The organism is Pedobacter sp. 05T44, assembly GCF_056395985.1.
This window is the reverse complement of record NZ_JBFTKO010000006.1, coordinates 57,672-115,342: the sequence shown is the minus strand read 5'-3', so window position 1 is coordinate 115,342 and position 57,671 is coordinate 57,672. Positions and strand designations below refer to the sequence as shown.

58 protein-coding genes (2 of these 58 cut by a window edge) are annotated in these 57,671 nt (G+C 37.9%); 22 read left to right on the top strand and 36 right to left on the bottom strand.

Going from position 1 to position 57,671, the window contains the following annotated elements:
- The 4 genes from AC1DDK_RS11875 to AC1DDK_RS11860 all read left to right on the top strand — a co-directional run.
- Positions 1–1,141 carry the 3' portion of an ABC-F family ATP-binding cassette domain-containing protein gene (locus AC1DDK_RS11875; protein ID WP_477633921.1) on the top strand. Its footprint begins 488 nt before the window's first position, so the window shows 1,141 of its 1,629 coding nt (coding positions 489–1,629); its start codon lies off the left edge, out of view; its stop codon occupies positions 1,139–1,141.
- Positions 1,142–1,240: 99 nt separating this feature from the next.
- On the top strand, positions 1,241–1,822 hold the full coding sequence (locus AC1DDK_RS11870; protein WP_172659694.1) for a PhnA domain-containing protein: 582 nt from the start codon (positions 1,241–1,243) through the stop codon (positions 1,820–1,822).
- Between the two features lie 39 nt (positions 1,823–1,861).
- Complete coding sequence (locus AC1DDK_RS11865; protein WP_216854314.1) at positions 1,862–2,182, top strand: hypothetical protein; 321 nt, start codon at positions 1,862–1,864, stop codon at positions 2,180–2,182.
- Positions 2,183–2,235: 53 nt separating this feature from the next.
- Entirely contained in the window at positions 2,236–2,739 is a 504-nt protein-coding gene (locus AC1DDK_RS11860; RefSeq protein ID WP_477633920.1) for a DUF6265 family protein, read from the top strand.
- Here the strand turns inward: AC1DDK_RS11860 and abc-f are convergent.
- The 6 genes from abc-f to AC1DDK_RS11830 all read right to left on the bottom strand — a co-directional run bounded on the left by abc-f (position 2,736) and on the right by AC1DDK_RS11830 (position 7,473).
- Entirely contained in the window at positions 2,736–4,325 is a 1,590-nt protein-coding gene (gene abc-f / locus AC1DDK_RS11855; protein ID WP_288878795.1) for a ribosomal protection-like ABC-F family protein, read from the bottom strand. The two genes, AC1DDK_RS11860 and abc-f, sit on opposite strands and share 4 nt — an antisense overlap.
- Positions 4,326–4,595: 270 nt before the next feature.
- Entirely contained in the window at positions 4,596–4,793 is a 198-nt protein-coding gene (locus AC1DDK_RS11850; protein WP_172659691.1) for a hypothetical protein, read from the bottom strand.
- A 57-nt stretch (positions 4,794–4,850) separates the two neighbouring features.
- Positions 4,851–5,483, bottom strand: a complete 633-nt coding sequence (locus tag AC1DDK_RS11845; RefSeq protein WP_172659690.1) for an alpha/beta hydrolase — start codon at positions 5,481–5,483, stop codon at positions 4,851–4,853.
- Between the two features lie 19 nt (positions 5,484–5,502).
- Positions 5,503–6,234, bottom strand: a complete 732-nt coding sequence (locus AC1DDK_RS11840) for a hypothetical protein (RefSeq protein WP_337716527.1) — start codon at positions 6,232–6,234, stop codon at positions 5,503–5,505.
- A 7-nt stretch (positions 6,235–6,241) separates the two neighbouring features.
- Positions 6,242–6,499 carry a 4a-hydroxytetrahydrobiopterin dehydratase gene (locus AC1DDK_RS11835; protein WP_337716525.1) on the bottom strand — a complete coding sequence of 86 codons (258 nt, stop codon included), beginning with the start codon at positions 6,497–6,499 and terminating at the stop codon, positions 6,242–6,244.
- Between the two features lie 71 nt (positions 6,500–6,570).
- On the bottom strand, positions 6,571–7,473 hold the full coding sequence (locus AC1DDK_RS11830; protein ID WP_172659688.1) for a hypothetical protein: 903 nt from the start codon (positions 7,471–7,473) through the stop codon (positions 6,571–6,573).
- 145 nt (positions 7,474–7,618) lie between these two features.
- Between AC1DDK_RS11830 and AC1DDK_RS11825 the strand changes: the two genes are divergently transcribed.
- From AC1DDK_RS11825 to AC1DDK_RS11815, 3 genes are all read left to right on the top strand, one after another.
- Entirely contained in the window at positions 7,619–9,529 is a 1,911-nt protein-coding gene (locus AC1DDK_RS11825; protein WP_172659687.1) for an SPFH domain-containing protein, read from the top strand.
- A gap of 22 nt (positions 9,530–9,551) precedes the next feature.
- Complete coding sequence (locus AC1DDK_RS11820) at positions 9,552–10,181, top strand: carbonic anhydrase (protein WP_337716524.1); 630 nt, start codon at positions 9,552–9,554, stop codon at positions 10,179–10,181.
- 67 nt (positions 10,182–10,248) lie between these two features.
- Positions 10,249–10,893, top strand: a complete 645-nt coding sequence (locus AC1DDK_RS11815) for a TetR/AcrR family transcriptional regulator (protein ID WP_172659685.1) — start codon at positions 10,249–10,251, stop codon at positions 10,891–10,893.
- Between the two features lie 18 nt (positions 10,894–10,911).
- Here AC1DDK_RS11815 and AC1DDK_RS11810 read toward each other — a convergent pair whose 3' ends face one another.
- From AC1DDK_RS11810 to AC1DDK_RS11800, 3 genes are all read right to left on the bottom strand, one after another.
- Positions 10,912–11,607 carry an outer membrane beta-barrel protein gene (locus tag AC1DDK_RS11810; protein WP_172659684.1) on the bottom strand — a complete coding sequence of 232 codons (696 nt, stop codon included), beginning with the start codon at positions 11,605–11,607 and terminating at the stop codon, positions 10,912–10,914.
- A gap of 99 nt (positions 11,608–11,706) precedes the next feature.
- Positions 11,707–12,447 (bottom strand): transient-receptor-potential channel family protein, encoded by a 741-nt coding sequence (locus tag AC1DDK_RS11805; RefSeq protein WP_172659683.1) that lies wholly within the window; start codon positions 12,445–12,447, stop codon positions 11,707–11,709.
- A gap of 24 nt (positions 12,448–12,471) precedes the next feature.
- Positions 12,472–12,855 carry an RNA recognition motif domain-containing protein gene (locus AC1DDK_RS11800; RefSeq protein WP_172659682.1) on the bottom strand — a complete coding sequence of 128 codons (384 nt, stop codon included), beginning with the start codon at positions 12,853–12,855 and terminating at the stop codon, positions 12,472–12,474.
- Positions 12,856–12,980: 125 nt separating this feature from the next.
- Between AC1DDK_RS11800 and AC1DDK_RS11795 the strand changes: the two genes are divergently transcribed.
- Entirely contained in the window at positions 12,981–14,969 is a 1,989-nt protein-coding gene (locus AC1DDK_RS11795; protein ID WP_288878790.1) for a sensor histidine kinase, read from the top strand.
- Positions 14,956–15,591: a response regulator gene (locus tag AC1DDK_RS11790; RefSeq protein ID WP_288878789.1), complete on the top strand. Its 636-nt coding sequence runs from the start codon at positions 14,956–14,958 to the stop codon at positions 15,589–15,591. The genes AC1DDK_RS11795 and AC1DDK_RS11790 overlap by 14 nt, the downstream gene beginning before the upstream one ends.
- Before the next feature lie 3 nt (positions 15,592–15,594).
- Here the strand turns inward: AC1DDK_RS11790 and AC1DDK_RS11785 are convergent, their stop codons facing one another.
- Positions 15,595–16,659: an SDR family oxidoreductase gene (locus AC1DDK_RS11785; RefSeq protein ID WP_477633919.1), complete on the bottom strand. Its 1,065-nt coding sequence runs from the start codon at positions 16,657–16,659 to the stop codon at positions 15,595–15,597.
- A gap of 104 nt (positions 16,660–16,763) precedes the next feature.
- Here AC1DDK_RS11785 and AC1DDK_RS11780 point away from each other — a divergent pair, with 104 nt between their 5' ends.
- Entirely contained in the window at positions 16,764–17,552 is a 789-nt protein-coding gene (locus AC1DDK_RS11780) for an AraC family transcriptional regulator (RefSeq protein ID WP_172659678.1), read from the top strand.
- A 27-nt stretch (positions 17,553–17,579) separates the two neighbouring features.
- On the opposite strand, the gene AC1DDK_RS11775 is transcribed toward AC1DDK_RS11780, so the two are convergent.
- The 6 genes from AC1DDK_RS11775 to AC1DDK_RS11750 form a co-directional block, all read right to left on the bottom strand.
- A complete protein-coding gene (locus AC1DDK_RS11775) occupies positions 17,580–18,533 on the bottom strand; it encodes a bifunctional helix-turn-helix transcriptional regulator/GNAT family N-acetyltransferase (RefSeq protein WP_172659677.1) in 954 nt (317 codons plus the stop codon).
- An 82-nt stretch (positions 18,534–18,615) separates the two neighbouring features.
- A complete protein-coding gene (locus tag AC1DDK_RS11770; protein ID WP_172659676.1) occupies positions 18,616–18,984 on the bottom strand; it encodes a VOC family protein in 369 nt (122 codons plus the stop codon).
- Between the two features lie 58 nt (positions 18,985–19,042).
- On the bottom strand, positions 19,043–20,386 hold the full coding sequence (locus AC1DDK_RS11765) for a hypothetical protein (protein ID WP_337716521.1): 1,344 nt from the start codon (positions 20,384–20,386) through the stop codon (positions 19,043–19,045).
- Entirely contained in the window at positions 20,367–22,196 is a 1,830-nt protein-coding gene (locus tag AC1DDK_RS11760; protein WP_477633918.1) for a hypothetical protein, read from the bottom strand. The genes AC1DDK_RS11765 and AC1DDK_RS11760 overlap by 20 nt, the downstream gene beginning before the upstream one ends.
- 11 nt (positions 22,197–22,207) lie before the next feature.
- On the bottom strand, positions 22,208–22,717 hold the full coding sequence (locus AC1DDK_RS11755; RefSeq protein ID WP_288878784.1) for a hypothetical protein: 510 nt from the start codon (positions 22,715–22,717) through the stop codon (positions 22,208–22,210).
- Positions 22,718–22,952: 235 nt separating this feature from the next.
- Positions 22,953–24,128 (bottom strand): MFS transporter, encoded by a 1,176-nt coding sequence (locus tag AC1DDK_RS11750; protein WP_337716518.1) that lies wholly within the window; start codon positions 24,126–24,128, stop codon positions 22,953–22,955.
- A gap of 91 nt (positions 24,129–24,219) precedes the next feature.
- Between AC1DDK_RS11750 and AC1DDK_RS11745 the strand changes: the two genes are divergently transcribed.
- Positions 24,220–24,585 carry a winged helix-turn-helix transcriptional regulator gene (locus AC1DDK_RS11745; RefSeq protein WP_172659671.1) on the top strand — a complete coding sequence of 122 codons (366 nt, stop codon included), beginning with the start codon at positions 24,220–24,222 and terminating at the stop codon, positions 24,583–24,585.
- Here AC1DDK_RS11745 and msrA read toward each other — a convergent pair.
- Both msrA and AC1DDK_RS11735 read right to left on the bottom strand, forming a co-directional pair.
- A complete protein-coding gene (msrA, locus tag AC1DDK_RS11740; RefSeq protein ID WP_172659670.1) occupies positions 24,577–25,068 on the bottom strand; it encodes a peptide-methionine (S)-S-oxide reductase MsrA in 492 nt (163 codons plus the stop codon). The two genes, AC1DDK_RS11745 and msrA, sit on opposite strands and share 9 nt — an antisense overlap.
- Positions 25,069–25,103: 35 nt before the next feature.
- Entirely contained in the window at positions 25,104–25,364 is a 261-nt protein-coding gene (locus tag AC1DDK_RS11735) for a hypothetical protein (protein WP_172659669.1), read from the bottom strand.
- A 74-nt stretch (positions 25,365–25,438) separates the two neighbouring features.
- On the opposite strand from AC1DDK_RS11735, the gene AC1DDK_RS11730 reads away from it, so the two are divergent.
- Together AC1DDK_RS11730 and AC1DDK_RS11725 are read left to right on the top strand one after the other, a co-directional pair.
- Positions 25,439–25,990, top strand: a complete 552-nt coding sequence (locus tag AC1DDK_RS11730) for a TetR/AcrR family transcriptional regulator (protein WP_172659668.1) — start codon at positions 25,439–25,441, stop codon at positions 25,988–25,990.
- Positions 25,991–25,994: 4 nt separating this feature from the next.
- Entirely contained in the window at positions 25,995–26,591 is a 597-nt protein-coding gene (locus AC1DDK_RS11725; RefSeq protein ID WP_288878781.1) for a pentapeptide repeat-containing protein, read from the top strand.
- An 11-nt stretch (positions 26,592–26,602) separates the two neighbouring features.
- Here the strand turns inward: AC1DDK_RS11725 and AC1DDK_RS11720 are convergent, their stop codons facing one another.
- From AC1DDK_RS11720 to AC1DDK_RS11670, 11 genes are all read right to left on the bottom strand, one after another.
- Positions 26,603–28,150, bottom strand: a complete 1,548-nt coding sequence (locus tag AC1DDK_RS11720) for a DUF4832 domain-containing protein (RefSeq protein ID WP_172659666.1) — start codon at positions 28,148–28,150, stop codon at positions 26,603–26,605.
- A 26-nt stretch (positions 28,151–28,176) separates the two neighbouring features.
- Entirely contained in the window at positions 28,177–29,298 is a 1,122-nt protein-coding gene (locus AC1DDK_RS11715) for an acyltransferase family protein (RefSeq protein ID WP_337716516.1), read from the bottom strand.
- A gap of 18 nt (positions 29,299–29,316) precedes the next feature.
- The gene (locus tag AC1DDK_RS11710; RefSeq protein WP_337716513.1) at positions 29,317–30,180 is read right to left on the bottom strand and encodes a PKD domain-containing protein; all 864 of its coding nucleotides are present in this window, start codon (positions 30,178–30,180) and stop codon (positions 29,317–29,319) included.
- A gap of 38 nt (positions 30,181–30,218) precedes the next feature.
- Positions 30,219–31,736, bottom strand: a complete 1,518-nt coding sequence (locus tag AC1DDK_RS11705) for a RagB/SusD family nutrient uptake outer membrane protein (protein WP_337716511.1) — start codon at positions 31,734–31,736, stop codon at positions 30,219–30,221.
- A 4-nt stretch (positions 31,737–31,740) separates the two neighbouring features.
- A complete protein-coding gene (locus tag AC1DDK_RS11700) occupies positions 31,741–34,986 on the bottom strand; it encodes a SusC/RagA family TonB-linked outer membrane protein (RefSeq protein ID WP_288878775.1) in 3,246 nt (1,081 codons plus the stop codon).
- 334 nt (positions 34,987–35,320) lie between these two features.
- Positions 35,321–36,451: a FecR family protein gene (locus tag AC1DDK_RS11695; RefSeq protein ID WP_288878774.1), complete on the bottom strand. Its 1,131-nt coding sequence runs from the start codon at positions 36,449–36,451 to the stop codon at positions 35,321–35,323.
- Positions 36,452–36,543: 92 nt separating this feature from the next.
- Positions 36,544–37,119: an RNA polymerase sigma-70 factor gene (locus AC1DDK_RS11690; RefSeq protein WP_172659660.1), complete on the bottom strand. Its 576-nt coding sequence runs from the start codon at positions 37,117–37,119 to the stop codon at positions 36,544–36,546.
- A 146-nt stretch (positions 37,120–37,265) separates the two neighbouring features.
- Entirely contained in the window at positions 37,266–38,462 is a 1,197-nt protein-coding gene (locus AC1DDK_RS11685; RefSeq protein WP_288878773.1) for a serine hydrolase domain-containing protein, read from the bottom strand.
- A gap of 79 nt (positions 38,463–38,541) precedes the next feature.
- Entirely contained in the window at positions 38,542–39,180 is a 639-nt protein-coding gene (locus AC1DDK_RS11680; protein WP_172659658.1) for a hypothetical protein, read from the bottom strand.
- A gap of 40 nt (positions 39,181–39,220) precedes the next feature.
- Complete coding sequence (locus tag AC1DDK_RS11675) at positions 39,221–41,323, bottom strand: TonB-dependent receptor (protein WP_337716510.1); 2,103 nt, start codon at positions 41,321–41,323, stop codon at positions 39,221–39,223.
- Positions 41,324–41,335: 12 nt separating this feature from the next.
- Complete coding sequence (locus AC1DDK_RS11670) at positions 41,336–42,538, bottom strand: GTP-binding protein (RefSeq protein WP_288878771.1); 1,203 nt, start codon at positions 42,536–42,538, stop codon at positions 41,336–41,338.
- Positions 42,539–42,659: 121 nt separating this feature from the next.
- On the opposite strand from AC1DDK_RS11670, the gene AC1DDK_RS11665 reads away from it, so the two are divergent.
- From AC1DDK_RS11665 to AC1DDK_RS11645, 5 genes are all read left to right on the top strand, one after another.
- The gene (locus tag AC1DDK_RS11665; protein ID WP_172659655.1) at positions 42,660–43,040 is read left to right on the top strand and encodes a MerC domain-containing protein; all 381 of its coding nucleotides are present in this window, start codon (positions 42,660–42,662) and stop codon (positions 43,038–43,040) included.
- Between the two features lie 172 nt (positions 43,041–43,212).
- The gene (locus tag AC1DDK_RS11660) at positions 43,213–43,842 is read left to right on the top strand and encodes an ABC transporter ATP-binding protein (protein WP_288878769.1); all 630 of its coding nucleotides are present in this window, start codon (positions 43,213–43,215) and stop codon (positions 43,840–43,842) included.
- Entirely contained in the window at positions 43,839–45,059 is a 1,221-nt protein-coding gene (locus AC1DDK_RS11655) for an ABC transporter permease (protein ID WP_477633917.1), read from the top strand. The genes AC1DDK_RS11660 and AC1DDK_RS11655 overlap by 4 nt, the downstream gene beginning before the upstream one ends.
- Before the next feature lie 10 nt (positions 45,060–45,069).
- A complete protein-coding gene (locus tag AC1DDK_RS11650) occupies positions 45,070–45,510 on the top strand; it encodes a hypothetical protein (protein WP_172659652.1) in 441 nt (146 codons plus the stop codon).
- 10 nt (positions 45,511–45,520) lie between these two features.
- Positions 45,521–45,946: a Fur family transcriptional regulator gene (locus AC1DDK_RS11645; RefSeq protein ID WP_172659651.1), complete on the top strand. Its 426-nt coding sequence runs from the start codon at positions 45,521–45,523 to the stop codon at positions 45,944–45,946.
- 54 nt (positions 45,947–46,000) lie between these two features.
- Here the strand turns inward: AC1DDK_RS11645 and AC1DDK_RS11640 are convergent, their stop codons facing one another.
- Both AC1DDK_RS11640 and AC1DDK_RS11635 read right to left on the bottom strand, forming a co-directional pair.
- Positions 46,001–46,501, bottom strand: a complete 501-nt coding sequence (locus AC1DDK_RS11640; protein WP_172659650.1) for an FKBP-type peptidyl-prolyl cis-trans isomerase — start codon at positions 46,499–46,501, stop codon at positions 46,001–46,003.
- Between the two features lie 7 nt (positions 46,502–46,508).
- Positions 46,509–48,524, bottom strand: coding sequence for a thioredoxin domain-containing protein (locus AC1DDK_RS11635; protein WP_288878767.1), 2,016 nt, complete (start codon positions 48,522–48,524; stop codon positions 46,509–46,511).
- A 51-nt stretch (positions 48,525–48,575) separates the two neighbouring features.
- Between AC1DDK_RS11635 and AC1DDK_RS11630 the strand changes: the two genes are divergently transcribed.
- The gene (locus AC1DDK_RS11630; RefSeq protein WP_477633916.1) at positions 48,576–49,673 is read left to right on the top strand and encodes a mandelate racemase/muconate lactonizing enzyme family protein; all 1,098 of its coding nucleotides are present in this window, start codon (positions 48,576–48,578) and stop codon (positions 49,671–49,673) included.
- A 67-nt stretch (positions 49,674–49,740) separates the two neighbouring features.
- On the opposite strand, the gene AC1DDK_RS11625 is transcribed toward AC1DDK_RS11630, so the two are convergent.
- Positions 49,741–52,326 (bottom strand): AsmA-like C-terminal region-containing protein, encoded by a 2,586-nt coding sequence (locus AC1DDK_RS11625; protein ID WP_477633915.1) that lies wholly within the window; start codon positions 52,324–52,326, stop codon positions 49,741–49,743.
- A gap of 121 nt (positions 52,327–52,447) precedes the next feature.
- Between AC1DDK_RS11625 and AC1DDK_RS11620 the strand changes: the two genes are divergently transcribed.
- Both AC1DDK_RS11620 and AC1DDK_RS11615 read left to right on the top strand, forming a co-directional pair.
- A complete protein-coding gene (locus AC1DDK_RS11620; RefSeq protein ID WP_172659646.1) occupies positions 52,448–52,831 on the top strand; it encodes a hypothetical protein in 384 nt (127 codons plus the stop codon).
- A gap of 114 nt (positions 52,832–52,945) precedes the next feature.
- Entirely contained in the window at positions 52,946–53,608 is a 663-nt protein-coding gene (locus AC1DDK_RS11615) for an HAD family hydrolase (RefSeq protein WP_172659645.1), read from the top strand.
- 3 nt (positions 53,609–53,611) lie between these two features.
- Here AC1DDK_RS11615 and AC1DDK_RS11610 read toward each other — a convergent pair whose 3' ends face one another.
- Positions 53,612–53,794, bottom strand: coding sequence for a hypothetical protein (locus tag AC1DDK_RS11610; RefSeq protein ID WP_172659644.1), 183 nt, complete (start codon positions 53,792–53,794; stop codon positions 53,612–53,614).
- Between the two features lie 184 nt (positions 53,795–53,978).
- Here AC1DDK_RS11610 and AC1DDK_RS11605 point away from each other — a divergent pair, with 184 nt between their 5' ends.
- The gene (locus AC1DDK_RS11605) at positions 53,979–54,407 is read left to right on the top strand and encodes a VOC family protein (RefSeq protein WP_172659643.1); all 429 of its coding nucleotides are present in this window, start codon (positions 53,979–53,981) and stop codon (positions 54,405–54,407) included.
- A 59-nt stretch (positions 54,408–54,466) separates the two neighbouring features.
- On the opposite strand, the gene AC1DDK_RS11600 is transcribed toward AC1DDK_RS11605, so the two are convergent.
- The 3 genes in view from AC1DDK_RS11600 to dgoD are tightly spaced (at most 10 nt apart) and all read right to left on the bottom strand, a layout consistent with a single transcriptional unit that may run on beyond the window.
- Positions 54,467–55,429: a 2-dehydro-3-deoxygalactonokinase gene (locus tag AC1DDK_RS11600; RefSeq protein ID WP_337716506.1), complete on the bottom strand. Its 963-nt coding sequence runs from the start codon at positions 55,427–55,429 to the stop codon at positions 54,467–54,469.
- The gene (locus tag AC1DDK_RS11595) at positions 55,429–56,712 is read right to left on the bottom strand and encodes an MFS transporter (protein WP_172659641.1); all 1,284 of its coding nucleotides are present in this window, start codon (positions 56,710–56,712) and stop codon (positions 55,429–55,431) included. Before AC1DDK_RS11595 ends, AC1DDK_RS11600 begins: the two co-directional genes overlap by 1 nt.
- A gap of 10 nt (positions 56,713–56,722) precedes the next feature.
- Positions 56,723–57,671, bottom strand: partial view of a galactonate dehydratase gene (gene dgoD, locus AC1DDK_RS11590; RefSeq protein WP_288878759.1) — the 3' portion only. It continues 200 nt past the right edge of the window; 949 of the gene's 1,149 nt are visible here — the last part of the coding sequence; its start codon lies off the right edge, out of view; its stop codon occupies positions 56,723–56,725.

Here is a 57,671-nt window from a genome sequence, read left to right as displayed (position 1 = left end):
TGTCTTATTGGCTCAGGCTTTATTTGGAAATCCGGACATCTTATTACTGGATGAGCCTACCAACGATTTGGATATCGACACGATTGCATGGCTCGAAAACTTCCTTGCTGATTATCAAAATATTGTATTGGTTGTATCTCACGACAGGCACTTTTTAGACGCAGTTTGTACGCACATAGTTGATATCGATTTCAGCAAAATGAGTATTTACTCGGGTAACTACACTTTCTGGTACGAATCTAGTCAACTTGCTTTAAAACAACGTAGTGATCAGAATAAAAAACTGGAGGAGAAAGTTAAAGAACTTCAGGAATTTATTCAGCGCTTTAGTGCCAATGCATCTAAGTCAAAACAAGCAACTTCACGTAAAAAAGCTTTAGATAAAATAGATATCTCTGAGATTAAAGCTTCAAGCAGAAAATATCCTGCCATTCTGTTTAATAATCTTGGCAGAGAAGCCGGAGATCAGATTTTACAGGTAGAAAATCTTTCTTGCACTTTAAATGGCGATGTGATGTTTAGAAACATCAACTTCATGGTAAATAAAGGTGATAAGATCGCTGTTCTTTCTCAAAACAGTCTTGCTACCACTGCATTCTACAATGTATTAACCGGACGTGAGAAAAACTATACAGGTGAGTTTAAATTTGGAGTAACCATTAACGTTGCCGACATTCCAAATGACAACACTCCATATTTTGCAGGTAAGGATGAGAATTTGGTTGACTGGCTTCGTGAATATTCAGGGACAGATCAGGATGAACAGTTTGTAAGAAGTTTCCTTGGCAGAATGCTTTTCTCCGGAGAAGAGGTACTTAAAAATGTAAAGGTATTATCAGGTGGTGAAAAAATGCGTTGTATGTTCTCGCAAATGATGTTAAGACACGCGAATCTATTGTTATTTGATGAGCCGACCAATCACCTTGACCTTGAATCTATTACTGCATTAAACAATGGTTTAAAAGATTTTAAAGGAACAGCATTGTTTACCTCACGAGATCACGCATTAACTGAATCTGTAGCGACCCGAATCATTGAATTAACTCCTAACGGAACAATTGATAAKATGATGACCTACGATGAATATATTTCAAGTGAAGATGTAGCAGCTTTGCGTGCTTCATTATATAAAACAAAATAAAGAAAACCTATTTCATTTCGAACAAGAAAGGCCATTTTGTAATACAAAATGGCCTTTCTTGTTCGAAATGAGTATCTTCGCGTTTTGCGAATTATGAATATGAAACTGGAAGAACAGCTACTTGAAAGAAGTGAGAATAAGTGTGAATTATGTGGATCTGAGGCCAATCTTAGCATCTATGAGGTTCCCCCTCAAACTCAAAATACAGCAGAAGAATGTGTTGTAACATGCGGAAAGTGTTTAGCACAGATTGAAAAAAAAGAGGTATTAGACAGCAAACACTGGCAGTGCCTTAGTGGAAGTATGTGGAGTGAGGTTCCAGGAGTACAGGTAGTGAGCTGGCGCATGTTAAACAGATTAAGGCAGGAAAGCTGGGCAATTGATAATCTGGATATGATGTATCTTGATGATGAAACTTTGGCTTGGGCCAAAGCAACCGGTGATCACGAAAATGATTCTGAAGTGGAATTCCATAAGGATTCTAATAATAATGTGCTGGAAAACGGAGATACAGTAGTGATTATAAAAACACTTGATGTTAAAGGATCCAGTCTAAGCGCAAAACTTGGAACAGTGGTGAAAAACATTAAATTAGTTGATGATAATAAGGAGCAAATAGAAGGCCGTGTTGAAGGTCAGCTGATTGTTATTCTAACCAAATATGTACGGAAGCAAAGCTAATTGCAGCTATAAAATAAAGACAGTAAAATTGATCTAATTATGAAATCAATTGAGATTAAGTATTTTAAAGATTTTTTAAGTAGCGGAGAGATACCTTCAGGTTTGCCTGCACATTTGCAGGCGCTTTGGCATGAGGGAAAAGGTGACTGGAAAACAGCACACGATCTGATAGATCACCTAAGCGATAAACAGTCTGCTCACGTACATGCCTATCTACACAGAAAAGAGGGAGATGTGTGGAATGCTGATTACTGGTATAACCGGGCAGGGCAATCAAGACCCAACGTTACTCTGGAAAAAGAATGGGAAGATCTGGTTTCATTGTATTTGTCATTATTACCAAATTCTACTGGTAATTAAAATGAATATGTATATTTAAATTCCTTAAATTATTTCATTATTAATTAATTACTATGAGACACACTTACGCTTTTCTGTTGCTATTTATTGGCTTTTTGCCTAAAACCTTCGGCCAAACTCAACCAAATGGCGGCTCTGTTGCAGATGTAGCCTTTATTCAAGGCCATTGGAAAGCTACTACTCCTGAAGGCCAATCTATTGAAGGAGTTTKGTTACAACCAGAAGACGAAAACATACTAGGCTTCATGCGCATGATGAAAGCCGGTAAAGCTGATCTTTATGAAATATTAGCCTATGAGCAAACCGAACAAGGACTGGTCTCTATGGTAAAACATTTTAAACCAGGTCTTCTGGGTTTAGAGGAGAAAGACAAACACGATCGTTACAACTTTGTAGAAGCAAGTAAAGACCGTGCTATCTTTCAAAAAGAGGGCGAAAGCTTACGTATTCTATACGAAAAACGCTCCTCCAATCAATTTGTAATTGCCAGAGGCAACCTGCAAGACGGTAAATGGGCATTTAAAGACCTGTTTGTATTTAACCGTACTAAACCCTAAAGCGCGATCCTTTCATTTACTCCTATTTCATTGATGAAATACTCGTCATGGGAGATCACCAGCAAAGTTCCTTTGTAATGTTTTATTGCTGAGGTTATAACCTCCAGGCTCTGAACATCCAGATTATTGGTAGGCTCATCTAAAATAATGAGCTCAGGAGAACTATTGCTTACCACTAGGCAGCAAAATATCAATTTCATCTTCTCCCCTCCACTAAGTTGTTTGCATGTCTTATTCCACATATCAATTTTGAAGAGAAATTGGTGTAGCAATGTTTTAAGTCGGTGTTCTGGCAAGTGCTGTGAATTAAATTCCTGTACCTGTTCAAACACAGTTAGTTCATTATCTAATACTGAATACTCCTGATCAATGTAAAGATGCTTGAAATCAGCTATTATTAAAGCACCCTCTGATGGTTTTACTTTACCCAATATCAATTTCAAAAGTGTAGTTTTCCCAGAGCCATTTTTACCAGAAATGGCAATCCTTTCGCCACTTCTAATCTGGAAATTCAATGGGTTCTCCCATAAATATCCGGAACTGTAACCAAAATTCACATCCTCCGCCTTTATCAATATTTTGCCTGCGTGCAGATTTGAATTTTCAAAAGTTACTTTAAATTCCTTTACCTCAGGCAATTGCCGCTTAAGCTGCTGAAGGTTTTGCAAAATACCGTTAACCTTATCAGAATGTACTTCCTGTAATTTGGATGTACTTTGTTCAGATCTGTTTTTAATCGTATTAATAAAAATTCTGGGAACGCCTTTCTTTATTTGTTTTTGATTCCCCCTTGAATTCTCTTTTTGTTTGCGTTCGGCTGCTTCTCTGGCAATTTGCTTAGCTTGTCGTAAAGCTTTTTCTTTATGATCTGCCTGAGCCTCTAAAGCCATCAACCTCTCCTCCTTTTGCATTTTAAAGAAGTCATAATTACCTCCATAAACCTCTACCCCACTTTGATTCAATTCAAAAGTAACATCAAGAAGATTAAGTAAAGTTCTATCATGGCTTACAACTATAGTCGTTGCTTTACTTGTCTGTATCAGATTATATAATTGTTCCCGGCTCTCTACATCAAGATGATTTGATGGTTCATCAAAAAGTATAACCGATGGTAAATGAATTGTAATGCCTGATAAAAATACCTTGGTTTTCTCTCCTCCACTAATTGTTTTCATCGGCTGAGCTAATTCAATGTGTTGTATATTCCACAAACTAAGCGCTGCCAGAGCCCTCTCTTCAACATTCCAGTCGTCATCTAATTGGGCGAAATTGGTTAAAGAAGCATCGCCATTAAGTATTGCATGTAATGCTTCCATTTTACCGTCAATACCCAGGGCCTGGGCAACAGTTAAATCGTCGTACTGACCGAAATGCTGGGGGACATAAAAAGGTTTATTTATTGATGCAACATCCCCTGAGGCAGGCTCAACCCGACCTGCAAGGATCTCAAGCAAAGTAGATTTTCCAGAACCATTAGCACCTATTAAGGCTATCTTTTGCCCTTTAGAAACAGAAAAATTTATATCGCGGAACAGGCATTCCTTATTGGAATGCACATATGAAATTTGTTTAACTACAATACCCATAAAGCATCATTGATAAAAAGTAAAAAAATAAGATTTAAATTGTGCATAAGCACGAGGCGGCTAGACAAGTACAGTGGTACTGTTTAGCATTTGAGCAAAAAAGGAAAAGCTACTGCTCTGTTTATAGGATCTTACATTTCTTAATGAATTACACCAATATAGATAAAATGACATTTGCCATCATCGTACATAGATGTTCTCAATGGGGTAATTAGTCGTTTATACGACAAAGGTAAATATTTTTTTAAGAAACGAGTATCGTCTGAACTATCAAATAACTAAATTTTTATGAACCTGATGAAGAATCTGCTCATAATAATCTGCCAGTTTTGAAAAATCTTTTAGTGGATCAGGGGGATACATCAAAGCATTAAAGAACGTTTCGATATCCCTTTCTGTAGTCAGAATCACTTCGTCTTTTATCATTTCAACATGCTCATTCAGAGCGTCTATACCCTGCTTTTTCATAAAAAACTTTTGATATACTAATATACTAAATAATCAGATTATTTGCTAAAATTTTAGCTACTTATAATTACGGTTCGCCCATTTAATACATGGTTCTATCCATTGCGGCAAAGGCTTAAATAAAAAACCATGCTTCAATCCCGTGTTTAGCTCTATTTCTTTAAAGTGCAAAACCTTTAAATTAGATGTTTCTTTCCTTTTTATTGCCGACACTCCGTATTCGTCAGATCGCTCATAGATAGTTAAAATATTTCCACAGAAATTAATTCCGGGAAAAGATGTTAAATCCTTATCTCTGTAACAACCAATAAACACAAAATTAAGATTAGGGTTCCTTAAGGAGCTGGAAACGTATTGCGCAATATATCCTCCTTTTGAAGTGCCTATAACTGTAATATGGCTTGGTTTAACACCTAATTTCAATAAACTGTCTACTTGCCGAACCACCTTTTTTGTATAGGCTCCTACATCTGTATTAGCGGACCTTTTCTCACTGATCACCTGAAATCCAGCCTGTTTAAACTTGTTTAAAACTTCCAAATATTCCGTTTTTCCATATTCAGGATGGACTTCAGTCAGCGAATGGTCTTCTGCAAACTTGTTGTGAAGAAAGAATATATAATCTTGTGCAGCACAAAATAAAGAATTGGCTACTAAGAGCAACAAAAGCACAGTTTTTTTGGAATTCATAAAAGGTGCATTATAATTATTAATTAGCGTCAAAAACTCTTACTTTGTTCATTAGCAATTGTCTGATACTTACCAGGTGGCTAAAAAACATCACAGGCACAATAAAAGCAGGAAGTAAGCTAAAAGGGAAATACAAAACTGCAATATTAGGCTGGTCAAACCCAAACTTCTGAATGGGTGAGGGTACTGAGAGAAATGCATTCGCCACAATATTGATCAATAAACAAAGACAAATAACATTCCAGGCCAATAGAGATCCCTTGGCCATTTTCTTTTTTGAGATTCCAAAATAAGCTACTAAAGGCGCAGAGATTCCTGCCAAAATATCAAAGTTCCTCCCTTCAAATGTCATCAGTTCTGGAACAGTCCCATTGATAAACAATAGGTACAAAATAATTTCCACCGGAATTCTCCCTACATGCAGATAAGTGAGATTTAATATAGGGAGTCCATCAATAAACTTTCTACCTCCCCGGGTTAAAAATACGAGCATAATTGAGAGAATAGCTGGGAATACCCCCATAATGGCAATCTTAGGCGGAAAAACAGTAGTATCGGAACTGAAAACAAAATTTAAACCCAATATCGCCTGAACAATAATCCACAAACTTAAAACAATTAGAAGGAGATTGGCTTTACTGCTAACATTAAACTGTAAGGATCTTTTAATTACGCGATAAAACAAAAACAGCGTAAATAGGGTCGTCAACACAAAAAGCACAACAACAAACAACGGTAAGCCTATAATCATTCTTAAATTATACTTTTAACAATTCATCAATCTGCTTGGCAAGGGCTCTATCTTTTTCAGTAATAATATTACCTGCATCGTGAGTACTTAGCCAAAATTCCAATTTATTCCATTCATTACACCACTTAGGATGATGATTATTTTTCTCTGCTACAAATGCCACCTTAACCATAAAGGCGAAAGCTTCCCGAAAATCTTTGAATATTAGTATTTTGTGCAGTTTATTTTCAACAATATCCCACTCCTTTTGAACTACATTTTCCATAAATTCTATTATAAAGTTGCGGCGCCATTGCTGCCAATATTAGAACAAGCAACATCGACTTATGTTTAAATCTACTTATAATTAATTCGATTCCCCTCAGTGTCCTTTAAATAAGCAACAACTCCTGCCGGAAGCTCTTCACTTTCTATTGGGAAACTTATAGAATCCGCAACGTAGTTTTTTGTATTAGATGCTTTTTGAAAAATTTCAAATAAGGCAATTGGCTCCTGATTGAAACTAATGCAGGTACTAATAAAATGCATTTCCTCTATCCTATAGTTAGGCTGCTTTAATTTCTCATTTATATCTTTTAAGCGTGAGATAAAGTGCCGCTGTCTGATAAAAGTATTACTGTTCATGATAATGAAAATGTAATCTGCATAAGAAGTTACTTTTCCATAGTACTTATGATTATCTCCCCCACTTCTCTCTATCAGATATTCGCCCGAAGATTCAGATTTATAAATTTCAACTGACGAACGCCAGATTCTTTCTTCATTAATTTCTTCCGGGTTATCAGGTAAGTTACGGTTAAAAGAATACCATAATCCTACCAATTCGTCCAATAACTTGTAGTTAACCGTAACCTTAGGGATATCAATTTTTAAATCGTTAAAACTAAATGCCTCGTTGTGCGAATTAATAAAATCGATGTAGTTATCATAGCCTAACACCTGCACTATCCGACTTAGTTTACTAAGGTTCGGTTTGCTGGACCCAGTGAGGTCTTTTCGATTTTCATATGCTTTTAGTTTATTGATAATAAGATGTTCATACAAATAATTTGCTCCAAATAGATCAGTTTCTTTTTTTACTTTCTGTTTTCTGTTACGGTTCTGTAACAACCCATTCAATTCTTCTACAATGTACGCCCACTCAGACTTAGAGACATCTTTCCATGTCTTTTTCTTTAGAAAATTACTAGCTAAAAAATTCATTAGCTTCTCGAGATGTAGCAGGTCTTCCTTATTCATAATATGAATATAAGATAAAAATAATACCAAATAATACATATATAAGACTTTTATATTTTCATKTATAGAGAAGTTTGTTCTAAACGAAGTCAATGAATTATATCATAAATATCAAATTATATCTCACACCTAAAACTAATTGATCATGGACTATTCTCAAATCTTTTTCATCTACTGGTGGGTCTTCGCTATCCTGTTCACCCTCCTATTTTACAAATTCATACTAAGGGTTTTCCTGGGTATGGTCATCGTACCCGAAAACAAGGTAGGACTGGTTACCAAGAAATTTGTGCTTTTTGGCAGCAACAAAGAATTACCAGACGGACGTATTATTGCAACTAAAGGAGAAGCTGGTTTTCAGGCAAAAGCACTGGCTCCCGGACTTTACTGGGGCATGTGGCCCTGGCAATACAATGTGAACATGCACGGGTTTACCATTATACCCGAAGGTAAAATAGGATTGATCCTGTCCAACGATGGTGCTGAAATACCGACAGGTGCAATCCTTGCCCGAAGAGTAGAATCGGATAATTTTCAGGATGCAGAAAAATTCCTAAACAACAATGGGCAAAAAGGTCGACAAACCTCTTATATCACTGCAGGTACTTATCGTATCAACTTATTTGCCTTCACCGTTACAATTGCCGACATGGTCATCATACATGAAAATATGGTAGGCATTGTAACCACGCTTGACGGCCATCCAATTGAAAGCGGGCAAATTGCAGGAAAGCAAATTACCGGTCACAATAATTTTCAGGACATTGATGTTTTTCTAAAAAATGATGGTAACCGTGGTTTGCAGCCATCAATCATTTTAGCAGGTAGTTACAATATTAATCCATGGGCAATTCAGATTGAAGAAATACCAATGACCGACGTACCTATTGGTTTCGTTGGCGTTGTGATCAGCTACATCGGTGAAGACGGTAAAGATTTAACCGGGGAGAGTTTCAAACATGGCAATATTGTAAGCAAAGGCCAGCGTGGGGTATGGATGGAAGCCTATGGCCCTGGCAAATACCCATTCAACAAATACATTATGAAGGTTGAACTGGTGCCTACAACTAATCTGGTATTGAATTGGGCCAACGCCAGGAACGAATCTCATGAGTTAGATAAGAACCTGAGTACTATCACCGTCCGCTCCCGAGACGGCTTCCCTTTCAATTTAGATGTATCTCAGATCATTCATATTCCCGCAACCGAGGCACCCAAAGTAATAGCCCGTTTCGGTAGCATGAGTAATTTAGTAAGTCAGGTATTAGAGCCTACTATTGGCAATTATTTTCGAAATTCTGCACAAGACAGCGATGTGATAAGTTTTCTGATTACCCGTAAAGAAAGACAACAATCGGCAAAGGAACACATTAAAGCAGTCCTGGATGATTACAATGTAAATGCTGTAGATACTTTAATAGGTGATATTCTTCCACCAGAGGCATTGATGAAAACCCTTACCGACCGTAAGATTGCAGAAGAGGAACAAAAAACTTATCAGACACAGAAAATGGCACAGGAACAGCGCCAGGGCATGGAGAAAGAAACTGCAATTGCAGATATGCAAAAGGAAATTGTAAAAGCACAGCAAAGTGTTGAAATTGCTCAGCGCACTGCTGATGCAACGGTAAAAAAGGCAGAAGGTGACGCCAATAGTTTAAAACTACAGGTTGATGCTGAAGCCACGGCAACTAAAATGCGTGCAAACGCAGAAGCTGAAGCAACTAAAGCCCGTGCTGGTGCACAAGCCGAAGCTACCAAACTTAATGCGACTGCCGATGCAGAGAAAATAGCCAAAACAGGATTGGCCGAAGCAGAAAAAATTATGGCCATAGGTAAATCTACAGCTGATGCTTACGACTTACAAGTAAAAGCCATGGGAGGCGACAACTTTACCAAGTTTAAAATAACCGAAGAAATTGGAAAAGGAAAAATTAAGATCATCCCAGATCTAATTGTAAGTGGTGGCAACGGCAGTGATGGTAGCCTAAGTGGTTTAATGGGTCTGCAATTGATGCAAATGATACAGCAAGAAAAAGGGAAAGCCAGCGAATAATAAACCCTAATCACTTAAAATTATGGATCTCAATATAAATTACCACACTGAAATGACTCCTGATATTGCCTTACAAATATTAAGAGATGGTCATGAAAGATTTCTTAGTGGACGCAGCAAACATCGCGGCTTGCTACAAAAAGTACAGGAAACAAAAGACAATCCGAGGCCATTTGCATCAATATTGAGCTGCATGGATTCAAGGGTTCCAACTGAACTGATTCTTGACCAGAGTATTGGTGATATTTTTAACATTCGCATTGCAGGCAATGTTATATCTCCACATGTGTTAGGATCGTTGGAGTATACAATAGCCACGGCAGGTTCAAAACTGATTGTAGTAATGGGTCACACCAATTGTGGGGCAGTAAGGAGTGCTTGTGACGATGTGATGAGGGAAAATCTTTCGGGCTTGCTAAGGGAAGTAAAAGTGTGTATCTCACAAGAATTTACGGAAATAAGCAACAGAACAGGCCATAATGAATCTTTTGTTAATAAGGTTTCTTTACTTAATGTTTACCGTTCCGTGCAGCAGATACTTGAGCAAAGCAGTATTATACGGCAACGCGTAGATAGCAGAGAAATAAAGATCATACCTGCTATGTACGACATCTCTGTAGGTAATTTGACTTTTTACAATAAACATTGCTAACATGTTGAAATAGTAGGAATAGAAACTCAGACTTTCTCCATAATTTAGCTACTACAATCAGTTTGTTATGGAAAAGAAAAGATACCAAGGGGCATTAAACGATAAGGATAGATCAAAACAGAAATTGATCCAGGCTGTTGGAATTGTAATCCAAGACAAAGGATATACCGGATTGACCGTTACAAACATTTCAAAAGCTGCAGGATTGGACCGTAAACTAATTAAACTTTATTTTGGTTCAGTTGATAATCTGATAGAAATTTATGTAAAAAGCAAAGACTACTGGGTGGCTGCAACAGGTGATGCAGGTATCATGATCGAAAATAACCAAGGGAAAGACACGAAGCAAATATTGAAAAATCTGTTGCTTAATCAATTGGATTATTTCTATGAGAATGAAGAAATGCAGAAGATTGTACTTTGGCAAATTAGCCAGAGAAGCCAGATTATGTATCAGGTATGCGAAGAACGAGAACAACTTAGTTCCACATTCTTTGCATTGACAGATAAGGAGTTGAAAGGAAATGATGTCGATCTTAGGGCAATTGCCGGTTTATTGGTTGCAGGTATTTATTATATGGTACTTCATGCCAAAACTACCGACAGCCTTTTTTGTGAAATTGACATCAATAATCCAGAAGGAATGAAAAGAATCAAAGAAGCAATAAGCCTGGTTTTAGAATACGCTTACAGTAATAAGACTCAGTCATAGATAATAGAAAACCTTTTATCAGAACTTATAACCGAGTGAAATACTAAAGCTGGTATTTTTCATTTTCCCTTTCCGTTTTATCCCGCTATAAGTTGTTTGCAAATTTGCCAGTCCTATTTCACTATTGAATTGGATAGAATATTTGTTAAAAAGCTCATAACCAGCTAAAAAACTAACCCCGTAATCCAAGGGCTTTCCATACAAATAAGATCCAAATTCACCCTTCTCTGCATCGTTTTTGAAGATCACCTCTCCATTATCTCCAATTTGGATATCCCCAATTAAAACACCAGATGCGGACTTCCACTTCCCTCCTGTTCCATATCCCAAATAACCTCCTGCGCCAAGTATTAAATTCCCCGTTCCTAACTTGGGGTTATAAAGTAAATTAACCGGTACTTCTATATAAGAAACCGTAACTTTAAAATCATCACTATAGCCAAAGCCCTCTCCTTTTTGTCTAAATCCTTTGGAGGAATATAAGGCAGCGGGTTGAATGTAAAAATCACCGGCTATAGGAACGTCAACTGTAAGTCCTAAGTGGAAACCTGGAATTGATTCAGTTTCACCCTTATTTCCCTGTTCATCTTTCATATTTGCGTTTGAGAAATTTACACCGGTTCTTATCCCTATTTTCGTTTGTGCATTGGCAATGTTAAAGGCGGTAATCAGGAAAAATAGAAATAGCGGAGCGTATAATTTATTCTTTCTCATAAGTTTGGTTACTTTTTTGTTTTAGAATGGTTATTATTCGAAAAGTCTGGTAACCCAAATGTATTAATTATCCCAATAACGGGAAAATTTAATTTTTTATTATTTCAGATAAGCACATGGCACGTTTACCGGCACATAATCAATCCCATGAGCAGCCTTCAGTAACTTGGATACAACAACTGCGATGGTTCTCTCATCCCTATGCATTTGCGGCAAAAGCCCCATCATAGCATAGCTGATTGGGTTTACTGCAGGAACAAGTGTTTCCCAAGGATAACCTTTACCCCAGATCAACCCTTTTACTGTGTAGTTAAGATCTGCTGATTCCGATAGCAGATAGTCCAATAACGAAGCGGAATGGTTAGAGTTCTGATTTACAGTATGAAAAATAGGGCTTTGTCCTCCAAACCCATGTTCATCAGTTCCTGCTTTCGCATTCACGTCTGCTCCATTCCTCACCAGAACTTCTGCACATGACAGATGATTAAATTCCGCACAGACATGAAGTAGGCTGACATCATGTAAAGGCGTATAAGCACACCGTAAATTAACAGGCCGGTTAAGTGCACCTGGGTCTGTAGTCAAATGTTTCGCTAAAATCTGGGCATCATCTGAGAGGACGGCTAAAAGCGACGGATCATTAAACTCCAGCCCATGATCGATAAATACCTTGACACATGCTTTAAAGCGGTCTGTTCTGGCGTATTCGCTGATGAGTTCATAAATTAAGGGGTGCCCTTTGAAGATATCGTTGGGATGGACCCCATGCTGAAAACATGATCTGATCCCATCCACATCATGGCATTCAATATCACCGATTATTTTCTGCAGGTAGTCCATACCTACTAATTTAAGAAATATCGTTTACTTCTCGGCCCTGAATGTATTCGACACTAATTTTCTAGGACGCTTATTTTTAAACTGCTCTCCACTACCTGCATTACTTTGCCCTTCTTCAGTATGGAATCGGTTAGGTTTAAAAGTTGTTCTTGGTTTCTCTGCCCTATTCTCATCCGCCAGTTTAACACTTATCTTTCTACCTTTCAAAACCATACCGTTTATAGCTGCAATTGCCCTATCGGCTCCAGCCTGATCCACCATTTCTATAAAACCATAGCCTTTATGTTTGTGGGTCACTTTGTCGGTCAATAAATGCACGCTGTGCAACATTCCATGGATGCTGAATATCTCAATCAGTTCAGCTTCCTGTATATCAAGTGGATAACCCACCACAAATAATTTAATCATGAATCTATTTAAAGCTGCAAATTTAAGCTTTAATATTTTACTTATAGCTGTTTTCAGCTATTTTTGATATTATCTTAATAACAGGCAGGCATTCTAGCTACATTAGCTTAATTATCTACGCTACAATGAAAAAATACGGTTACACCTTGTTTTTGATATTTTCCTTTTTCAATGCGCTTTCGCAGATGCCATTAAACGGAACGCATTATGCCGATAGCCTTACCCAGCAGTTAAAAAAAGAGCTACCGAATGCCACAAAGGCAAAAAGTAGTTTTCTACTCTCAGAATTTTACTTAAGAACAGATACAGCAAAAGCTGAGCAGTATTTACAACAAGGATTAGCACACAGCGAAGGAAACAGCTTTATGCAAGCAGTATCTTTATATTATAAAGCTTTGCAAATGATGGCTAAAAATCCAGAACTTGCTAAAAAAATGCTTTTGCAATCAGATGCTTCACTAAAAAAATTCAAAACAAAGGAAGCTCTTCTGGTTAGATCAATGTGCTGGCACAGCTATGCATTTCGCCATCATCTTAGAAACGAAATCAAAGAATCTATAGAAATTATACTGCATAAGGCAATTCCGTTGGCTATACAATCAGGTGATTTGGGTTTCTTAGGAAAAAACTATTTTCTCCTTTCTGCGGGATTCAAAAATCTGGGTCAGCACGCGAAGGAAAAAATCTATTTAACAAAAGCAGTTTCAATACTTAAAAAAGCCAATGCACCACAATATCTGGCTATGATTTATCAATCTATTGGGGAAAATTATATTTCATTAGGTAAGTTAAAAGAGGCCAAATCGAATTTAGACAGCATGATGATCTTGCTTAAGCCGTATCCACAGTCCGAGATGTGGTTAGAATATTATGCCGGTGAAGCTTTACGCCTTAATACTGCTTTGCAATTCGACAGCGCACTCACTGTAGTAGAAAAAGGAATGCTTCTGGCAAAAAGATTCAAAGGCACTTATGCCGAAAAACGTATACTACTACAAAAATTTTATGCTCTTCATAGTAAAGAAGATTTCCCTGAGGCAAAGAATGTAGGACTGGCTTTGGTTAAGGACAAACAATTTATGGCATGGGAAACAAACAAGTTGCAGATTTACTATGGACTGGCGACTAGCTATGAGGGCATGAAAAATAAGCAAAGTGCTTACAAATGGTTAAAACTTTATAGCGGGTTGAGCGACAGTTTGAGTAACAGCAAACTAAAAGAAACTGCAAACCTCCTCGAAGTAAAATATAGAACGGCAGAAAACCAAAAGAAAATTGTGGCGCTTAACGCCGAGAATGAAAAGGCAAAACTTGCCACAAAAAATAGTCGGCTGGTGAATTGGCTACTGGGCCTAGCCAGTATATTTTTACTTATTGTTGCTTTTTTTGGCTGGTTGTTTTACCGCAACAGTAAAAAATTAGCTTTACAAAAAGATCTGAATCACCAACAAGAACTTAAAGATATTGACAGGCAACAGCAAATAAAACTAGTGCAGGTAATGTTGAATGCCAAAGAAGATGAACAAAACAGACTTGCCCGCGATCTACATGATGGGCTGGGCTGTATGCTCGCAATAGCAAAACTAAATCTGACAGATTATATACACGAACAAGGCAACAATAACACCCTAGAGCTGCAAAATATCGTTACGCAATTGGATACTTCCATAGGTGAACTTAGACGTATATCCCACAACATGATGCCTGAAATGCTATTAAAACTGGGCCTTAAGGCACTGCTAAAAGACTTATGTGAATCAGCAGCTTCTGCCGCGCTAAAAGTGGACTTTCAATATCTTGGCATCAACAACAATCTGCTTGCACAAGAGCAAATAAACATTTATCGTATTATACAAGAAGCCATTACTAACGCAACCAAACATGCCCAGGCGCAAAACCTTTTGCTGCAATGTTCGCAAAATGAGGATGTGTTTTTTATAACGGTTGAAGATGACGGAAAGGGCTTTGATGCAACACATTTGGATAAGGTTGAGGGCATAGGTCTTAACAACATCAAAAGCCGGGTTGAATACCTTAAAGGCAAAATTGAGATCCTATCAGAAAGAAATAAAAGAGGCACCTCCATCAATATAGAACTTTATGTCACAGCATAAAAATACCATTGTCATTGTTGATGATCATCCGATAGTCATAGAGGGGTTGATTAGGCTTTTAAGTAAAAAACCGGAATATGAAATTATTGGTGGCTTTACCCGAGGGGAGGAATTTATTTCCTTTTTAAAAATAGCAACAGTAAAAATTGTTTTGCTGGATATCATGCTTCCTGATATAAATGGAATGGATTTGTGCAAAACAATAAAAACCATATCTCCGGATACGGTTGTATTGGCATTTAGCAATTACCAGGAGCGCAGCGTAATTTTGCAAATGTTGGCCAATGGCGCCAGTGGATATTTACTTAAAGAGTCGTCTATTGAAGAAATTGTTATCTGTATCAATGAAGCCTTAAATGGTCAGATTACTTTTAGTAACATCGTTAAAGAAATTATCTCCCGGCCACAGTTAAAAGAATCTCAAGATTTTGCCAAACTTACGGTACGCGAAAAGGAAATTTTAAAACTAATTGCTGATGGCAAAACCACTAATGACATTGCTGAAATGTTATTTTTAAGCAAGTTTACGGTAGAAAACCACAGAAAGAACTTACTACAAAAGCTCAAAGCAAAAAATGTTGCCGATTTAATAAGACATGCTACACTACAAAATCTGATTTAGCTATTATATTGTTTTTGGTATTATCTTTTTCCTGCGCATTTCATCGAACAAATCATAAAACATTTTTTCTGTATCAATAAACTCATGAAAGCCCATTCTTCTTGCCTTTGTGCCATCTGCAAAAAAGTCATAGTCCCAGGAGAACACAAAGTCGCCAAATGCCCATGAGGATAAGTCTTTATAGTTATAATTTAGTCCGTGTTCTTCCTGTAAAGATTTCCAGAGTTCTTCTTTGTCCGCCATAACTGTTTGGAGGGGCATTTGCAAGGGTGCCGCAACTTCCATATTAAAATAAACAGCAATTTTAGGCCAAAGCTCATTCCACCTAAACAAGTMGCCGTTATTGATATTGAATGCCTGATTTGCACATTGTGGGTTTGTAGCTGCCCATACAGTCGCTTTAGCCAGTAGTCCTGCATCTGTCATTTCCATCAATTTATCATAGGCGCCCAATTTTCCGGGAAAACGTAAGGGAATCCCAAGTTTCTTAGAAATAGTAGCAAACACCGCAATTACCATTGCAAGATTCATAGGATTACCTGTTGAGGTTCCACCAACTACTGATGGCCTAATGGCAGACCAAGTCCAACGTTTGTTCACCTGTTGTTTTTCGAGGAAGTTCTGTTGATCTACATTAAATTCGGGAGGCATATGGCCTGCATCACTTTCTTTTGCGGGAGTTTTAAAGGGGCCTAGATGGGCACCATAAACTTTGTACCCTTGCATCAGACTTACATGTTCCAAATTGGCTGCCACCGGTTCAATTGCCGTCAATACGTTTACCAACATAGCCAGGTTGGGTTCAACCAGTTCTGCCCAACTCGCCCTATCCTGATAGGCTGCATAAAATATGTGAGTAACATCAGATAATGAACTAAGTTGTGCAATACACGATGCAGGATCTAGCAAATCAACAGCTATATATCGGATTTTCTTGGTGCTTGTCCCCCCCCTTCTGGACAAACCAATAATGTCCCAGGTTCCTAATTCCTCCAGGTAATTTATTAGATTGGTTCCAATTATTCCATTGGCTCCAACTACTAGTGCTGTTTTTTTATCCGCTTTCATGTTAAGTTATATTTTATTTAAGTTTAATCAACTGCTAGTCAAAATTCGGTTTATTAGGCTGGAGAAAATGGTATAATTCTGGCATAATATTGTATATTTCCGACATGAAACGTTACAGGCAATTTGAACCTTTACTGATTTCTGATTTTGAAGTTTCCAGTTGGCGACATCCAGAGCATAATCATAATCATTACGAAATAATCTATATTAAAAAGGGATCAGGAACGCATGTGATTAATCAGGTAACTATCCCCTACAAGGATGGCGATATCTTTTTACTTGGTCCAGAAGAATCCCATTATTTTGAAATCGACATACTCAGTCATTTCGTCTATTTAAAGTTTACAGATTTATATCTCCACCAGGATGTAAGTAATACTAATAATTACGTACAGAACCTGGAATACCTAATAAAAAGCAGAGAAACACATCTGGCAGGCTTTAAATTGTCGGACAATGACCGACATACAGTAGCTCGTCTATTTGATATGCTGATCACATTAAAAAGCGAACCACTTCATAACGAAGAGTTAATCTGGATGCAGATTCTCGCATTATCACATATTTTAAAAAGGAATATGCCAGAATTAAAACCCTTTGAAAATCGTAGTAAAGATATGCAAGCTATTTTTTGTTATATACATAAATACATCTATTCGCCCGATCAGCTTAGGGCTCCCATTATGGCTGGACACTTTAATATAACAGCAGACTATATGGGACCATATTTCAAAAGGAATACCGGTACCACCTTACGGGAGTATGTTCAGAATTACCGAAAAACACTGATCAAGCAAAGAATGGCAAGTGGAAAGTACAGCTTAAAGCAAATTGCAGCCGAATTCGGATTAACAGATGAAAGCCATGTTAGTAAAATTATAAATGTTTTGTAAGTTCCATATTTAGTTAATCCTGATATATTATTTCAGTTGCACTTCCATTTGAATATTGCATCGCTCATAAGGTGTTACTCGACCTACTACTTTCTTAAAACCTAGCTTATGATACAGATTGATAGCAGGTTTCAATACAGTGTTACTTTCCAGATAAACCTTAGAGGCACCCAATTCCTTTGCAGCGTCAATAACTGTTTGACCAAGCAACCAGCCAATACTTTTTCCCTGGATCTTAGGTGAAACAGCCATTTTTGCCAGTTCAAAATCATAATCCGGATCGTTCATTTTGATCAGTGCACAAACACCCACAGGTTCATTTTCGTATAGAGCCACAAATATCTTTCCGCCCTTTTCCAAAATGTATTCTTTAGGATTATCTAAAGCCTTATAATCTGCCTCTTCCATTTGGAAATATGTGGAGATCCATTCCATATTAAGTGATCTAAACGCAGCTTGATACTTATCTTCATAAGCCACAATCTGGACATCTTTGCTTTCGCGAAGTTTCTTTTGCTCCTGCACTCTTCTCAGCAGTGACTTTTGCTCTAACAAGAATTCCCACTCTTCTATCGCTTCCCACAAGTTGTACCTTGCTTCTAGAATAACGCTTTCAACTGCAGCATCTACATCTACACATTGCACTTTTATCTTAGCTGCAAGCACTATCCCTTTGGTGGTTAATGCGACAACATTTCTGCGTTTATCAGACGATTCCCGATTTTCCTGAATCAGTCCGGCAACAGTCATTTCCTGTATGATCTTACTAACTGAAGGTTGGGAATGTCCTATCTCAGTAGCAATTTCGGTTATGGTTTTTTCTCCCTCTTCTGAAAGAACAAAAAACACGGGGAACCACTTTGGAGAAAACTCTATATTATATAATTCATAAATCTGCGCTGCGTCTTCAGTTACTTTTGAAGTCAGTAATCTTAGCCGACTGCCCAGAGCCATTTTTCCGGTTTTCTCAAATAGTTTCATGCATATAATCAATTACATAATCAGTTATGCAAATGTAAGTAATATAAACTATGTCACAAATATTTTTTAAATGGGCGTGTGATTAACTGTTAAAAAATTCACCAAAGTGCCAGAGAATTCCAGAGGGATCATGCAGAAAACATTCTTTGCCCCAGTGATCAACCCGTATCGGAACGAGTTTTGCATCCTTATATTTAGTAGTAAGGTCAAGAGCCAAAAGCTCCTGCCAATATTTGTCAACATCTTCAACCTCTAAAAAAATCATAGTATTATCTACCCAATCCTTTACATAGGCGTTTTGAAGGTAAAACGCTATATGCTCTGTTTTAAAAACAGACATATCAGGTGTAAGAACTGTTTCATCAAAACCAAGGTCTCTGTAGAAACTCCTTGAAAGTTCAAAATCTTTGGCCCCGATAAATGGCCTGATGGATATTGCTTTATGTTTCATTGATTTAGCTGTTGATTTGGATAGTAAACTTAATAAATAATTTTAGAACCTATACAATCTAAAACAATTGCGCTAAGGCGTTAATGTTTTTCATTTTGAAATTTAGATCCATCTCAAAATATTTCTTTTCTTTACCTACATTAGTCGCTTTTATACGAATGATATCCAATCGTTTTGTATATTTTTCCAGTAATGGAAATTGTCGCAATCCATTGAGCTGATTAAAATCCATTTCGAGGTAGAAAAAGTATGGAGATTTTTCACTTACCGTAGTCACCTTAATATTCTTATCTGTACTAAGCGTAAAAAATCCAGTATCGCTTTTACCATACAAAGTATACAAGGGGAACACCTGTTTACTGATTACACCAACAGTATCAAGCAATCCTTCCCTAATCAGATAATTTAATAAAGATTTAGATTGAGCTCTGGAAGTGCCTATTATCCTTGGTACCTTCAAAATACGGGTACTTCGAACCTCTTCCTTCTCAAAATCATCATTATACTCATAAGTTATCACAGTATCAATCTGATTAACTATCCCTGCAAATTCAACGTCAAGATAGCCCTGATAATATTTCAATAAGCTATCGGGATAAATTCTGTGGCCTTTAAGTTGAATTTCTGAGTAAGATTTACCATTCAAAAGGTGGGCATTAAGCCACATTTTTATTGAGGCATGCTTATCAAATACCCTATGAGTAAATACCTTCCCTTGAACATCAAGATCATTAAAATTAAAATAGCCATTCAAATAAATTACCCCATCCTTAAATTCTCCTGTTCCTATATACTCTTTAAAAGCATAAGCCAAATGTGTATTTGCATGTTTTAAGCTCGCAATTTTCTGATCTTTATCAGATAATAGGTTTTTCTTATCTAGCAGATCGGTAAGGATATCTATTACATTTTCATTTTTGAGTGTATACGCAACAGCAACTGTTTTTAAATTAAAAGCTACAGTAAGTTTTCCATCTTTTGAAGTTGCCAATGTAATGCCATGACCTGCGTTTTTAAACGTATTTACACCGAGCCTTTGCTTAATAAACTGTTTCAGTACGGCGACATCTGCTATAGGCAAAGAACAGAAATAGGTTTGGCAAGATTTGGAACCAACAGTATAAATAAAAACATTCCCTGGAATGGCTAAACCAGTTTTAAGTTCATCATCAGTTTTTCCCCTATAATAAGATGGGTTATAAAGATAATCCAAAACCATTGTTTTATAGATCTTATCTACATCTATCTTAACAATAAAAGAGGCCTCAGCATGAATAACCTCCTGGTAGGATTTATATTCCCGGAATTTGAAATACCCATAAGCAGACGCCAGTATTAAAACAACTCCCGTTAGTATCAGTGTTACACCACCTCTAAGTAATTTATTTTTGCGCGTCTTCAACAAGTGAGAATAAGTACTTTAAAGCATTTTGTTGATTGGAAGGAATATCTATGTTAATTTCACCAGAATATACATTACCCTTAACCGGATTCGATTTCAAATAAATGTCGCCCATTGAATTCAATACATTATTAAGTTTTTCAAGTTTTTTTGTGCTGGCAAACTCTTCAACAGGAATCTTTCCGAATAGCTTTTTAGCGCTGAAATAGCCTGCATAATTGGTATTCATTAATGCTTTCCTGTGCTTGCGCKAGACATTGGCAACATATCTGTTTCCAGCAATATCCTCCATATCTTTTTTATTGGTACCAAAGAAAATGATTCCTTCTTTAATCATAAAATAAAGCGCCAGTGGGCTTTTAGGAACCGACAGTTCGTAATATCCTGAGCTGTTTTTAACCAGCTCTTTTTTTACACCATAAGCAATAAGTTTGTCAATCAAACGAGTGTCCTCACTGGACATCATAAATAAAAAGTCAGGCAATGTCTCTTTCTTCGTCTTTGTTACTTCTTTGCTTTCAAAGTTTTCTTCATTATAATCCATTGATTTATAACTGACTTCCTTTTGCGACAAGCCATTAAAAAGGAACAGTCCATCTCCCTTTACTACTTTACTTATCGCCTCTTCATCAAGCAAAAGAGAAAACAGATCAGCTGCCATTCCTATTTCATCAGCGTATACTGAACCATAAATTTTTGACATCAGTTTAGGATATTGCTCAAGATAGGCCTTAGTATCCATAGCATAGGCCAGATAACCAATCGCTTTATCTTCATTTATGTATTTTAAGAACCGTTTGTTCAGTTTCCTTTTAAGTACTTTCTTAAAAACCCCCGCAATTTCATCACTAAAGGCCATGCTTGTACTAATTCTAATCGATTTATCTTCAAGAAAAAGCTTAGCATTAGCACTTCCATAGCCATTTAAGAAGCTCATACCTTTTAAATAGGTTGATGGCATATAGGTATTAAAAAGCTTATCAGCTCCAGCAATCCAAATTGTTGCCTCAGCTTGTTCATCTATACTTTTTACGAAATCTTTATTATTTAATATCGATGTTGTATTTGGGCCGGTAAAGAAATCATCAACCATAAGTTGTACCCAACCGGCAACAACAGTTTTCTTTTTCTGTTCATCCTTAAAAAAAGTATTACCATAATCATATCCAATGGTATCTGCCATAACTTCTTCTAATGAATCAACAGCCATCGTGCTATCAACAGCAATCTCATCCTGTACCGGCACCGCTATCGACAATGAGTCTGCAGCTTGTCCAACAGAAGTAGCTTGAGATAACTTGAAGCGTTCAACAACCTCTGGTCTTGCAAAATAACTACTTTTACCCGAGCCTATAACAAACAGCAGGAACTTGTCGTTCCAATGAGCCACTTCTGTAGAGTCGGAATTATAATAGGATTTAATCCCGTTTTTAACTGTAAACTTTTGATTTGCCTGAACATATAGAGCTTCCAATTGTTCGGCATTTTTAACAGGTGCCAGGAAACAGTTATAGGATACACTGTCGTTGCTCAGATTATAGTAATATAATGATGAAGATAAATCAAACCCCAGGTTTTCAACACTATTAACCACTTTATCCGTTCCTTTTGAGAGCTTTGATAAAATTTCTTTTCCGATAAAAGTGTTATTAAATTCTTTTAAAGACATCAGATCGGTAAAATTCTTTCCTTTAATTGTGGCCACAGCAAGGGCATCAGAAGGTATTTTATTTACCAGGTCTTGAGCAGAGGATGACAAGGTTATACTTGCAAAAACTAATGCAACCAGGCATTTGTAAAGAGAGTTCATAGATAGAGTGATTATTTAGATAGTGTAATTCTATTCGATATATCAGTTTTACCGTTGATTAAACCTAATATACCTGTATTGATCATTATAGCTTTTTTTGATTTAGAGATCTTTGCCAGTGGATTGTTACTGCTGGTTATTAATTGTTCAAATCTGTATATACTAGTATATGAGGCATCTTTAAATACATTTTTCACTTCAGGTTTAAGCTTATTGTATTCTAATACGGCAGCCTTTGTATACTGATAACTGCGCTGAAAAGTCTGGGTTTTCGATTCATAAGCATAAGAAGCATTACTAAGCCCCTTTATCTTTAACTTCTTTAACACATTTTGATTTACAGTATTGATATTGGCAACATCCTTAAATGCAAAAGAGATACTCACTATGAAATTATCGAAATCAATCTTCTTTTGGACATTTGTAATGCCATCGGATTTTTTCAGGTAACTAACAATTTCATCGATTTCTTTTTGAATAGTTTGTTTGGAAGGCACTTTATATCCCTGGATACTATCCATAAGCATAAGAGATGCCACCTTGGCTTTACTCGCACTCAGATTGAGGGTTAAATTTACTGTCCCCAACCCTGTTTTATTGACATTAATTTCCTCAATAACCTGGAAGCAAKACGAAAAAAAAAGTACGAATACTATTAAAAAAAGATATCTATACGTTGTAACGAGCATTATTTAGGATGTTTTGCAAAGATAGACTGTAAAGATATCATTTTTAGAAACAGAATGAACTAATGATCTATGCCGTACATTGATTAGATTTACTAATGAACTCACTTTTACGCTCCAGCAAAGTCCTCCATATAATCATTAAAAAAGCCAGAATTCCAAAGGCCATACCCACCCAAGGGCTTTGAGAAACCCCGACAGAGGCGATGAACCAACCACTTACAACAGTACCCGCCGTTACGCCAAGATTTCCAAATGAGATAGCCAAGCTATTAGCAAACTCAGGAGCATGAGGGGCAGCAGAAGTCATGTAGGCAAACCCACTCAGAAAACAAGGAGCATATAGAAAACCCCATAACGCGATCACCGACACAGTAGACCAGGTATTGGCACCCGAATAAAACAACATCACAGGAATCAATACCGTTCCACTTAGAAACAAAGCAATAGTAGCCGGAATATTTTTACTCATCATTTTCCCCGCCAGCCAATTAGATACTATCCCTGTAATACCAAAGAGGAACATCATATAACTAATAGTTTGAGTATCCATCTCTTTAACCTTACCCAAATAATCAGCAAAATAACTGTAAGTAGAAAACCATGCAGCAATCATAAAAAAGTTCATTGCAGAGCTGATCAAAAAACGACTATTGGTTAGCACCTTTAATTGTGTTCCGTACGATTTCTTTTCCTGCGGATGCATAGGAGGCAAAACTTTGTAAATACCTACTAAAGCAATTGCAGTTACTACCGCTTGTACCCCAAAAGATGCCTGCCAATTGAAAACACTTGCCATATAAGTAGCAAACGGAACGGTAGTCACCATTGCTATTGCAATACCACCTACAACAATCCCCGCTAACCGGTATTCTTGCGATTTACCCACATTTGCCACAGCTGCTGCAATAGCATTCGAAATAAATACAGGCTGCAAAAATGCAGGCAACATCCTCACAATAATCAGCAACCAAAAAGGTGGAGCAAAAGAAGATACTATCCCGGTAAGCAAAAACATCGCAATACTGATCATCATGATTTTTTTCCGGTCGAAGCCAGAAGTAAACAAGGTCATAAAAGGACCTGTTAATGCAATTACAAGGGCAAATGCACTAAGTAACAACCCTGCTTTATCGATGGAAATATGGTAGTGGTCTGCAATCTGAGGCAAAATACCAATAACCCCAAATTCGGTTGTAATAATTCCAATTAACCCCAAACATCCTACAAATGCAATTTTCTTCATTATTGATTTTATTTTCGGTCAAAAATAAATCTTAACTAATAGATTTGCCTTCTTTACAACCCAATGTAGGGAACTAACAAAAATGTAAGCCATGGCATTAAGGAAAGAAAATTCAACCAATAGCATTAATTACAAAATCATCAGCGATTGTTCCGATCTTGTATATGCTATAGCAATATTTGGAGGTCGATGGAAAGTACTTATCCTGCGAGAACTTGAGGGAGGAAAGATGCGATTTACTGAACTTAAAAATGCAATGCCAAAAATTACCGAACGGATTTTAAGCTTACAACTAAAAGAATTGGAATATCATGGACTCATATCCAGGACACTCCATTCCTCCGTTCCACCCAGAGTAGAATACGAATTAACCGAAATAGGCATTGAACTTATTCCAATATGGGAAACTTTGAGCAGTTGGGGCTCAAAACACAGAAAGTTAAATCAACTAACCTAGTTTCCATTCAGGTCTTTCAAAGTGGCAGGTGTATCCGTATGGCTGCTTTTGCAAGTAATTTTGGTGTTCTTCTTCAGCATTCCAAAAATCGGCGACAGGAACTACTTCCGTTATAATTGGCCCGGGCCATTTACCAGAAGCTTCCATATCTGCGATTAAAGCCTTTGCGGTTTCCCTTTGTGTTTCATCCATAAAAAAAATGGCTGACCGATAAGAGGTTCCTATGTCGTTTCCCTGTCTGTTCCGTGTTGTTGGATCATGGATCTGGAAGAAGTATTCAAGGAGCGAACGATAGGATAAAAGTGCTGGATCAAATATGATTTCAATGGCTTCAGCATGTGTTCCATGATTCCGGTAAGTTGCGTTGGGAACATCCCCTCCAGTGTATCCAACCACCGTTGAAATAACACCTGGCTGGTGCCTTATAAGTTCTTCTACCCCCCAAAAACAACCGCCCGCCAGAATGGCTTTTTCTGTATTCATATAGCTTTTCTTTTTAATTGAATAAAGGTACGATGCTAATGCACTATTTGTATAATAGAAATCCCATTTTCATCAAAAACCTCCAGTACCGACGAACTGATTCCTACTAGCGCCATACTCTTTACCAATTCCTGACCAATATCCTCGCTGCAAACAACTCGGAGAATCTTATCACAATCGTCGAGATCAACAGACCATTCTAAGATATTAGAAAAAGTATAAATAACCTCGAAAACATGCCGTAAATCAATTGGCGTATCAATTACAGGGGATAGAATAATAACGTATCTGGACATTGGAACTAACTGATTGAGATGACAAATATATAAAATAATTTGCAAACAAACCAATCGTTCGGTATCTTTGAGGAATGGAAAATCCATATAAAAGAAAGAAAGATCCGGAAGCCAGTAAACAATTGATTCTTCATATAGCAGCCGAAATAGGTGCCACAGCCGGCTGGCATCAGGTCACTTTCCAAGCGATTTCCGATCAAACCGGATTGAGTAAGGGTGGCATTATCCATCATTTTCGTAATAAAGAAGAGCTACTGGAAGAATTGGTACACCAAAGCCTTGTTGAACTGACCGAGTGGACCATTGAAGAAAAAAGAGCCTCAGGAAATGACATCGCCCCCCTTGCCTTTCTTCGCTTCGTTATCAAAAAAAGCAGTGATCTACATTATAGGAGAACTATGAAAGTCATTTTGCAAGCGGCACTTATTAATGAGCACTATAAAAAAATGTGGGAAGAATGGTTTACCAATCATATTGGGGGTGGATCAGTAGCAGATCTGGATATCAACAGCCTGATCATTATCCTTGTTGCAGATGGACTTTGGTACGCTGATAACCTTGGACTTTATGGCATCAACAACGAAAAGAAAAAGCAGATCGTTAACAAATTACTCAACTTAAACTAATTTCATGAACAGTTCTAACGAGACTACAGTCCACGAAGACAAAACATTTAATAGCATCAATTATGCAGAAAAGAGACTGGAGAACCGAGAATTTATCAAATGTGAATTTGTAAACTGTGATTTCTCCAAGAGTGATTTAAGCCATAATGATTTTATGGATTGTCATTTTAAACAATGCAATTTCTCACTTACTGTGGTTACAGGTACCGGATTTAAGGATGTTACTTTTACCGGCTGTAAAATACTGGGAATTGATTTTTCTAAATGCAATAAGTTTCTATTTTCTTTTAATTTTGAGCGGAGCCATCTGGATTATTCAACTTTTTATGGCACAAAACTTAAGAAAACAAACTTCACGGAATGTTCACTTAAAGAAACTGATTTTGAAGAATGCGATTTAACCTCAAGCGTATTCCATAACTGTGATCTTTCAGGCGCAACATTTGTCAAATCCGTTCTAGAGAAAACAGACTTCCGTACGGCAAAGAACTTTAGCCTTGATCCGGCTATCAATAAAGTAAAACAGGCGAAATTTTCCGCATTGAATCTTTCTGGCCTGCTTTACCAATACAACCTAGATATTGATTATCATGGTGAATAATATGCGTCAAATTATTTAATGGCAACAGTATGGTTAAGCTTGTTGTAACCTGTTAAAGCTTCCCATACATCTTTATTCGCCAAGCGGATGCTGTACTCGGGCCTATCAGCAATACTTGCATACTCATCTGGCAGGTGAAGCAACATTTCATATTCACCTGTTGCAAATTCGGAAGGTATTTTTATACTTTCCTCTACCTTAAAACTTCCCGAATACCATCTCCTTACATCGGTAGCAAGAGCAAAGGAGTTCAAGTCGCCATTTGCCTTATTCCGTAGCACCAGTTTTATTGTTCTTTTATTGTAAGGCGATGCATACCCAACGTTTTTAACATTGAGTACTACATTTAAGCTTGTGCCTTTCACAGCATTATCAGGTAAAACTGCAGATTGCAAGACAAAGCGATAGCCCAGGTTTTTTTTAATATTATCCATACAACCTCCAGTTTGCCAGTCATTATTTACTGCAGTATTATAATGAGCATTCAGATAGCTAAAGTGCATGGCTGCAAGTTCTTCCTGGGTTTTACCGGCTGGCTCACAATCGTTAAGACTATAGTCATCCGAACAGGTTTCTCCACCAACAACAACATATCGGCTGTCGGCCTTCGTATAATCCCTTAAAGTATTTAAAACCATACCGTCTGATGCTCTTGGTGTACTGCTATTTCCATAATCCTCATAGGTCCCAAAGTCATTAGCACTGGCAAGGAAACAATCATTATGAAAACCGATACGAGATTCATCTGACATCGTGAATGCCATAAGCTCAGCAAGTGGTGCTGAAGAAAGTGCTGAGTTTACGCCGAACAAAAAGCGTTGCTTAAATTGTGGGTAGCGAACCTGAACCATTCTATCGGCTGGCACCGCAGCAAGTAAGGCCTTCAATACCTCTACCCTGTCTCGCCAGTTCTGATCTGTTAGTTTACTCTCCTGTCCACCATTCATAGAGGCATCACCAAAGAAATCAGTATAATAATTCTCTCCCCAGGTACCAATAAATCCAAGCTGTATACAAGCTATCACATCTGCATTCTCTGTAAGTACAGGTTTAAGCTGTGCAATATGGCTCAAAACAACAGACTTAGCGGCATCTCCATAAGTTGGGCAAATAAATCCTTCCGGACAGTTACCCGGACGCGCAGTAGCAGTATACACAAAACGCGGAATCAGTTTCACTCCTGCTGCTCTTGCAGCAGCCATATCTTTTTTAATATTATTCAGAAACGATTCTGAGATGCTAGTGGTGGTTACATTGTCTAGAATATAATACCTGAAAACGAGCGTGCTATATATTTTGTAATTTGCTGTAGAAACATCCTGTAAGGAGCGATAAGTTATAAGTGTTTCTACATCAAGTACGGTATAGCTACTTGCAGCGGTTTCTGAGTAACGGTAAAATCCCCGTTCAGGATTAGGAAAATCTTCGGTACTTTCTGAGTAAGTTACATTCACCTTCTCTACCTTAACCAAACTTTCGTTTTCCTCTTTACAGGAACTAAAAAACAGAAGGATAACAGTAGAAAAAATTAAAACGCTAAGGGTCAATTTTATATTCATGATGATTTTCTTCTAAATGAATTTGTTTAAAGCTTGAAAAAGATATTACGCTTGTACAGCCAGTAACAAAGTGCCCATTCAACCAGAAGCGTACTTAAAGCGGTCACTACAGCACTAACATCGGTCGGTAATCCAAACAACATTGCTAAAATATCTCCTGTAAAAATTCCGACTACACCATTCAGCCATTGCACACCAATAGTTTCGAAAAATATATAGATAAATATGGCATTCATTCCCATTACAGCGCATATCCACACGTATTTTGTACATTGCTTTACGTCAACTAACCAGTACACCGCAGCCAGCATAATTAACACCCAACCACCTGATGCAAACACAAAAGAGCTAGTGCTTATTCTTTTTATAATTGGGGTAACCTGTAAAGCATCTAGCCCGAATCCAATCATTAGAGCAAGCAAGCCAAACCCGATCAGCACCTTTATTTTATAAGATGCTGATCGCGCTGAAATTAAAAGTTTTCCTGCAAGCACACCCCAAATTGTATGCGCTGTAGTCGGTATTGCATTTATGGCCACCCAACCATCTGGATTGATCTTACCCATGAGTAGTGTATCTGCATACGATCCAAAATTATGACCTTCTACAAATGGCTGATCAAAACCTGGCATCAGTATCAAACGGTACATTGTTTCCGTAAGCAGCAGTAATGCCACGGAACTGATGATTTGCCAGTTGTACGATCTGCCAATCATCAGGTAGGCAAGCAAAGTGGTAAAAGCCAATTGAGTAAGCACATTCCAAAGTTCCCAGACTGGCTTCCCTGCATACACACAGTGAAGTCCAACACCAAAAAGGAAAAGCTTAAAACTCCTGATTACGATATGACTCCAATTCTTTTCCCAGGTACTCCCCTTCTCCAATTTGCGGCTATAGGAGATATACATGGCCGCTCCTGCCATAAACATAAATGCCGGTTGTACCAAATCCCAAAATCGCAATCCATGCCATGGATGATGAAAAAACTGCTCAATAAGAATTGCCGCGGGCTGTACCGGATTAAGACCTTTGAGGGCTCCATATAGATGGCAACTCTCTGCACAAAGCAAAAACATGATTAATCCTCTCATCACATCAAGAGATACCACACGTCCGGCAACAAATTGAGTTGCTGTATTTTTAGCCATAAGAAATTATTTTAAAAACTACTCACTCATATCAAGCAGGAATGCCGAAGCTCCTGCATCAGGAATACTGCCAAGGGTTACCGACCAATCACTTTTTGTGGCCATAATTCCAATTCGCATTCCAGTGCCTGTTAGCCCCTTCAGCTTTCCACGGGCAATACGCATTTCAAACCTCAAAACACCAGCGGTTTCTGTAACAGTACCTACGTTATAAGCCTCTGAAATGGACTGTTGAGCAAAGCTAAAGCTATTTTGTGCACCATTATGGTAAAAGATGTCTACACCTGAGCTCAACAGTTGTCCCTCCAGCAGAATATCAAACCCACCATCCGCATAGGCACTTAATAAACCCGTGCCAGCACTATTGTCTGAGTCAATATAGAAATCGAAGATATCGCCATTGGCTCTTTTAGAATTCATCTCTATATATACGTAAATAAAATTGCCATCGTAATCAAATTTAGCTGATCGGAAAATACCTCCTTCCGGACCGGCAGTAAGGATATTGGTAGTCACTTTATCCCAGTCACTCAAGGTATTGTCATCAAGCTTAACAGGTGAAGTTTTAGCAATTCTGATAACGGTAGAGGCCTCCGTTACACTTCCATTTATTGTTGCATAAAGTGTTGTTACGTATTTACCTTTACCTGCATACTCGTGTACAGGATTGGCATCAGTAGAAGAACCTCCATCGCCAAAGTCCCACCTGTATGATGAAATACCTGTTGTTACTGTTTTAAAGGCAACCTGATTACCATCCACTGTAAGGTCATAAAGCAAATCCGTCAGTTTTGGGGTATTATCCTTTTTACAGGAGTATAATATGGTAACCGCTGTGATCATGATCAGCAATCGGAATATGTTATTTTTTAAATTCTTCATATCAATAAAATATTTATAATCGACATTTTAATATTGGATTATTGATTTTGAGTAGCAAGCGTATTACTCAGCACTTCATCTATAGGCACAAAATAAATGATCCTGGGATTAGTGTAGTTCACAGACAGGTCAGCATAACCAGTTGGTGTCTTACTCAAATCAATATCTGTTTCTTTTAATCCGGCCAGGTGATAACCCCAATAAGCTTTACTCATAGCTCTCTTATTGCGATAAATATCGTAGGTTCTATGCCCTTCAAAAGCCATTTCTATACGTTTCTCTTCCAGAACAACGTCTAATGCCGAATACCCTGATGGCAATGTTTTATTGTATAAAGAATTCTCCAGTCCGCGATTTTTACGGATCAGATCTACGTCGTCAAGAGCGGCGCCAGTATTGCTTAACTTAGCTTCTGCCTCTGCTCTATTCAAATACATTTCTGATAAACGGAACATGATTGGGGAGCTTAGATTTGGAAGGCCACCCTGGAAAGAAAACTTGCTTATATAATATACTTCGATGCCATTTTTCTTCTGAATAATTCCATTGCCATCTTTCAGCGGGACGATGTAAGACCAACGAACATCTTCAGGATGTTTTGACATCACATTCCTCAAAGAAGAAGAAGCATACTCCTCGCCCCATCCCGAATTCCCGTCGGAATAGATCATCGATGCGATAGATCCAAATTTACCATAATCGTCAACTGGGGTAAAGGCAATACAAAAAATCGTTTCGGTACTTGTTTGCGCATTGGCAAATAAGGAAGGATAGGCCGCAGCAGTCGCAAGACTGAACCGTTTAGAATTGATCACCATATTGGCATATTCAATGGCTTTCTGATTATCTTCTTTGTACAAGTTCACTCGTGATAACAATGCCCAGGCGGCTTCTTTTGATGCATATTGCACTGTTCTCGGCTGGGTCATTAAAGAAGCAGCCTTCTCCGCATCGGCAATAACAGCAGCATATACTTCTGCAACCGTAGACCTCTTCTTTTTAGATGGATCAGTAAGGTTTGTACGCAGGATAACCCCATCAGCATTAGGATCAACGCTATAAGGTTTACCAAACAACCTGACCAGGTTAAAATGACAAAACGCTCTTAGAAAATAACATTCGCCAAGCAGTTGCAGCTTTGCCGGATCCTGTGTTCCCGACTTTTCTACAGCTTCAATTACCGTATTGACACCAGTAATTATTTTGTAAGACACATACCAAAAATACCTGGTGTTGCCTTGCGAGGGTGAATGACCAAGACTAAAGCTATAAAACAGAGGGTCGGTAGTGACTTGTCCGCATACAATATCATCACTGGCAAAGTCAGACAAATGATAAAACTGACGCAAATACATATTGTTTTGATCTATTGTACCGTTAAATGTAATATGATCTTTAAACAAAGCATAAGCACCATTTAAAGCATTGGTTAAGCCGTCAGTAGTAGTAATCAGTGTTTCCGTACTAATGGCATCACTTGGTGCAACATCAAGATTTTTGCAGCTGTTCCCAAAGATAAGTAGGAGAACAATTATGGAGAATAAATACTTTTTCATATGCTTAAAAGTTGAAGTTAGCGGTAAATAAATATTGCCTGTTATTTGGATATTTGAAGTCTGATACCCCTGGCGTTATAAAACTTCCTGAACTAATCGTTGTTTGTGGATCCTGACCTAAGAAATTCGAAAATGTAGCCACATTATCAGCCGTAACTCCTAAGGTGATTGCTTTAAAGTGCAGTTTCTTTACCAACGACGCAGGCAAGGCATAGCTAAATGAAATATTTCTGATTGTAAAATAACTGCCGTTTTTAAGATAACGGGTAGATGTTTCTGTAGAATTTGCTGAATTCTGAGGGCTTGGCTCAGTAGCATCAGTATCACCAGGACCAGACCAGATCTTAGCGCCATCCGGTAGTCTGATCTGGTTATAATAAGGTTCGTGTCCATCGTTCATCATAAAACGAAGGTTGTTGCTAAACACTTTATTGCCATAGTTAAAGTAAGTACTTACACGTAAATTGAAACCTTTAAAACTCAAACTATTATTGAAACCACCCTGATACTTGGGCAACGCCGATCCTGATTCCTGAGTAGTAGCTTCCGCATAATTTAGTGTTTTCTCACTCGCAACCGCTTTGCCTTCTTCATTATAAATCAGCTTTTCCCAGACAGGTGCTCCGGTCTGACTATCTATTCCAAGCCATTTAGGCATATAAAATTCGTAAAGATTACCTCCATTGCGATAAATCTGGGAAATGCTCCACGATCCTGTCTTCACAATGTCTGCCGGTAAACCATATAATTTATTGCTGTTAAAGTTTATTGTAAAATCTGTAGTCCATTCGAAATCCGTTGTTTTTATGTTTGTAGTATTAATTCCTAATTCGATCCCTTTGTTAATTACATTTCCGGCATTTTCCCATTTCGTTTCAAAGCCAACAGACAAAGGCTGCGAAACTTGCAGAAGCAGATCTTTAGTATTGTTACGATACACATCAACGGTAACGTTAACTCTTTTAAATAAGCCGATATCAATACCAGCATTAATTTGATGCTTACTTTCCCAGGTTAGATTAGGACTCGCGAGCTGATAAGGCACAGCTCCGGTTAATGAATTGTATTGAGTGGTTAAAGAATACAGACCAAGATACCTCGATGAACCAATATCCTGCGTTCCCGTAATACCATAACTTAACCTTAGCTTTAAATTATCAATGAGGGTACTGTTTTTCAAGAAATCTTCATTACTTGCCAACCAGGCCCCTGACACTGAAGGAAAGGAAGCGTACCTATTTCCTTCCGGAAAAGCAGAGGAGCCATCAATACGAAACGAGCCTGATAAAAAGTAGCGGCTTTTATAATTATAGTTAACCTGCGATAATCCAGACTGCAGGTAACTTTTATCGGTAAATCCATTTACAAGTTGGTTGTTAGATACAACATTAAGTACCTTCAGTCCTTCTGGCAAACCTTTACCCGAAGCTCCAGAGTATTCTGTTTGTCCAGCTTCCAGGGCTATCCCCGCCAATCCTGTAATAGAGTGATCACCAAATTGAAAATTAAACTTAAATAGGTTATTGGAGATAACACCATAATTCAGCGTATTCAACTCATCAATAAAACCAGTACCATGATAAGTGCCTGCTACAATTGGAGAGAAATAATTTTTCCCTTTATTAAAACCCGCAGAGCCTCTGTTTGTACTAGAAAAAGTTAACCACCTGTTAATGTTATAGTTTAATCCAAAGTCATAATTTACATCAAACCCTTTGTAAGGATGTTCAGAATTCTTCACCGTATGGATTGGATTGATTTTATCTCGCGACCACCATTTAAAGGCCGAATTCCCATCTACATATATAGGCGTGCCATTTTCATCATATGGATTGTCCCAAGGCAGATTTAAAAAGGAATAATACACATCGTTGTAATCATAACTTTTACCCATTGATGCACTCAGGTTGATGTTATTGGTAATACTTAATTTCTTAGAGAATGTGTATGTTGAATTAGCGCGGAGGTTAATGCGCTGAAAACCTGTGTTCAAAAATGTTCCCTTTTCATTATAGTAAGATGCACCTACATAATAATTATTCTTTTCTGTACTTCCACTGGCCGACAGGTAAAATGCATTAACGGGAGCAGGTTTAAAGGATTCTTTTGACCAGTCATAATCCTGATTCAAGAGTGATAACGGGCGTTCACTATAAAATTTAATCAGATCTATCTTGTATGAATTATCTGTTGCACCAACAATATAATCCCGGTAAAATTCTTTTTGGGAGTCATACAGTTCAGCACTGTTCATCACATCCAGTTTACCAAAATCAGCTGTCCTAAATCCTGATGTAGCTTTAAACTCAAAGTTGGTTTCTCCGGATGTAGCTCGTTTTGTATTTATAATAATAACGCCTGCATTTGCCTGAGAGCCGTACAAAGCCGTAGCTCCGGCATCTTTAAGCACCGTAATTGATGCAACATCATTAGGATCATAATTCCCTCCAATAATCCCATCTACAACTGTAAGCGGACTTTGGTTGGCATTCACGGAAGATACCCCTCTTAATCTTATTTCAGGAACAGCACCCGGTGCACCGGAACTGTTTACTACTTGCAAACCTGCCACTTTACCCTGGAGCATCGTGCCTATATTATTAGCCGTTACATCTTTTAATTTCACTGATGAGACAACAGCAACAGCACTTGTCAGTTCATTCTGCTTCTTACTATCGTAACCAACAACGATGACATTGTTTAGCTGACCAACATCCTCCATTAGTGTTATAACTAATTGTTGATTTTTAACAACCTCTACTTCTTTGCGGATGTAACCTATAAATGAAACAATCAATGTTGCAGGCTCCTGTACATCTTTTAAAAGGAAAATCCCTTCATCGTTTGTACTTACAACCTTACCCTCTCCTTTTACACTTACTGATGCTCCTGGAAGAGGCTTTCCTTTATTATCTACCACTTTTCCCGTGATATCAGCTCTAACTGGCAAAGCTGTTATTTGTTGAAACGTAGGCCTTGCCAACGATTTGATAAGAATTACTTTCTGATCTATCTTATATGTCAATTGCAAATCCTTCAACAAAGATTGCAATACAGTTTCTAACTCTACATTATTAAATTCGGCATTAATTAAAAGATTTCCATTGACGTTCTGATCTGAATACAGCACTTTATATCCGGTCTGTTTTTTGATTTCTTGAAAAACCTGACGTAGTGCAACCTGTCGTTTATTATAACTAAATCGCTGCGCAAAACTGGTTGCACTTACTTGCAGTAAACAGCTGGTCATTATAATTATGATCAAGTTAATTCTCATTAGTAATTTTCTTTTATCGGCTGTAGCAAATTGCCGGACAACCGAATTCATAACTGATAAAAATTCTGGAGGTAGCCATTGGCATGGCACACCTAGGTTAAAAGTATATAATTTCATACCTTTGAAGCTTGGGTTAATACGTTAAACTGATCTGGAATTTGTTTTTTATGGTTAACTCAGATATTGCTATGGAAGTGCTGAAACACTTTCATAGCTTTTTTCTTAAAAACCTGCGCGGAAATATCAGCTTGCTTTGCCTTTGATTCTTTTCATTTTGGTTTTGTTTAGTTGTTGATTGTTGGTTAGGTTATTTTACTTTTATCGTCTTGCCTTCTATGGCAAAGCGCACATTACTGGTTTCTTCAAGCATCCTCAATATGACGGATACATTTTCAAATCGGGAGACGGAGCCACTAAAAGTAGGGACATCCAGTGGCGAACCGAGATTGCGTACATAGACAATATCTACATTATACCATCTCGATACCTTCCTTAAAATATCGGTTAGCGGGTCTTTATTAAAAACGAACTCCCCATTTTTCCAATCTACCGCATCACTGGCATTTACAGCTTTTACATTAAGCTTACCTCCTATAAATACTGATTGCTCTCCTGGAACCAGAACAACATTATTATTCACCTTTACAGATCCTTCTAACAATGTAGTTTTAACTCCATTCTCGTCGTCATATGCATTTACATTAAAATGAGTACCAAGAACTTTAACTTCCTGACCTGAACTACGTACCAGGAATGGATGGTTTTTATCCTTTGCTACTTCAAAATAAGCTTCCCCGGTTAATTCAACAATTCGCTCTTCTTTTGAAGAGAAATTAACAAGGTATTTTAAAGAGGAGGCTGAGTTGAGCCAGACCTTAGTTCCATCAGGAAGGTTTAACTGATATTGTCCACCTTTGGGTGTTTCAATACGATTATAATAATCGTTTTTTCCTATTGCTTTTTGATTAGCAATCGTATAAACAAGTTGTCCACTCGATGTTTTGGTAATTTGTATACCGGCCTGTGTAGCTATTGTACCGCTAGATGCATCGGTTAAACTAATCTTTTTGCCATTTGCCAAAGTTAAATAAGCCTTATTTCCTCCAGCAGAAATATCCTGAAATAATACTTGTGCAATTTTATTACCATCTGATGTACCATCGTGATAAAAATACAGTACAGTACAGAAAGCTAAAATCAAACAGGCAGCCGCAGCAACTGCTGGCCATAAAAAGCGTCTTCCTGGGCTTTCTGCTTTTCTTTTCTTCTGAATTTCGTGCCACATTTCAGAGCTAAGCGCATCCAGGTCCGTTTCAGAAAACTCGGAATCATCATCCTGGTGAAGTTGGTGCAACCAGTATTTGGCAATCTGCTGTTCTTCAGCCGTTCCATTTCCTGAACTCACTTTATCTAATATGGCTTGTATGTCTTTTTGCATGGTCTTTTATTCCCGGTTTAACCCTTATTAAAGACTAAGACGATTCAAAAGAAGCCATTAGGTACAACGACAAAAAAAAGATTTAAAATAAATCAAAAACCGACAGTTACGAATAAAACTATAATACCAAGTTTAACTTTAAGGTGTTTTAGTGCGCGCTTCATTTGGGTTGAAACGGTATGTTCTGAAAGGCTGAGTTCCGTAGCAATCTCTTTAGTACTTAGAAAGTATTTCTTCTTCAAGGTATAGATCTCACGCATTTTGGGAGGCATCGTTAATATTTCCTTTTCTATTAGCAGTGCAATATCTTTTTCACGGATTAAATAATCTGTGTCCTCATTACTTATCTCAACATAATGTTTTCCGCTATCCACATATTTTCTAATGATACCCTTATGCTTAACCACATCAAAAATTCGATTAAGTACCGATTTATAAAGGTAACCAGACAAGGTTGTGTTTAAAGAGAAATCTTTGCGGCTATTCCACAACCAAGTAAATACATCCTGAACAAGGTCTTTTGCTTCTTCCCTATTCCGTAATTTCTTATAAGCATAGATCAAAAGAAGTTTATCATAACGCAGATAGATCTCCTTAAAAGCAGCATCATCGTCATCTTTTAATAAGAGGACAAGCTCCTGGTCAAAGCATGTGCTGTAATTGATCATAAATCCTTATCCCCTTTTCGAATCCGAGTTCGTTTTAAACTCAATATTAATAAATTAATTTGAAAAGAATTGATAAGCGACGAAAAATCGTGCTTACCAATTCTGTGGACGCTAAGGGGAGCGAAATTTAATTTGGTGTTTCCGCTTTATTCTTGAAGAGAATTATAGTTATAAGGAATATAATTTTGCCATTTCCAAGGGGTATATTTATCGGCAATGGCTATTTCAAGTATATCCTTAAAAATACTTTCTCCATTATCACTATTGCTCATTATAACTATGCCGGTGCCGGTTTCAGGAAAAACAATACAATAATGCTGAAATCCGTCACCGTGGCCTTCCTTAAAGGCACCCCAGCCATAAGGCGATTTAAGTAAACCCCAACCTAGTCCATAACTTAAGGATATCCCGTCGTTAGCACTGGTGTCTTTTTGAGACAATGGCCCAAATTGGGTAACAGACCGCAAACGGAACTGTGGGCGGAACATCTCTTGTTGTGATTGCTTCTTAAGTGCATGGCCTTGCAGTAATGTTTCTACAAATTTAGAATAGTCATCAAGTGTTGTTTCAAGAGTACTTGGAGAACGTGCCTCATTATCTTTGTCTTTCTCATATGCTTTGCCCTCCTGGTTATATCCAAGTGCATAATCGGTTTCAAATCGCGGTAACCAGGTATAAGCAGAGTTCTTCATATTAAAAGGGACAAATATTTTTTCCGTCATAAGTTGCGCTAAAGATTTTTGAGTAATTTTCTCAATTATTGTTTGCAAATAAACCATTCCTTCGCCCGAATAACTATATCTGCTGCCAGGCATAAACGCAACCCGTAACTTTTGGTCGGAATTATCCCATCGCCAATTTGGAAATCCAGTAGTATGATCCAGACACATTCTAGCAGTGATACGCTTATAAAGCGTATCTGTTTTAAGATCGTTATAATTATCCTGCCATTTGGTTTTTTGAGGATATTCGTAGATGGGTTTTGGTAAATAATCCTGTAGTGGCTTGTCCAGATCGATTACTCCTTCTTCTACCAGTTTTAACACCAATACTGTAAATACGGTTTTACTTAAAGATGCACCGTAAATGCTCATAGAAGGGTGTAACTTCACCGCGGCATCATTGCCAATACCAAACCCCTCCTTATAGACTACTTTATTTTTATTGAAAATTGCCAGCTCAAGTCCTTTAACTTTGGCCTTGTCCATTAAGAATAAAATTTTGTTTCGAAGTGAATCAACACTAATCGAGGTTCCATCAATCTTTTTAATCTGCTGAGCCTTTAAAACTGGACTGCTAATAAAAAGCAGAAAGGCTATCATTGCCGGATATGACTTATTCATAAGCTATTATTTATTCAAAAGTATATGTTCTATGCTTCCTTTTGTCTCCTAACAATGACATTTGTTACAAGTTTATTTTTTAATGTTCATGTTCCCCTTCATGCACTGGGTGCAATTCGAATTTTAAATCCAAATCGTTAGCCCCCGCAAACTTTGAGGCAAAATTGATATCATTCCAGTTCGCTGCCGTGATGCTGGCCTTTACTCCCGGATTAAGGTGGCGAAGTACATAACGGAAGGTAAAGCCTGTTTCTGTATGCTCATCAACCGTTAAATATCCCATTACTCCAACATTTATTTTCTTATTCTCCTTATCCCTATCGGCATAAACATAAGTTAAAATGCCATCGGGTGCACCTAATATAAATGCCTGATGGATGTTGTGTTTTTCTAGAAATTCCTGCTGCATTTCACGATTCGCAAAATCAAATGATTTAAGTGTTAGTTTGTAGGTTTTACCTTCTGTAAGATGGAGGTGTGTACCTATAGGAGGCAAGCCTTTACTATCAAAAGTTATAATGGTTGGCTTTGCTTCGGCAATAGGGTTATAATGATAATGATCCCCATGTTCCTCGCGTTCAACTTCAAGAAAAGTAAGTTCTGCTTTGCCAATCTCTTCTTCCGGCACTTCTGGCTTGGGATCCTTCTTACAGGCATTAAATGTGAGTGCGATAAGCGCTACTAAAATTGCTAATGAGTAATTGCGTAATTTGTTCATAATTGTAAATTATTATATGTAATTGATAAGATTTATTCGGTTAAAAGTTATAGGCAAGTCGTATGGTGATATTCCTTCCCATATCATGAGTATAGTATCTGTATCGATTCATATACTCCTTATAAAGGGTGTTAAATAAATTGTCTACACTAAGATTTAAGCCCAGCTCTTGCTCCCCAACCTTAATCGTTGTTCCGCCTGAAAGCTGAAAAAGATGATAAGCTCCTGGGGGAGTGGCATAGTCGCTTTCGGGCTCATAACGGGTTTGCCGACGAACGAAGCTGTGTCCTGCCTGTATCCAGGCACTATTTAAGTTCTTAAATTGAAAATCGAGATGAATATACTGATCTACCCTGTCCGACGGGATGTAAGGCAGATATTTACGATTACCAAGATCTCGCGCCCTGATTAGTGCAGCATTGAATTTATAGGACAGCACCTCAGAAAAGCGATAAGTACCTGAAAGGCTTGTACCAAAAAATGATGCATTGGTTTGTTTATATCTGAATATTGGATAGGTACCACTTACAGTTTGTCTGAAAGTTTTATCAGGTTCAGAATAGATGTAATTATTGATATACTGAGCATAGGCATCAAGGGTAAAATTTAGTTTTTCTCTGTAATATTTTAAAGCGTTTATCCATTTGTACCCCTGCTCTGTTTTAATGTTAGGGTCGCCTATTTCATATAATCCGGCACCATGATGCAGTCCGTTACTAAACAATTCATTGGCAGTAGGTGCTCTCCAGGCTAAACCTAAGTTACTGCCTAGTTGCCAGTAAAGGTTAATTTTCCAAAGTGTCCCAAACGATCCGGTAATATTATGAAACCTGCTCTGCCCACCGTAGTATTGCTCTGTAATCTCTGAACTTTCATCACCATTGTTAGCGTACCTATATCCCGCAGCGTCAAATAGCTTAAAGTCGTATCGTAGTCCACCTTCAAACTCAAAGTTATTTTTTAACCAACGCTGAATCAGAAAAATACCGCCGGTAAAACTATCGTAGTTTGGGATAAATGTATTTGCCAATGTTCCGGGAATGTTATTGTTCACCTGAAAAATCCCATTGAAGCCATATAAGCGTTTTGTTCCGTTCAGGTTTTGCTTTTCAAAAACCATGTCCAACGTATGGGTATTCAAAATCAGATCTGTAATAGGCAATGCTTCCCTATCACCCCTCCTGAAATCATACTCTTTACGCTGATTCTTTTGAAAACCATACGTTATATCTAAAGACTGTCGATCAATAAAGTCATAGTGAGCTTTAGCTTTGAATAAATCATGTACAACTTTTTGGCGTGGAGCAGAAATGTTATACGTAAATCCATAGTTCTCCAGTGGCCTGCCTATTGCTATTCTGGCATCAATATCTTCCCTTGTGCCTACATGCACGCTATATAAAATACCTAACTCAGTACCAAAGCGACTATAATAAACTTCATATAAAGCCTTTCCTGTATGATACCCTGCTGCTGCTGAATAATTTAACTCCTGAACTCCGGTATTACCAAGGTAATACTCGGCTGAGCGTACATTACCCGATTTTTTAAGTGTTCCCTGTAATCGCCAGCCAAAGCCTGGTAATGATTTTAATCCACCATTAAGCATTCCAGATGTGGTACCCAATCTGCCATTTGATGCGCCTATAAGGTTAAGCCCTCCTGATATACCAGCTGAACTGGGTAAAGAAGGAGGTTCTACTATAATTACTCCTCCAATTGCTTCAGCTCCATACCTTACTGACTCTGCTCCTTTTATCACATGAATTCTGCTGGCAAGAAAGGGGTCTATTTCGGGAGCATGTTCCAGGCCCCATTGTTGAGCTTCGAGCCTGATTCCATTATTTAGGATCAGTATTCTGTTGCCGTGCATTCCTTCTATTACAGGCTTGGAAATGGTTGAGCCTGTTTTTAATATACTTACCCCCGGAACCTCTTTAATGGTTTCAGCCAGTCCAGAGCCTTTGGTTTGCTGAAGTTGTTTTTCTGAGAGCGTTACAGAAATACTGGTTCTGCTAATGGGCCTCACCTTATCCACAATACTCACTTCTTTCAGTTTAATCGAATCAATTAGAACTTGAGCTTGTGCATATCCGGAAAGCAAAACGATAAAAGCAGGAATTAAGAGTAATCTTCTCAGCATAAAAAAAAGGTTTTAAAGGACCCTTTCAAAGGGATTTTCAAATTTCTCTCCCTGCCAAAAGCAAATCAGCTCTTTATGGTTCAATAAACACGAGGTTAGTTCATCATTCAATTGGTCTTTATCCATATCTTGTCCAATAAGAACAAGCTCGTTTAAACGATCTCCAAAACCCATATCCCATCTGCTTTCTATGTCTTGCCGGTTTTCCAGGTAATCTGTATAGCCGAGTCTTTCCTGCAAAGGCATACTTGCCCACCAGTTTCCTGCATTTTCGATTTTAAGGGAGCCTCCTGCCTGGGAGAAGTTGAGTGCATAATCTGGCAGAGCCGCAATCCAAAACAGACCTTTGGTTCTTAGAATGTTATTTGGAAAATCTACATTTAGATAGTTCCATAGACGCTGTGGATGAAACGGTCTTGATGAGCGAAACACGGTGCTACTAATACCATATTCTTCTGTTTCAGGCTCATGAATTGTATCTAATTCCTTAATCCAACCCGCGCCTTGCGATGAGGTTTCAAAATCAAACAATCCTGTATTTAGGATTTCTTTAAGATCAATTTTACTATATACACTCTCTATTTGTTTTGCAGAGGGATTAAGTTTTCTGATCACGGCCCTTATCAGCTTCAGATCTTCTTCACTAACCAGATCGGTTTTATTAAGGATAATCACATTTGCAAACTCAATCTGATCGATCAGCAAGTTTACAATAGTTCTGCGGTCTACCTGGTCATCAACCCAGTCTCTATCCAGCAAAAGTTCATCAGTCCCAAAATCCTTTTTAAAATTATAGCAGTCTACCACCGTTACCATTGTATCTAGTCTGCTAAACTTATTGAGGTCTATGCCCAGGTTTTCATCTACATAATTAAAGGTCTGGGCAACCGGAATTGGTTCAGAAATGCCTGTGCTTTCAATAATCAGGTAATCAAAGCGATCCTCTTTAGCCAGTTTTTCAACTTCGGTAATCAGGTCTTCTCTTAACGTGCAGCAGATACATCCATTACTCATTTCCACAAGCCGCTCTTCTGTTCTTGATAGTTTATGTTCGTTCTGAACAGTTCTTGCATCAATGTTGATCTCGCTCATGTCATTCACTATCAGCGCAACTTTTAAATCCTGTTTATTATTAAGGATATGATTTAATAAAGTGGTTTTACCGCTACCAAGAAATCCACTAAGCACGGTTACGGGTAATTTTCTCTGTTCCATAAATGCAATTGTGTTGCAAATATATTTTATTTATTATTACAAATGCAACAAAATTGCGTTTATATTTGTAATCACAATTCAAAACCAGTTGAAACGCGTACAAAAAATATATTTAAACAATATGAAGCACTTTATTAAATCCGAAAAATTAGACCAGTTGGGGATGACCGCCTCCTTAGCCTGTGCAATTCATTGTGCAGTGTTGCCCTTCGTGCTTACTACATTACCATTGTTTGGCCTTAGTTTTTTAGCCCATAGCTGGGTAGAGATGACCATGATAGGCTTATCACTCTTTATTGGCGTGTATTCACTAAGTACCTCCTATCCTAAACATAAAAGACTATTGCCTATTATAATTCTGGTAATGGGTTTTGCAATGATAGCAACAGGGCATTACCTAATAGAAAACATGGAGGCTGTATTAATCCCGACGGGAGGTTTTACCATTGCCTTTGCACATTATATAAACTGGAAATACAGCCGCAGCTGCTCACATAAATAAAATTGCATTTGCTAACTTTACAAACCACAGAAGTGATGAACAGAAAAATAATATTTGGTGCGTTTTTGCTTTTTATAAGCATGATAAATCCAGGTTGCAAACATGATAAAGTAAATGGCAGGCAGCTTTACATGAACTATTTAAAAAGCCACATTAAAAATTAAGATTAAGTATGATTGCATTAAATGCGGTAGCTCATAACTATGAGAATGGCCATAAAATAGGCTTTAAAGACTGGCAGGTAGATGATGGATCTCAATGGTTACTGCTTGGTGCGTCGGGAAGTGGTAAAACTACATTGCTTCATATCTTAACAGGAATTTTAAAGCCCCGGCAAGGTAGTGTTGTTATTAATGGCACTTCTATTTATGATTTGTCTTCAAAACACCTGGATCAGTTTAGGGGCAGAAACATTGGGATCATTTTCCAGCGTCCACACCTTATAAAAAGTCTTACGATAAAGGAAAATCTTGTTATGGCGCAAAGTTTTGCAAATCTTCCAACCAACTTAAATAGGGTACAGGAAGTTTTAGCTTCTTTAGGCATAGCGGATAAAAAGGATGCCTATCCAAGTGAGCTGAGTCAGGGACAGTTGCAGCGTGTGTCTATTGCAAGGGCGGTAATTAACAGACCAACATTACTGATCGCAGATGAACCAACGTCAAGTTTGGATGACAAAAATGCCGTAGCAGTGCTGGAGCTTTTAATAGACCAATCGGGCATTAACCAGGCTACACTTATTGTGGCTACACACGACAAAAGAGTTAAAGACGCGTTTACAAACACCTACGAATTATCATGAGCCCTTTAAAGATAAGCTGGAAAAGCATCTGGTCTAAACCATTATCATCAGTATTGAACATTATCTTGATTGCTTTTGGAACTGGTATATTAACCATACTGCTACTTGCTTCAAAGCAAATTAGTGATAAGCTGGAAAACAACTCTAAGGATATCGACCTGGTAGTAGGCGCCAAAGGGAGCCCCTTGCAGCTTATATTGAGCAGTATTTATTACATCGATTTCCCTACAGGCAATATCCCTCTAAAAGAGGCTCAGGAACTGGCTAGAAGTCCTTTTGTTAAAAAAGCAGTGCCATTAGCCCTTGGAGATAATTATAATGGCGTCCGTATTGTGGGCACCGACAGTAATTTTGTTGGTATTTATAAACTTAAGGTTAAAGAAGGTAAATTCTGGCAAAGCGATTTTGAAACCACTATTGGAAGCTCCATAGCTAAAAATCAAAAGCTTAAAATAGGTGATACTTTTTATGGCGCACATGGTCTTACAGGAAGTACGGATATCCATAAAACCCATGCCTATAAAGTTGCGGGCATTTTAACACCACAAGGAAATGTAACAGACAATCTGATATTAACGAACATTTCGAGCGTCTGGAAGATGCACGATCACGAGGAAAAGGAAGAACATGATCATGATTCAAAACACAAAGAAAAGGAAGCACCTGAAATTCAGAATAAAGAAATTACTTCCTTACTGATCCAGTACCGTTCACCAATGTCGGTAGTTATGTTTCCTCGCATGGTAAATGAATCTACAAATATGCAGGCTGCCTCTCCCGCTCAGGAAAGCACCAGATTGTTTTCTTTAATAGGCATTGGTGTGGATACCTTGCAATGGTTTGCCTTACTTATTATGTTCATTGCAGCAATAAGTGTATTTGTAAATCTGTACAACTCGTTAAAAGAAAGAAGTTATGATTTGGCCATTATGCGTACACTGGGAGCATCCAGAGCTAAGCTGTTTCTGATTGTAATTACAGAAGGGATTATGCTTACTTTAGCAGGTACAATTATTGGAATAGCATTAGGGCATTTGGCATTAGAATTTATTGGAAGCAATCAGGAAAGCAGTCAGGCACGATTAACCGGATTGATTTTACTCGGTGATGAGGCATATTTATTTGCAGCCGGACTTGCTATTGGTATATTTGCATCTATAATACCTRCTGTCCAGGCCTATAGATCAAACATCTCTAAAATATTATCAAAGAATTAAACACACATTTATGATAAAAAATATTATTCTCTTCTTATTACTTTTTACTGGTCTCGCTGTTAAGGCACAGCACAATCCTGATGATCAGATAATGTCTGACAACTGGGATGTTATTGGCAGTGTAGATTTCAAAATCGTTAAGGATACAGAGATGTTTGCAGTTTATAACAACAACATAAAGAAATTTGCCAATAAGCCCTTTGAGCTTGAGGGTTATATTGTTCCTATTAAAGACGGGATGAAACAGACTAAGTTCATGCTCTCAACCTTACCCATTAATCAATGTTATTTCTGCGGTAAAAATGGGGTACCAATTATGGTGTTGGTAGAGCTAACCGAACCGATAAAATTCACTTATCAAACCATAACTGTAAAGGGAACTTTAAAGTTAAATACTGGCAATGCAATGGATAACCCTCCAATTGTACTAACTGCAGCCAAACCTATATAAATTAACCAAGATGATAGATCCAGCCAACATATTAAGAACGCACGATTTAAAACATACCAAACAAAGGGTTCGCGTACTCGAAGAAATTGCTTTGGATAAAGCTGCTGTTTCGCAACCAGAGCTGGAGAAAAAGCTCGGTAAAGAAATAGATAGGGTTACGCTATACAGGATATTGAATACTTATGAAGATAAGGGTATACTTCATAGGATTATGGATATGAATGGAACTGCCAATTATGCAATCTGCTCGGCCTCCTGTACAGAACACCATCATCATGATGAGCATGTACACTTTAATTGTACAAACTGCCTTAAGATTTATTGTTTGGAGGTTAATGTCCCAAGAATTAAAATGCCCGAAGGTTTTACAGCTACAACCGTAACCTCAACGGCCTATGGGGTTTGTGAAAAGTGCAACAGCAGCGCGGTTCACTGATAAAAACCCCTGATCTTCTTTTCGAAAATCAGGGGTTTTTAAGCAAATTAGCTATTAATGACCTGAATGACCATCAGCACCATGCGCATGACCATGGCTCAATTCATCTTGAGTAGCCTCACGTACAGTTAAAATTTTACCAGCAAATATTAAATTTTTACCAGCCATCGGGTGGTTCAAATCTACTGAAATAACATCCTCATGAACAGCTGTAACGCCAGCTCTGAAGTGGTTACCTTGATTATCTTGTAAAGGGATAACATCACCTACTGAAGGCAATTCAACATCTTTAAACATGTCTTTAGGCAAGTCTGCAAAAGCTCCCGGATCTAATTCACCGTAACCATCAGCTGCGCTAAGTTCAAAGCTATATTCATCTCCAACATTCAGACCATCTAAATGTTCTTCAAATTTTGGCAACATCATTCCTGTACCATAAAGAAATACTAATGCGTTTTGCTCATCTGCTTTCTCTACAAAAACTTGTTGTCCTTCTTCATTAGTCGTATGCAATTCGTACGTTAATGATACTACTGTATTGGGTTTAATACTCATTATGATGTTATTTAGTTATCAATTGTAATGCTTCATCAACGGTAGCTACCGGCAACTGGCACGCTTTATTTCGGCAAATATAGATTTTTGTTTCAATGCTTTGCTTATCTTTTAACAAAGGTAAGCTCGAATTTGTTCCGGCCAATGTAATTTTATTAGGGATGTAATGCATATTCAGTTCCCTTTTTATCTCTGATACCTTATCACCGGTTATAGCAATCTCATTAATTCCGAATACTTCATTAAGCAATTGAATAGCCCAGTTAGAATATGCTGAACCGTATGTTTTTATTTGAGGATGAACGGATGTAAGCATCGCAGCGGCTTTGTTTATATATTGTTCATTATCAAATAACAATCCCAAAACGTGTAAATTCTGTGCCATTGTTGAATTTGAAGATGGAATAACATTGTCCATTATTTCATGCTTACGGGCAATCAGAGTTTCACCACTGGCAGAGGTATAAAACAACATCGGACTATCTGGATCCTCAAAGTTTGTCAGCACATAATCGGTTAACTGCTTTGCTTCAGTGAGCCAGCGGTCAGCAGAATCTGATTGATAAAGCGCAATCAAAGCTTCAACAAAAAAAGCATAGTCATCTAAAAACCCCGGAATGGTTACCTTTCCGCTTTTAAAGTTGCGATACAAGCCACCGTCAGGCATACGCAAATTTGCCAGTATAAAATCGGCAGCTTTTTTTGCCAATTCATAATAATGTGAAATACTAAATATACCAGCACTTTCAGCTAACCCTTTAATAGCCATTGCATTCCATGCAGTAAGACATTTGTCGTCCAATCCCGGACGCACTCTTTTGCTACGTGCCTGTAACAGTTTAACCTTCGCTTCTCTTATCTTTTCCTGAAGCTCCATTACTGTTATTCCTTTTACATCTGCATATTCCTCTTCTTCAAACTTCCTTAAAAGTATATTGATTTCTTCTTCTTCCCAATTCCCATCATCTGTAACGTTATAATAATTTGCCAGCAGTTGAGCATCCTCTTCTAATACGGCATCAAATTCTTCCTTGTTCCAAACATAAAACTTACCTTCCACACCTTCGCTATCGGCATCCAGAGCAGAGTAAAATAAGCCCTCGGGCGAAGTCATTTCTCTTTCAAGCCAATCAATAGTTTCCACTACTACGTCTCTAAACAGGAGAGATTTAGAATATTGGTAAGCTTCAGCATAAAGGCTTATCAGCTGTCCGTTATCATAAAGCATTTTTTCGAAATGAGGAACATGCCAATTACCATCTACAGAATATCTGGCAAATCCTCCTCCAACATGGTCATAAATACCGCCGAGCGCCATTTTTTCCAAAGTAAGTAAAGCCGATACGTGAGTAGCGTCATCTTCCATCAGGTGACTATATCTTAGCATAAACTGCCAATTATTTGGCAATGGAAATTTTGGGGCACGGTTGTAACCACCCTCAGCCATATCAAAGTATCTTTTCCAGGGCTCTATAATTTCTGTTAGATGCGCCCTGGTATATTCATCAACCTTAACATTAGGGATTACCTTTTCAGAGTTACGAATTCCATCGGTAAGCCTGTCGGCATACTGCTTAGCCTTATCAGGCTCATTGGCCCATAAGTTAGCAACGCTCAATAAAACACTGATCCAATCGTCTTTTTTAAAATAAGTACCACCATAAATTGGTCTTTGATCTGGCAGGCAAATACAATTTAAAGGCCAGCCCCCACTACCAGTCATTAACTGTATGGCCATCATGTAAATCTGATCAATATCAGGCCGCTCTTCTCTATCCACTTTAATACATACAAAGTGCTCATTCATTACTTCGGCAACTTCATGTTTTTCAAAACTCTCGCGCTCCATAACATGGCACCAATGGCATGCCGAATAACCTATACTAACCAATATTAACTTATTTTCCGCCTCCGCCTTTTGCAACGCTTCTTCTCCCCATTCATACCAGTTTACGGGGTTATAGGCATGTTGCAACAAGTAAGGTGATGAGGCTTTAATTAAATTATTGGGTTCTAAATTCATGCTATAAAGGTAAAAAGATAAGTTGTACTTTTACAGTATAGCTCTGATAACATGAAGATTACATATATCGAAATTTATCGTTTCAGCATACCAACAGAACCATTTGCAATTGCTACTGGCACTATGTATTTCGCTCAGAATGTACTCATTAAGATTTACACCAACAATAATATTTATGGGATTGGGGAATGCTCAGCGTTTCCCATGATTGTTGGAGAAAGTCAGGAAACCTGTCTTGCAATGGCAAAAGAGTTTGCCAGTATTCTTATTGGAAAAGACCCTCTTGACATACCTGAAAGAATGAGCGAGCTTCTGGGTTACGCTGCACACAACAGCACCATCAAAAGCGCATTTGACATGGCCTTGTTTGACATTGCTGCTAAAGAAGCCAGGCAACCCCTCTATAAATATTTAGGTGGTGAAAAACGCGTTGTAGAAACCGACATGACCATAGGTATCGATACCCCCGAAAACATGGCTACTACTGCAATAGGATTTAAAGCTAAAGGCTGCCGTATCATCAAAATAAAGCTTGGTAAAGATGTACACAGCGATATCGAACGGGTAAGCTTAATCAGACAGGCAGTTGGCAGTGAAATGATTCTGAGACTCGATGCAAATCAAGGCTGGAGTTTTGATGATGCACTATATGCATTGGGAGCGTTGKAGAATTTTGATATTCAATTTTGCGAACAGCCTATGCGTACCTGGTTTGATGATAAGCTACCCGAACTAAGAGCCAACTCTCCTATTAAAATTATGGCAGATGAAAGTTGCTACAACCATCACGACGCGCGAAAGCTGATAAACAGCGGCTCGGTTGATTACCTTAATATTAAGTTTTCAAAATCAGGAGGAATACTTGAGGCACAAAAGATTCATGAAATTGCTCTACAAACCGGCACAAAATGCATGATAGGTGGAATGCTTGAAAGTAGAATAGCAATCAGTGCAAATATGCATTTTGCTTTGGCAAGCCCGAATGTKATTTTTTTCGATTTGGATTCCTGCTTAYTTGGGCATCTCATTGACCCCGTAACTGGTGGTATTACCTACAATGGATATATTGTTGATATCCCCGATACTCCTGGAATTGGAGCTGATATAGATCCTAAATTCCTGAAAACATGTGAAAAATGGATAGTGTAAAAACAGTTAATTGGATTAAAATCGTCATTCTGAAATAAATTCAGAATGACGACGAGCATACAATACCTTATTGACTTTTCTTCTTAAAAAGACCATTAATTTTATCGGCAATCGCATTTTTAGCTTTTTCTGTTGCTTGTGATTTGATGGTATCAAGTTTAGCCTGAGCAACGGCTTTAATCTCCTCTTTTTTCTCGGCAACTACCTGGTTAACGGCTTCCTTAGCTCCCGCTTTTGCATCCCMTGCACCGTATTTTAGGTTAATAGTAGGTTTTAAAATTGTACCACCTAATACCGCATTTACTTTTATAGTTTCACTCATAGCAACATTAGTACCAGCCTTGCTATTCAGCTTAGCAATAAAGGCGTTTGCCGTTTCATTTGCTTTTGCTCCAAGCATAGCTCTCGGTACATTTAACCCAAGCTGATAATCCATGCTCTGGTCTAAACCATTTGAACCCTGAATATTCATCAAAATACCTTCTTTTTTAATGTCAAAAGGCGCAACATTTAAACGACCGTCTTTAATCTTGAACTTAGTAAGTACATTATTTAATTCCAACTTTTTAAATTTATCGGAACTTAACGCTGAAGCCAGTTTATTTAATGGCTCAAATCCATCAAGTACTGCCTGAATAATGTTAGTTAAACCCTCTGCATTTATAGAAGAGTAAACAGGCATCATATTTTGATCCAGATCTGAATTAAACTTTAAATTAGTAGAGAATACTCCTTTTGCGAATTTGGCAACCGGGGCCAATAACTTTACAGTATTAAAAGCAGTAAATGCTTTTTGGATATCCATTTTTTCTATGCCGAAATCAACATCAACCTTTGGTTTTTTAGAATCTATTGTGGCGTATGACCCGTTCATCTTCACCGTACCATCAAGCATGTTCATACCCATATCCTTAAAGTATATGGTCTTGTTTTTAACTTCTAAAGCTCCCTTTGCATTAGTGATATCATAATTATCATATAGCACCCGTCCCGCTTTTGCGGTCATATCAAAATCAATATTTCCGGGCACTTCAAATACAGTTAATTTCGAATCGCTCTTTTTTTCTGTTTCCACTGTACTTTTTGGTCCCATCAGCTCATTAACATCAATTAAGTTCGAAGCCACGTTGAATGTTCCTTGTAAAGCCTGGTTCTTTTTAAAGAAGTAGCTCAGGTAGTTATTTACCGTACCATTTGCGGCGAAATCACTTTTACCAACCTTAGCTGTAAGGTTACTTAACGTGATATTTTTAGGGCTAAAAGACATTTTTGCCGAGGGCACACTGACTGGCATCGGCACATTTTTACCTGAATAATTGAAATTGCTTGCCAGCATTTGTCCTGATGCTTTGAATGCTTCATACTGTCCTTTATCAATAGATGATTTACGTCCTGCCGCCTGCACATCTGCATCCAGAATACCACTTAAGGTCATGTCCTTCATCGGGAAAATTGTAGTCAGCTGTTTTAAATCCAGCTTTCCTTTAAGTGCCATATCCAAAAATGGATCGGTTGTCGGATTTTTCAATAACAATCTTCCATCAATTGGTGCATTCCCAAACTCCATATGAAATGCAGGTACATTTACAACGGTATGATCCATTACACCATCGGGATTGCTGATTTGCGATTTCACTTGTATGTTATTAATTGCAGAAGGTAAAGAAGGATATTTTATCTTACCATTTTCTATAGAAAGGTTAACATTAAAAGCAGGCAATGATTTCTCATTATAGGTCCCTTTCGCACTTCCGTCCATTGCAAATTTACCTGTAGCATCCATGTCCTTAAAATTACTGGCATAAATTGCGGGTATTAAAGAAAGGAAATTTTTAAGTTCAGATTGCTTTGCATCAAACTTAAAATCCATAACTATGTCCTTATCATTTGGCATGGCAAGGTATCCCACCGCCGACAACAACAATTCATTAAGTTTAATCTTATTCTCGGCAAAAGTGAACTTCATATTCTTCATATCGATATCAATAGGAAGATCAGCATCAAGCTTTACCTTGTTCAAATAAGGAATACCACCATACTTAACTGTTAGTTTTTCTATATCAGACTGGGTTTTAAGGGTAAATAAATCTTGAGTAAAATCACCAGTACCTGTATGGTTCAAATTATCCATCTCCATGAAAAAACCTAAAGAGGCATCATCATAAACAACTTTACCTTTTTCAATTGCATACTTTTGCAAGGCTACTTTGAAAGCAGTTTTAGCAGTATCTGCTCCATCAGTGCCGGTACTATCTTTCTTTGCAATATCCCAGTTGGCCTGACCACTTTTCAATACTTTAGCCAGAATCTTTGGTTCTTCAAGATTAATTGATTTTATCTCATACTTTTCACCCTTAATCACACTCATTAAGTTCACATTCAATTGAAGTTGCTTAATGTTCGCTAAAGTGTCTTTAGCAAAGCTATCGATACCCAAAACCGTTAAGTTGTTGATCTTTATCCCCAGGTTAGGGAACGAACGGATTAAAGTTAAATCCAGATCTTTAAAATCTACTTTAGCATTTACACTCTCATTTATAGACGATTTAATCTTTGCATCAATCTCCTTTTTAAAGAACAAAGGAATTGCAGCCGCAGCGGCGAATAAAACAACAAATAAACCGATTACAACAATTGATATCTTTTTAAGCATGTATTTAATATATAAAATCTTTTAAAACTCCTTCATAGCAATAAACACACCAAATTACTTTTATTGATTAAACCATTCCTATCTTTATCCCTCTATAACTCTAGAATAACAAAAATTGTATATGAAAAGATTAATCTTCACAGCGATATTATTCATTAGTATGGGTACTATGGCATTTGCACAAAGTGATAAAAAGGTAAAAAAAACTCCTGAACAAAAGGCTCAGCATGCAACAGAGGAGTTGACTAAAAAGCTATCACTAACAGCCGATCAAAAGTCGAAAATTGAGGCAATAAACCTTGAAAGCTTTAAAAAAGTAAAGGATAGCAATCCTAAAGGCGAAAAGAAAGACAAAGCTGCTATTAAAGCCGCTAAAGATGAAAGAGATAACAAAATAAACGCAGTCTTGAACGACACTCAACGCAAAGCTTACAAAGAGTTTAAAGCAGAAAAGAAAAGCGAGAAGAAAGCAAACAAAAAAGATGCTCCAAAAAAAGCTGAATAATAACTACACCACTTGCTGACTTCATGTTATAATACCCGCCGTCATCTCTCCTGTCGTTGAGATGACGGTAGCTTTAAGAACGGTATGCTCTTTTAAAATTCTTAACTTTGTTTCATGAATAAAGAAATTGCTGTCATTTTTGACATGGACGGTGTGATCTGCCATACCAATCCTTACCATTCCCTCGCCTTCCGTGAGTTTTTTTCGACAAGAAACCTAGCTCCTACAGATGAAGAGTTCGCGCAACACATGTTTGGCAAATCGAATAGCTATATCCTCAGCCACTTCTTAAAAAGAAAAATTGAAGGCGAAGAACTTCTGCAATTAGAACAGGAAAAAGAAGGTCTTTTCAGAAAAATATATGAACCCAATGTAGAACCCATTTCAGGTTTAGTTGAGTTTATAAATAACCTAAAAAACAATGGTGCAAAATTAGGTGTAGCTACTTCGGCTCCATATGCCAATTTGGAACTGATACTCAACAAAGTGCCCATTAGAGAAATATTAGGGTCTGTAATGGCCAGCGAAGATGTGAAAAAACATAAACCTGATCCTGAGGTTTACCTTACTTCGGCCAAAAATCTTGGCGTGTCACCTGATCAATGTATCGTGTTTGAGGATTCTTTTTCTGGTGTCTCGGCCGGATTAAATGCAGGCATGAAAGTAGTTGGTGTACTTACCTCTCATACCAAAGAAGAACTTCCTCCTTGCAACTTATATATCGACGACTATAAGAACCTGTCTTATGATACCATAAGTCGGCTAATTGACAAATAGAATTTACTTCTTTACGGTAATGCTTCTTCCTGTTACAAGAATAAACTTGTAAATCCGGTATAGGCCATCATCAGTAATTTCTATTTTCTCAACCAAGCCGGTTTTACTAAATGTATCGGTAACCAGATTACCAATTTTTACATCTTGTAATACACTCGATGGTGTTTCGTTATTTAATCTAATCATGACAGCAATGCGAAATTAAGAACCAAAGGTAGTTCTAAAATGTTATTTTAAGGCTAATCAATATATAGAGAAAAACTTGTCGCAAACAGCCCCTAAAATTGACCTTTTCGCACCTCTCTGCACCCATGAGTATTCTATAAATTTGTTTAACAACAATTTTTAAACTTACATAACTCAGAAAAACATGGCAAAAATGAATCCTTACTTAAACTTCGACGGCAAAGCCGAAGAAGCTTTTAATTTTTACAAATCTGTTTTTGGTGGTGAATTTAGTGCTGTCCACAGAATGACGGAAGCACCAGAATCTTCACAGCTTCCTGAAAATGAAAAAAATGGAATAATGCACATTGCATTACCAATTAACGAGCATACTACACTAATGGCATCAGATATCCTGCCTTCATGCGGACATATTTTAAATGCAGGAAACAATGTGCAAATATCACTTCATCCTGTAAGCAGAGAAGAGACAGAACATCTTTTTAACGGACTATCAGCAGGTGGAACCGTTGAAATGCCCCTTGAAGATACTTTCTGGGGTGCTTATTTTGGAAGTTTTAAAGACAAATTCGGAGTCCAATGGCTGGTGAATTTTGAACAAGGCCAAAAATAAAGAGATCTTAATGCGGTAGTTAGAAAAAATGCCTGATGAAGACTTTCATCAGGCATTTTTTAATATAAATTAATAAATCTCGAAAAGATGACCAGCTGTCCCTTAATAAGGGCCAGATCTGCATCAATTTCCTTATTAATCCTTAAACCAAGTTCATCACAAGCCAATTTATAAAACGAAGCATGTACTGCCCCACCTACCAAATAAATTGGTATTTCTGGTTTTAATCCACCCAGCTCCGTACCAATCAGTAAGCCGCTTAAATAGTGTAAGTTTTGCTGAGAAGGAATGTTTTTAAGCACCTCATTGGTTCTCACCATAAAACTGGCATGTAAGAGATTTGAGTGCCTACTTGCCTTAACCCCTTCCTTAAAGCGCTCCTGATTTTGAGGATCACCAAAATCTCCTCCTTCCTCTACCGAAGCCGATAATATGCTATTCACAGATAGAAGATTAAAAAATTCACCCGTCATATAGGTCTTAAAGCTTACCGCCTGGCTATTTTTTATCACAATATGCTTAGGGTGTGTACCCGGCAGAATTAACAATTGCTCCTGATCTTTATTATCCAAAAGCGTATCGCTGCCCACAATTTTAGTTTCCTCGCCACGCATTACATCACAATCAGTCATGGCTCCAGATATAATTACAAACGGGTTAGCTCCCGTACTATCAGCCATAAACTCTGTTTTCAGATCTGAACCGTCAAGATTAAATGGCAATTTCTTATAAGGCAAGTCCACCATTCCAATGGTAGACGAGGCCATCCCCGAAAACAGGACAGGGATACCATCAGTTACCATATTTAAATTCTGCTGCAATGATCTGATTTCATCTTTTACGATAGATGCATAAAAATCTGCCCGCGACAGAACAGTCCCTCCCTTTTGCTGCCAAAGTTTATAAGTATCCGAAATTCCACGGCTACTCTTTGTTTCAGCAACAACGGCAAGATTTTTTGCCTGAATCAAACGAAGTCTGAAGGAACTTGTCCCCCAATCACAGCTAAAAAAATGATCCATTAATTCTTCGTTTTAATACGTTCCACGTTCCCAACCAGAAAGATGTATGAGCATGCCCCCATAAACCCTAAAACTGCGATAAAGATCAATGCCGGGGCAAAATTCCCGCCGCTGGCCAGAAACCCGATAACAATTGGTACGACTATCCCCGAAAGCTGCCCTATAAAATTGAATACCCCACCCGTTATGTTAATAAGGTGCTTTGGCGCAAGGCTGGAAACAAAGATCCAGGTAATCGATGCAAAGCCCACTCCAAAAAAGGATAAAGCCATAAAGAAAATGATTAGCCCAGGTGTATCAACAAAATTAGCTCCCAGAATAAATACGGAAATTAAAAGCCCAATAATGATTGGTCTCTTACGTGCTTTTGCGGCAGATACTCCTTTTTTTATTAAATAATCAGATAAAAACCCAGAGCAAAGCACACCAGCAAATGCTGCAAGGTAAGGTATGGATGCCCAGTATCCAGATTTGATAAAATCCAACCCCCTGTAATCAACCAGATACTTTGGAAACCAGGTAAGGAAAAACCACAAAGTGGAATTGACCGCAAACTGACCTATATATATCCCCCATAATTTTCGGTGCGACAATACTTCTTTCAAATCAGCCCACTTAAACTTCTTTTTTGAATCTGCGTCGGCAATAGATTTTCCATCCATTAACCCTCCTCCGCTCTCTATGAGTTTAAGCTCTGCTTCATTTACTTTCGAATGTTTTAAAGGATCACGGTAAAAAACATACCATACAACTCCCCATAACACACCTATTAAACCGGTTACCACAAATAAACCCTTCCAACCCACATAAAATTGAATTTTCGAAAGTACCGGCATTAAAAAAGCCAACCCCAGAAACTGGCCCGAAGTATAAACTGCAATTGCCGACGCCCTTTCATTATCAGGAAACCAATTACTCACCACCCTGTTATTAATTGGAAATGCAGGGGCCTCAAATGCTCCGGTTGCCATTCTAAGGCCAAATAGCGTAATAAACCCTTTGGCAAAACCTTGTACAATGGTGGCAAATGACCAGGTGATGAGACTAACCGCATATAGAATACGTGGACTAAAGCGGTTCACCAATATCCCACCTGGAATCTGAAACAACAGATATGTCCAGCTGAAAGCAGAAAAGATCAGTCCCATCTGCACAGACGAGAATTTAAACTCTTTACCAATATCAGAGGCTGCAACTGCCAGATTGCTCCTGTCCATGTAATTGATAACTACATTAACAAAAATCAAAAAAAGAATCTGATAGCGAATTTTCGTTGGCTTCATATTCTATAATTTACCATTCAGCAACACTGCCATCCTCATGTCTCCAAACAGGATTCCTCCAGTTATGCCCAATCGCGGCCATTTTTCTTACATGCTCTTCATTAATTTCAATTCCTAACCCAGGCTTATCCGGAATTTTCACATATCCATTTTCATACTCAAAAACAGTTTTATCGGTTAAATAATCCAGCAGGTCACTTCCCTGATTATAATGTATCCCCAAACTTTGCTCCTGAATAAAGGCATTATGACAAGTTGCATCCACCTGTAGACATGCCGCCAGAGCAATCGGCCCTAACGGACAATGTGGTGCAGCTGCAACATCAAAAGCCTCTGCCATAGAGATTATCTTTTTACACTCCGTTATTCCCCCGGCATGGGAAACATCAGGTTGAATAATATCAACATATCCTTCCTTCAGCAGCGTTTTAAACTGCCACTTCGAAAACATCCTTTCACCTGTAGCAATAGGAATAGAAACATGATTGGCTATCTCCCTAAGGTCTTCATTATTTTCGGGCAATACCGGTTCTTCAATAAACATTGGACGGTATTGTTCTAACTCCTTAGCCAGAATTTTAGCCATAGGCTTATGCACACGGCCATGAAAATCTATTCCAATTCCGAATGCAGGTCCAACTGCCTCTCTTACCGCAGCTATACGTTTTATGGCCTCATCAATTTTATCATAACTGTCTACATACTGAAGTTCCTCAGTAGCATTCATTTTTACTGCTAAAAAACCTTGCTCAGCCATTTTCTTTGCGGCCAGTCCCACATCAGCCGGACGATCTCCGCCAATCCATGAATATACCTTCATCTTATCCCTGGCTTTTCCACCTAATAACTGATGAACCGGAGCATTAAAAAACTTTCCTTTAATATCCCATAATGCCTGATCTATACCCGCTATCGCGCTCATCAGAATTGGGCCACCACGATAAAAACCTGCCCTGTAC

Bases quoted from the DNA above. Each gene is read 5' to 3' on its own strand.
- AC1DDK_RS11640 (WP_172659650.1), bottom strand. From the start codon at position 46,501: ATGAGTATTAAACCCAATACAGTAGTATCATTAACGTACGAATTGCAT.
- msrA (WP_172659670.1), bottom strand. From the start codon at position 25,068: ATGAATACAGAAAAAGCCATTCTGGCGGGCGGTTGTTTTTGGGGGGTA.
- AC1DDK_RS11615 (WP_172659645.1), top strand. From the start codon at position 52,946: ATGAATAAAGAAATTGCTGTCATTTTTGACATGGACGGTGTGATCTGC.
- AC1DDK_RS11770 (WP_172659676.1), bottom strand. From the start codon at position 18,984: ATGAAACATAAAGCAATATCCATCAGGCCATTTATCGGGGCCAAAGAT.
- AC1DDK_RS11745 (WP_172659671.1), top strand. From the start codon at position 24,220: ATGGCATTAAGGAAAGAAAATTCAACCAATAGCATTAATTACAAAATC.
- AC1DDK_RS11755 (WP_288878784.1), bottom strand. From the start codon at position 22,717: ATGGATAGTATCCAGGGATATAAAGTGCCTTCCAAACAAACTATTCAA.
- AC1DDK_RS11635 (WP_288878767.1), bottom strand. From the start codon at position 48,524: ATGAATTTAGAACCCAATAATTTAATTAAAGCCTCATCACCTTACTTG.
- AC1DDK_RS11720 (WP_172659666.1), bottom strand. From the start codon at position 28,150: ATGAATATAAAATTGACCCTTAGCGTTTTAATTTTTTCTACTGTTATC.
- AC1DDK_RS11700 (WP_288878775.1), bottom strand. From the start codon at position 34,986: ATGACCAGCTGTTTACTGCAAGTAAGTGCAACCAGTTTTGCGCAGCGA.
- AC1DDK_RS11730 (WP_172659668.1), top strand. From the start codon at position 25,439: ATGGAAAATCCATATAAAAGAAAGAAAGATCCGGAAGCCAGTAAACAA.
- AC1DDK_RS11610 (WP_172659644.1), bottom strand. From the start codon at position 53,794: ATGATTAGATTAAATAACGAAACACCATCGAGTGTATTACAAGATGTA.
- AC1DDK_RS11810 (WP_172659684.1), bottom strand. From the start codon at position 11,607: ATGAGAAAGAATAAATTATACGCTCCGCTATTTCTATTTTTCCTGATT.
- AC1DDK_RS11620 (WP_172659646.1), top strand. From the start codon at position 52,448: ATGAAAAGATTAATCTTCACAGCGATATTATTCATTAGTATGGGTACT.
- AC1DDK_RS11680 (WP_172659658.1), bottom strand. From the start codon at position 39,180: ATGAACAAATTACGCAATTACTCATTAGCAATTTTAGTAGCGCTTATC.
- AC1DDK_RS11775 (WP_172659677.1), bottom strand. From the start codon at position 18,533: ATGAAACTATTTGAGAAAACCGGAAAAATGGCTCTGGGCAGTCGGCTA.
- AC1DDK_RS11595 (WP_172659641.1), bottom strand. From the start codon at position 56,712: ATGAAGCCAACGAAAATTCGCTATCAGATTCTTTTTTTGATTTTTGTT.
- AC1DDK_RS11605 (WP_172659643.1), top strand. From the start codon at position 53,979: ATGGCAAAAATGAATCCTTACTTAAACTTCGACGGCAAAGCCGAAGAA.
- AC1DDK_RS11670 (WP_288878771.1), bottom strand. From the start codon at position 42,538: ATGGAACAGAGAAAATTACCCGTAACCGTGCTTAGTGGATTTCTTGGT.
- AC1DDK_RS11650 (WP_172659652.1), top strand. From the start codon at position 45,070: ATGATAAAAAATATTATTCTCTTCTTATTACTTTTTACTGGTCTCGCT.
- AC1DDK_RS11645 (WP_172659651.1), top strand. From the start codon at position 45,521: ATGATAGATCCAGCCAACATATTAAGAACGCACGATTTAAAACATACC.
- AC1DDK_RS11705 (WP_337716511.1), bottom strand. From the start codon at position 31,736: ATGAAAAAGTATTTATTCTCCATAATTGTTCTCCTACTTATCTTTGGG.
- AC1DDK_RS11805 (WP_172659683.1), bottom strand. From the start codon at position 12,447: ATGGACTACCTGCAGAAAATAATCGGTGATATTGAATGCCATGATGTG.
- AC1DDK_RS11710 (WP_337716513.1), bottom strand. From the start codon at position 30,180: ATGAAGAATTTAAAAAATAACATATTCCGATTGCTGATCATGATCACA.
- AC1DDK_RS11735 (WP_172659669.1), bottom strand. From the start codon at position 25,364: ATGTCCAGATACGTTATTATTCTATCCCCTGTAATTGATACGCCAATT.
- AC1DDK_RS11665 (WP_172659655.1), top strand. From the start codon at position 42,660: ATGAAGCACTTTATTAAATCCGAAAAATTAGACCAGTTGGGGATGACC.
- AC1DDK_RS11780 (WP_172659678.1), top strand. From the start codon at position 16,764: ATGAAACGTTACAGGCAATTTGAACCTTTACTGATTTCTGATTTTGAA.
- AC1DDK_RS11790 (WP_288878789.1), top strand. From the start codon at position 14,956: ATGTCACAGCATAAAAATACCATTGTCATTGTTGATGATCATCCGATA.
- AC1DDK_RS11660 (WP_288878769.1), top strand. From the start codon at position 43,213: ATGATTGCATTAAATGCGGTAGCTCATAACTATGAGAATGGCCATAAA.
- AC1DDK_RS11675 (WP_337716510.1), bottom strand. From the start codon at position 41,323: ATGCTGAGAAGATTACTCTTAATTCCTGCTTTTATCGTTTTGCTTTCC.
- AC1DDK_RS11695 (WP_288878774.1), bottom strand. From the start codon at position 36,451: ATGCAAAAAGACATACAAGCCATATTAGATAAAGTGAGTTCAGGAAAT.
- AC1DDK_RS11830 (WP_172659688.1), bottom strand. From the start codon at position 7,473: ATGAATAAGGAAGACCTGCTACATCTCGAGAAGCTAATGAATTTTTTA.
- AC1DDK_RS11795 (WP_288878790.1), top strand. From the start codon at position 12,981: ATGAAAAAATACGGTTACACCTTGTTTTTGATATTTTCCTTTTTCAAT.
- AC1DDK_RS11600 (WP_337716506.1), bottom strand. From the start codon at position 55,429: ATGGATCATTTTTTTAGCTGTGATTGGGGGACAAGTTCCTTCAGACTT.
- abc-f (WP_288878795.1), bottom strand. From the start codon at position 4,325: ATGGGTATTGTAGTTAAACAAATTTCATATGTGCATTCCAATAAGGAA.
- AC1DDK_RS11850 (WP_172659691.1), bottom strand. From the start codon at position 4,793: ATGAAAAAGCAGGGTATAGACGCTCTGAATGAGCATGTTGAAATGATA.
- AC1DDK_RS11865 (WP_216854314.1), top strand. From the start codon at position 1,862: ATGAAATCAATTGAGATTAAGTATTTTAAAGATTTTTTAAGTAGCGGA.
- AC1DDK_RS11685 (WP_288878773.1), bottom strand. From the start codon at position 38,462: ATGAATAAGTCATATCCGGCAATGATAGCCTTTCTGCTTTTTATTAGC.
- AC1DDK_RS11800 (WP_172659682.1), bottom strand. From the start codon at position 12,855: ATGATTAAATTATTTGTGGTGGGTTATCCACTTGATATACAGGAAGCT.
- AC1DDK_RS11825 (WP_172659687.1), top strand. From the start codon at position 7,619: ATGGACTATTCTCAAATCTTTTTCATCTACTGGTGGGTCTTCGCTATC.
- AC1DDK_RS11750 (WP_337716518.1), bottom strand. From the start codon at position 24,128: ATGAAGAAAATTGCATTTGTAGGATGTTTGGGGTTAATTGGAATTATT.
- AC1DDK_RS11845 (WP_172659690.1), bottom strand. From the start codon at position 5,483: ATGAATTCCAAAAAAACTGTGCTTTTGTTGCTCTTAGTAGCCAATTCT.
- AC1DDK_RS11715 (WP_337716516.1), bottom strand. From the start codon at position 29,298: ATGGCTAAAAATACAGCAACTCAATTTGTTGCCGGACGTGTGGTATCT.
- AC1DDK_RS11815 (WP_172659685.1), top strand. From the start codon at position 10,249: ATGGAAAAGAAAAGATACCAAGGGGCATTAAACGATAAGGATAGATCA.
- AC1DDK_RS11725 (WP_288878781.1), top strand. From the start codon at position 25,995: ATGAACAGTTCTAACGAGACTACAGTCCACGAAGACAAAACATTTAAT.
- AC1DDK_RS11690 (WP_172659660.1), bottom strand. From the start codon at position 37,119: ATGATCAATTACAGCACATGCTTTGACCAGGAGCTTGTCCTCTTATTA.
- AC1DDK_RS11870 (WP_172659694.1), top strand. From the start codon at position 1,241: ATGAAACTGGAAGAACAGCTACTTGAAAGAAGTGAGAATAAGTGTGAA.
- AC1DDK_RS11840 (WP_337716527.1), bottom strand. From the start codon at position 6,234: ATGATTATAGGCTTACCGTTGTTTGTTGTTGTGCTTTTTGTGTTGACG.
- AC1DDK_RS11820 (WP_337716524.1), top strand. From the start codon at position 9,552: ATGGATCTCAATATAAATTACCACACTGAAATGACTCCTGATATTGCC.
- AC1DDK_RS11835 (WP_337716525.1), bottom strand. From the start codon at position 6,499: ATGGAAAATGTAGTTCAAAAGGAGTGGGATATTGTTGAAAATAAACTG.